This window comes from Bradyrhizobium monzae (assembly GCF_021458635.1).
Classification (GTDB): Bacteria; Pseudomonadota; Alphaproteobacteria; order Rhizobiales; family Xanthobacteraceae; genus Bradyrhizobium.
The window spans coordinates 1-57671 of sequence record NZ_JAIRDQ010000011.1 but is presented as its reverse complement, the minus strand read 5'-3'; the positions used below and the strand labels follow the sequence as shown (position 1 = coordinate 57671).

52 protein-coding genes and 1 tRNA gene are annotated in these 57671 nt (G+C 62.6%); 25 read left to right on the top strand and 28 right to left on the bottom strand.

Annotated elements, in window-relative coordinates; translation table 11 throughout:
- Positions 1 to 103 precede the first annotated feature (103 nt).
- The 3 genes from K3F49_RS31035 to K3F49_RS31025 form a co-directional block, all read right to left on the bottom strand.
- Entirely contained in the window at positions 104 to 1672 is a 1569-nt protein-coding gene (locus tag K3F49_RS31035) for an amidase family protein (RefSeq protein WP_234684701.1), read from the bottom strand.
- A 114-nt stretch (positions 1673 to 1786) separates the two neighbouring features.
- Complete coding sequence (locus tag K3F49_RS31030) at positions 1787 to 2821, bottom strand: aldo/keto reductase (RefSeq protein ID WP_234684700.1); 1035 nt, start codon at positions 2819 to 2821, stop codon at positions 1787 to 1789.
- A gap of 11 nt (positions 2822 to 2832) precedes the next feature.
- Positions 2833 to 4014: an MFS transporter gene (locus tag K3F49_RS31025; RefSeq protein ID WP_234684699.1), complete on the bottom strand. Its 1182-nt coding sequence runs from the start codon at positions 4012 to 4014 to the stop codon at positions 2833 to 2835.
- Between the two features lie 99 nt (positions 4015 to 4113).
- Here K3F49_RS31025 and K3F49_RS31020 point away from each other — a divergent pair, with 99 nt between their 5' ends.
- The 7 genes from K3F49_RS31020 to K3F49_RS30990 all read left to right on the top strand — a co-directional run bounded on the left by K3F49_RS31020 (position 4114) and on the right by K3F49_RS30990 (position 10375).
- A complete protein-coding gene (locus K3F49_RS31020) occupies positions 4114 to 5067 on the top strand; it encodes a LysR family transcriptional regulator (RefSeq protein WP_234684698.1) in 954 nt (317 codons plus the stop codon).
- Positions 5068 to 5203: 136 nt separating this feature from the next.
- Positions 5204 to 5473, top strand: coding sequence for a hypothetical protein (locus K3F49_RS31015; RefSeq protein ID WP_234684697.1), 270 nt, complete (start codon positions 5204 to 5206; stop codon positions 5471 to 5473).
- 276 nt (positions 5474 to 5749) lie between these two features.
- Positions 5750 to 6709 (top strand): fatty acid desaturase, encoded by a 960-nt coding sequence (locus K3F49_RS31010; protein ID WP_234684696.1) that lies wholly within the window; start codon positions 5750 to 5752, stop codon positions 6707 to 6709.
- Between the two features lie 324 nt (positions 6710 to 7033).
- On the top strand, positions 7034 to 7942 hold the full coding sequence (locus K3F49_RS31005) for an NrtA/SsuA/CpmA family ABC transporter substrate-binding protein (RefSeq protein ID WP_234684695.1): 909 nt from the start codon (positions 7034 to 7036) through the stop codon (positions 7940 to 7942).
- On the top strand, positions 7939 to 8718 hold the full coding sequence (locus K3F49_RS31000) for an ABC transporter permease (protein ID WP_234684694.1): 780 nt from the start codon (positions 7939 to 7941) through the stop codon (positions 8716 to 8718). The genes K3F49_RS31005 and K3F49_RS31000 overlap by 4 nt, the downstream gene beginning before the upstream one ends.
- Positions 8706 to 9581: an ABC transporter ATP-binding protein gene (locus K3F49_RS30995; RefSeq protein ID WP_234684693.1), complete on the top strand. Its 876-nt coding sequence runs from the start codon at positions 8706 to 8708 to the stop codon at positions 9579 to 9581. The genes K3F49_RS31000 and K3F49_RS30995 overlap by 13 nt, the downstream gene beginning before the upstream one ends.
- Before the next feature lie 68 nt (positions 9582 to 9649).
- A complete protein-coding gene (locus K3F49_RS30990) occupies positions 9650 to 10375 on the top strand; it encodes a Crp/Fnr family transcriptional regulator (protein WP_234684692.1) in 726 nt (241 codons plus the stop codon).
- Here the strand turns inward: K3F49_RS30990 and atzF are convergent.
- Entirely contained in the window at positions 10372 to 11754 is a 1383-nt protein-coding gene (gene atzF / locus K3F49_RS30985; RefSeq protein ID WP_234684691.1) for an allophanate hydrolase, read from the bottom strand. The genes K3F49_RS30990 and atzF overlap by 4 nt on opposite strands.
- A gap of 307 nt (positions 11755 to 12061) precedes the next feature.
- Between atzF and K3F49_RS30980 the strand changes: the two genes are divergently transcribed.
- The 4 genes from K3F49_RS30980 (at position 12062) to K3F49_RS30965 (ending at position 14979) form a co-directional block, all read left to right on the top strand.
- A complete protein-coding gene (locus tag K3F49_RS30980; RefSeq protein WP_234684690.1) occupies positions 12062 to 12277 on the top strand; it encodes a hypothetical protein in 216 nt (71 codons plus the stop codon).
- Positions 12278 to 12604: 327 nt separating this feature from the next.
- On the top strand, positions 12605 to 13633 hold the full coding sequence (locus tag K3F49_RS30975) for an AAA family ATPase (protein WP_234684689.1): 1029 nt from the start codon (positions 12605 to 12607) through the stop codon (positions 13631 to 13633).
- 159 nt (positions 13634 to 13792) lie between these two features.
- Positions 13793 to 14419 carry a DUF5343 domain-containing protein gene (locus tag K3F49_RS30970; protein WP_234684688.1) on the top strand — a complete coding sequence of 209 codons (627 nt, stop codon included), beginning with the start codon at positions 13793 to 13795 and terminating at the stop codon, positions 14417 to 14419.
- Positions 14416 to 14979, top strand: coding sequence for a Swt1 family HEPN domain-containing protein (locus K3F49_RS30965; protein WP_234684687.1), 564 nt, complete (start codon positions 14416 to 14418; stop codon positions 14977 to 14979). Before K3F49_RS30970 ends, K3F49_RS30965 begins: the two co-directional genes overlap by 4 nt.
- Here the strand turns inward: K3F49_RS30965 and K3F49_RS30960 are convergent.
- The 11 genes from K3F49_RS30960 to K3F49_RS30910 form a co-directional block, all read right to left on the bottom strand.
- Complete coding sequence (locus tag K3F49_RS30960) at positions 14969 to 15346, bottom strand: hypothetical protein (RefSeq protein WP_234684686.1); 378 nt, start codon at positions 15344 to 15346, stop codon at positions 14969 to 14971. The two genes, K3F49_RS30965 and K3F49_RS30960, sit on opposite strands and share 11 nt — an antisense overlap.
- A gap of 100 nt (positions 15347 to 15446) precedes the next feature.
- Positions 15447 to 16079, bottom strand: coding sequence for a hypothetical protein (locus tag K3F49_RS30955; RefSeq protein ID WP_234684685.1), 633 nt, complete (start codon positions 16077 to 16079; stop codon positions 15447 to 15449).
- 592 nt (positions 16080 to 16671) lie between these two features.
- Positions 16672 to 17520, bottom strand: a complete 849-nt coding sequence (locus K3F49_RS30950) for a hypothetical protein (protein WP_234684684.1) — start codon at positions 17518 to 17520, stop codon at positions 16672 to 16674.
- A gap of 1 nt (position 17521) precedes the next feature.
- Positions 17522 to 17881, bottom strand: a complete 360-nt coding sequence (locus K3F49_RS30945; RefSeq protein ID WP_234684683.1) for a hypothetical protein — start codon at positions 17879 to 17881, stop codon at positions 17522 to 17524.
- Positions 17878 to 18765, bottom strand: a complete 888-nt coding sequence (locus K3F49_RS39485; protein ID WP_346657369.1) for a hypothetical protein — start codon at positions 18763 to 18765, stop codon at positions 17878 to 17880. Before K3F49_RS39485 ends, K3F49_RS30945 begins: the two co-directional genes overlap by 4 nt.
- 662 nt (positions 18766 to 19427) lie before the next feature.
- On the bottom strand, positions 19428 to 19829 hold the full coding sequence (locus tag K3F49_RS30935) for a hypothetical protein (RefSeq protein ID WP_234684681.1): 402 nt from the start codon (positions 19827 to 19829) through the stop codon (positions 19428 to 19430).
- A complete protein-coding gene (locus K3F49_RS30930) occupies positions 19829 to 20173 on the bottom strand; it encodes a hypothetical protein (protein WP_234684680.1) in 345 nt (114 codons plus the stop codon). Before K3F49_RS30930 ends, K3F49_RS30935 begins: the two co-directional genes overlap by 1 nt.
- Before the next feature lie 583 nt (positions 20174 to 20756).
- The gene (locus K3F49_RS30925) at positions 20757 to 21854 is read right to left on the bottom strand and encodes a hypothetical protein (RefSeq protein WP_234684679.1); all 1098 of its coding nucleotides are present in this window, start codon (positions 21852 to 21854) and stop codon (positions 20757 to 20759) included.
- 150 nt (positions 21855 to 22004) lie between these two features.
- Positions 22005 to 22247, bottom strand: coding sequence for a helix-turn-helix transcriptional regulator (locus K3F49_RS30920; RefSeq protein ID WP_276575432.1), 243 nt, complete (start codon positions 22245 to 22247; stop codon positions 22005 to 22007).
- A gap of 418 nt (positions 22248 to 22665) precedes the next feature.
- Complete coding sequence (locus K3F49_RS30915; RefSeq protein ID WP_234684677.1) at positions 22666 to 24012, bottom strand: tyrosine-type recombinase/integrase; 1347 nt, start codon at positions 24010 to 24012, stop codon at positions 22666 to 22668.
- 140 nt (positions 24013 to 24152) lie between these two features.
- Positions 24153 to 24242: transfer RNA gene (locus K3F49_RS30910), tRNA-Ser, on the bottom strand.
- 196 nt (positions 24243 to 24438) lie between these two features.
- Between K3F49_RS30910 and K3F49_RS30905 the strand changes: the two genes are divergently transcribed.
- Entirely contained in the window at positions 24439 to 24780 is a 342-nt protein-coding gene (locus tag K3F49_RS30905) for a hypothetical protein (protein ID WP_234684676.1), read from the top strand.
- A 33-nt stretch (positions 24781 to 24813) separates the two neighbouring features.
- On the opposite strand, the gene K3F49_RS30900 is transcribed toward K3F49_RS30905, so the two are convergent.
- The 3 genes from K3F49_RS30900 to K3F49_RS30890 form a co-directional block, all read right to left on the bottom strand.
- Positions 24814 to 26277, bottom strand: coding sequence for a trehalose-6-phosphate synthase (locus K3F49_RS30900; RefSeq protein ID WP_234684675.1), 1464 nt, complete (start codon positions 26275 to 26277; stop codon positions 24814 to 24816).
- A gap of 238 nt (positions 26278 to 26515) precedes the next feature.
- Entirely contained in the window at positions 26516 to 27337 is an 822-nt protein-coding gene (otsB, locus tag K3F49_RS30895) for a trehalose-phosphatase (protein WP_234684674.1), read from the bottom strand.
- A 4-nt stretch (positions 27338 to 27341) separates the two neighbouring features.
- Entirely contained in the window at positions 27342 to 28829 is a 1488-nt protein-coding gene (locus K3F49_RS30890) for an MFS transporter (protein ID WP_234684673.1), read from the bottom strand.
- A 129-nt stretch (positions 28830 to 28958) separates the two neighbouring features.
- Between K3F49_RS30890 and K3F49_RS30885 the strand changes: the two genes are divergently transcribed.
- Positions 28959 to 29330 carry a DUF3175 domain-containing protein gene (locus K3F49_RS30885; RefSeq protein ID WP_234684672.1) on the top strand — a complete coding sequence of 124 codons (372 nt, stop codon included), beginning with the start codon at positions 28959 to 28961 and terminating at the stop codon, positions 29328 to 29330.
- 191 nt (positions 29331 to 29521) lie between these two features.
- Here the strand turns inward: K3F49_RS30885 and K3F49_RS30880 are convergent, their stop codons facing one another.
- Together K3F49_RS30880 and K3F49_RS30875 are read right to left on the bottom strand one after the other, a co-directional pair.
- On the bottom strand, positions 29522 to 31555 hold the full coding sequence (locus tag K3F49_RS30880) for a methyl-accepting chemotaxis protein (RefSeq protein ID WP_234684671.1): 2034 nt from the start codon (positions 31553 to 31555) through the stop codon (positions 29522 to 29524).
- Positions 31556 to 31754: 199 nt separating this feature from the next.
- Positions 31755 to 33794: a methyl-accepting chemotaxis protein gene (locus tag K3F49_RS30875; RefSeq protein WP_234684670.1), complete on the bottom strand. Its 2040-nt coding sequence runs from the start codon at positions 33792 to 33794 to the stop codon at positions 31755 to 31757.
- A 239-nt stretch (positions 33795 to 34033) separates the two neighbouring features.
- Between K3F49_RS30875 and K3F49_RS30870 the strand changes: the two genes are divergently transcribed.
- The 5 genes from K3F49_RS30870 (at position 34034) to K3F49_RS30850 (ending at position 40475) form a co-directional block, all read left to right on the top strand.
- On the top strand, positions 34034 to 34519 hold the full coding sequence (locus K3F49_RS30870) for a (2Fe-2S)-binding protein (RefSeq protein ID WP_234684669.1): 486 nt from the start codon (positions 34034 to 34036) through the stop codon (positions 34517 to 34519).
- Between the two features lie 83 nt (positions 34520 to 34602).
- Positions 34603 to 36945, top strand: coding sequence for a xanthine dehydrogenase family protein molybdopterin-binding subunit (locus K3F49_RS30865; protein WP_234684668.1), 2343 nt, complete (start codon positions 34603 to 34605; stop codon positions 36943 to 36945).
- A 13-nt stretch (positions 36946 to 36958) separates the two neighbouring features.
- Entirely contained in the window at positions 36959 to 37759 is an 801-nt protein-coding gene (locus K3F49_RS30860; RefSeq protein WP_234684667.1) for an FAD binding domain-containing protein, read from the top strand.
- A gap of 207 nt (positions 37760 to 37966) precedes the next feature.
- Positions 37967 to 39079, top strand: coding sequence for a CaiB/BaiF CoA transferase family protein (locus K3F49_RS30855; protein ID WP_234684666.1), 1113 nt, complete (start codon positions 37967 to 37969; stop codon positions 39077 to 39079).
- 76 nt (positions 39080 to 39155) lie between these two features.
- Positions 39156 to 40475 carry an MFS transporter gene (locus tag K3F49_RS30850; protein ID WP_234684665.1) on the top strand — a complete coding sequence of 440 codons (1320 nt, stop codon included), beginning with the start codon at positions 39156 to 39158 and terminating at the stop codon, positions 40473 to 40475.
- Positions 40476 to 40647: 172 nt separating this feature from the next.
- On the opposite strand, the gene hppD is transcribed toward K3F49_RS30850, so the two are convergent.
- Positions 40648 to 41766 (bottom strand): 4-hydroxyphenylpyruvate dioxygenase, encoded by a 1119-nt coding sequence (gene hppD / locus K3F49_RS30845; RefSeq protein WP_234684664.1) that lies wholly within the window; start codon positions 41764 to 41766, stop codon positions 40648 to 40650.
- Between the two features lie 120 nt (positions 41767 to 41886).
- On the opposite strand from hppD, the gene K3F49_RS30840 reads away from it, so the two are divergent.
- Positions 41887 to 42366, top strand: a complete 480-nt coding sequence (locus K3F49_RS30840; protein ID WP_234684663.1) for an Lrp/AsnC family transcriptional regulator — start codon at positions 41887 to 41889, stop codon at positions 42364 to 42366.
- Positions 42367 to 42440: 74 nt separating this feature from the next.
- The gene (locus tag K3F49_RS30835; RefSeq protein ID WP_234684662.1) at positions 42441 to 42752 is read left to right on the top strand and encodes a DUF1272 domain-containing protein; all 312 of its coding nucleotides are present in this window, start codon (positions 42441 to 42443) and stop codon (positions 42750 to 42752) included.
- A gap of 121 nt (positions 42753 to 42873) precedes the next feature.
- Here the strand turns inward: K3F49_RS30835 and fahA are convergent, their stop codons facing one another.
- The 5 genes from fahA to K3F49_RS30810 form a co-directional block, all read right to left on the bottom strand.
- Positions 42874 to 44145, bottom strand: a complete 1272-nt coding sequence (gene fahA, locus K3F49_RS30830) for a fumarylacetoacetase (protein WP_234684661.1) — start codon at positions 44143 to 44145, stop codon at positions 42874 to 42876.
- Between the two features lie 161 nt (positions 44146 to 44306).
- Positions 44307 to 45653 (bottom strand): homogentisate 1,2-dioxygenase, encoded by a 1347-nt coding sequence (gene hmgA, locus K3F49_RS30825; protein WP_234684660.1) that lies wholly within the window; start codon positions 45651 to 45653, stop codon positions 44307 to 44309.
- A gap of 2 nt (positions 45654 to 45655) precedes the next feature.
- Complete coding sequence (locus K3F49_RS30820; protein WP_234684659.1) at positions 45656 to 46612, bottom strand: MBL fold metallo-hydrolase; 957 nt, start codon at positions 46610 to 46612, stop codon at positions 45656 to 45658.
- 37 nt (positions 46613 to 46649) lie between these two features.
- The gene (locus K3F49_RS30815) at positions 46650 to 46877 is read right to left on the bottom strand and encodes a DUF2783 domain-containing protein (protein WP_234684658.1); all 228 of its coding nucleotides are present in this window, start codon (positions 46875 to 46877) and stop codon (positions 46650 to 46652) included.
- Positions 46878 to 46885: 8 nt separating this feature from the next.
- The gene (locus K3F49_RS30810) at positions 46886 to 48502 is read right to left on the bottom strand and encodes an FAD-dependent oxidoreductase (RefSeq protein ID WP_234684657.1); all 1617 of its coding nucleotides are present in this window, start codon (positions 48500 to 48502) and stop codon (positions 46886 to 46888) included.
- A gap of 110 nt (positions 48503 to 48612) precedes the next feature.
- Between K3F49_RS30810 and K3F49_RS30805 the strand changes: the two genes are divergently transcribed.
- Positions 48613 to 49155, top strand: coding sequence for a MarR family winged helix-turn-helix transcriptional regulator (locus tag K3F49_RS30805; RefSeq protein ID WP_234684656.1), 543 nt, complete (start codon positions 48613 to 48615; stop codon positions 49153 to 49155).
- On the opposite strand, the gene K3F49_RS30800 is transcribed toward K3F49_RS30805, so the two are convergent.
- Complete coding sequence (locus K3F49_RS30800; RefSeq protein WP_234684655.1) at positions 49156 to 49962, bottom strand: N-acyl homoserine lactonase family protein; 807 nt, start codon at positions 49960 to 49962, stop codon at positions 49156 to 49158.
- 368 nt (positions 49963 to 50330) lie between these two features.
- Here K3F49_RS30800 and K3F49_RS30795 point away from each other — a divergent pair, with 368 nt between their 5' ends.
- The 4 genes from K3F49_RS30795 (at position 50331) to K3F49_RS30780 (ending at position 56907) form a co-directional block, all read left to right on the top strand.
- Positions 50331 to 51860, top strand: a complete 1530-nt coding sequence (locus K3F49_RS30795) for a caspase family protein (RefSeq protein WP_234684654.1) — start codon at positions 50331 to 50333, stop codon at positions 51858 to 51860.
- Between the two features lie 141 nt (positions 51861 to 52001).
- Positions 52002 to 52670 (top strand): OmpA family protein, encoded by a 669-nt coding sequence (locus K3F49_RS30790; protein ID WP_234684653.1) that lies wholly within the window; start codon positions 52002 to 52004, stop codon positions 52668 to 52670.
- 143 nt (positions 52671 to 52813) lie between these two features.
- Positions 52814 to 53743 carry an efflux RND transporter periplasmic adaptor subunit gene (locus K3F49_RS30785; protein ID WP_234684652.1) on the top strand — a complete coding sequence of 310 codons (930 nt, stop codon included), beginning with the start codon at positions 52814 to 52816 and terminating at the stop codon, positions 53741 to 53743.
- The gene (locus K3F49_RS30780; RefSeq protein ID WP_234684651.1) at positions 53743 to 56907 is read left to right on the top strand and encodes an efflux RND transporter permease subunit; all 3165 of its coding nucleotides are present in this window, start codon (positions 53743 to 53745) and stop codon (positions 56905 to 56907) included. The genes K3F49_RS30785 and K3F49_RS30780 overlap by 1 nt, the downstream gene beginning before the upstream one ends.
- Positions 56908 to 56943: 36 nt before the next feature.
- On the opposite strand, the gene K3F49_RS30775 is transcribed toward K3F49_RS30780, so the two are convergent.
- Positions 56944 to 57618: a Crp/Fnr family transcriptional regulator gene (locus K3F49_RS30775; protein ID WP_234684897.1), complete on the bottom strand. Its 675-nt coding sequence runs from the start codon at positions 57616 to 57618 to the stop codon at positions 56944 to 56946.
- Between the last annotated feature and the right edge of the window lie 53 nt (positions 57619 to 57671).

Genomic DNA, 57671 nt, shown 5'->3' with positions numbered 1-57671 from the left:
GTTGTTGGTAAATTGGCTAAAATTTGAGTCGATTTGGATTAACTACTCCGCACGCTGGCTCATTCGGGCTTCGCGCTCGTCGCGCGAAGCCCGAAGATCAGGATCAGGCCATCGTCTCCCAGAGCCGATGGGCCAGCACGCCGGCACGCTTCTCGATCGCGGCGGCAGCGTCGAGCGCCAGATCCTCGCGATAGCGGCCCGCGATGAGCTGCACGCCGATCGGCTTGCCGTCATGCACGGCCACCGGCACCACGGCGCCGGGCAGCCCCAGCACGTTGATCGCGGAGATGAAGCGGATCTCGCCCCAGAAGATTTCTTGCACGCGCTCGGCGCTCACGGTGTCGTCGCGCGGACCCGGCGTCGGCTTCACCGTCGTCGGCGCCAGTACCACCGGATACTCCTCGAAGAACAATTGCCAGGCACGGATATGGCCGTTGCGGGCCGCCGTCGCCTGCATCCACGCCTTGAGATCGAGCGCGTTGGCCTTGGCCTTCATGCCGCCCCACGCCTTGTGGAAGTCTTCCGACGTGACCTTCAGCATGCCGGCCTCCTGCATCACCACCGTCTCATTGGTGATGATGTCGCACCAGGTCTGCCAGACGCCATTGATGTCGGGCACCTCAACCTCGCTGACGCGATAACCGGAGCGCTCCAAATGATCGGCGGCCTGGCGAAGCGCCGCGCTGACCGCCGGATCGACCGCCATGTCCTCGGGGATCCTGGCCAGCGCGACCTTGATCGCGCCCTTCGGCTTCGGCCCGGTCAGCGGCGCCGGCACCCACCAGGGATCGCGCGGATCGCGCTGGCTCATCACCTCCAGCGCAAGACGGACGTCGCCGACGTGGCGAGCGAGCGGCCCCTGCGCCGACATTAGATGCGCCAGCATCGGCCGCTCCGCTGTCGCGCTTGCGTTGAAAGCGGGAATGCGACCTTGCGTCGGCTTGATGGTGGCAACGCCATTGCAATGCGCCGGCCAGCGCAGCGAGCCGCCGATATCGTTGCCGTGCGCGATGGTGCCGATGCCGGCGGCGACCGCCGAACCCGCGCCGCCCGAGGAGCCGCCGCAGGTGATGGTGGGGTCCCAGGGATTGAGCGTCAATCCGTGCAGCGGATTGTCGGTGAAGCCGCGGAACGAGAATTCCGGCGTGTTGGTGAGGCCGATGACGATCGCGCCGGCCTTCTTCAGGTTACGCACCACAGGCGAATCCGACGGCGCGACGAGGTTCTTGTTGGCGGGAACGCCGTTGAAATTGGGGCGGCCTTCGTAGTCGACGTTCTCCTTGATGGTGACGGGCACGCCGTGCAGGAGGCCGAGTTCACCGCCTTTGGCGCGCTGCTTGTCGGCTGCGTGCGCAGCTTTCAGCGCGTCCTCGCCGAGATCGACGACGACCGCATTCAGCCGGGGATTGACCGCATGCATCCGCTCCAGATGCGCCTCGACGGTTTCCACCGCGGAGATTGCGCCGGAGCGGATCGCGGCCGCGGTCTCCACGGCCGACCATTGCCAGGCTGGCCCCTTGGGGCGGCGCGCGGCGGACGCCTTGACTGACGTCTTGACCGTTTTCTTGGCCGGCTTCGCAGCAGCCCCCTTGCGGACGGCAGCCTTCTTGCTCGAGGTCTTCGCACCCTTCTTCGAAGTGCTTTTCTTCTTGGTCGCCGTCTTCTTCGCCACGTCGCATCTCCTGAAATCGCGGCGCGGAAGTTACGAACGGCGACGAGGCCTGTACAGCGGCGTTTCTGCATGGCGCACTGGCGCGACACACGATGCGACGGATTGTCCCCAGTCCTAGGCCGGCGGCGGGCTCAGCCGCGCAAAACCCTCCTGGATGCGATAGGGATAGTAGGGATAGGGCGGCATCACCGCGCTGACCTCGTCGAGGCGCTTGAGCTGATCCGCGCTCAGCGACCAGCCGACCGCACCGAGATTGTCGCGCAATTGCGCCTCGTCGCGGGCGCCGATGATCACGGACGATACCGTGGGCCGCGACAACAGCCAGGCGATCGCGACCTGCGGCACAGTATGGCCAGTCTCGATCGCGATCGCGTCCAGCACATCGACGATCGCGTAGAGCCGCTGCTCATCCACGGGCGGACCGAACTGCGCAGTCGCGTGCAGGCGGCTGTTTTGCGGCAAGGGCTGACCGCGTCGGATCTTGCCGGTGAGCCGGCCCCAGCCGAGCGGGCTCCAGACCAGCGCGCCGACGCCCTGGTCGCGTGCCAGCGGCATCAGCTCCCATTCATAGTCACGGCCGAGCAGCGAGTAATAGACCTGATGGGCGACATAGCGCGGCCAACCGCGACGATCGGCGATGGCCAGCGACTTCATCAACTGCCAGCCGGCGAAATTGGAGACGCCGACGTAGCGCAGCTTGCCGGCGCGAACGAGCGTATCGAGCGTGGACAGCACCTCCTCGATCGGCGTGAAGGCGTCGAAGGCATGGAGCTGGAGCAGATCGATATAGTCGGTGCCAAGCCGCCGCAGCGCCGATTCCACCGAGGCCAGCAGGCGATGCCGCGACGAGCCGGCATCGAGCGGGCCATCGCCCATCGGCAGGCTCATCTTGGTCGAGATCAGCACCTTGTCGCGCCGGCCCTTGATCGCGGCACCGAGAATCGTCTCCGCGGCGCCGTTCGAATAGACGTCGGCGCTATCGAACAGATTGACGCCGGCCTCAAGACAGATGTCGACCAGCCGGCGCGCCTCATCAATGTCGCTGCGGCCCCAGGCCGAGAACAGCGGGCCCTGGCCACCGAAGGTGCCGGTGCCGAAGCTGAGAACGGGCACCTTGAGTCCGGAAGCGCCGAGATGACGGTATTCCATGTGAGCCTCCCCTATTCCGCCGGGCACGCCGCGACTGCGGCCTGTTTGCGATCGAGCTGAAGACTCCACAGCGCCAGCACGAGTCCGATCGCGGTGATGCCGGCCGCAACCAGCGGCAGCGCGGAGAGGCCGAGGCCGCGATCGATGGTGACGCCGCCGGCCCAGGCACCGAGCGCATTGCCGAGATTGAACGCGGCGATGTTGAGGCTGGAGGCGAGCGTGCGGCCGCTGGGACCGGCGGCCTCCAGCACACGCAGCTGCAGCGGCGCGACGGTCGCAAACGCCGCGATACCGAGCAGCAGGATCAGCGCCATGGTGGGGATCTTGACCGACAGCACGGCGGAGAGACCAAGCAACACCAGGGCGAGCGCGGCGAGCGTGCCGATCAGGGCACGTGCGAGGCCACGATCGGCGAGCTTGCCGCCGGCGACATTCCCGATTGCAAGCCCGACGCCGAACACCAGCAGGATCGGCGAGACAGCGGTCTCCGAAAAGCCGGTGAAGCGCGTCAGGATCGGCTGGACATAGGTGAAGACGACGAACAGGCCGGCAAAGCCGAACACGGTCATGGCGAGGCCGAGCAGCACCTGCCCTCGTCCGAGCACGGCAATCTCCTCGGCCAGCGAGATCGGCTTGTCGCCGTTGCCGACATGGCCGGGCACGAGCGCCGCCACCACCGCAAAGGCGATCACGCCGATCACCGTCACTGCCCAGAACGCCGCGCGCCAGCCGAGCATCAGGCCGAACCAGGCGCCGAACGGCACGCCGAGCAGCGTCGCGACCGTGAGGCCGATGAACATCGTGGAAATGGCGGAGGCGCGCTTGTCCTCTGCGACGAGGCTGGTCGCCACCACCGAACCGACACCGAAGAAGGTCCCGTGGGCCAGCGAGGTCAGCACCCGCGCGGCCATCAACAATTCGTAGCTCGGCGCGAGCGCGCAGGCCGCATTGCCGAGCGTGAATATCCCCATCAGCGCCAGCAGCACGGTCTTTCGCGGCAGCCGCCGGGTCGCGAGCGTCAGCACCGGCGCGCCGACGAACACGCCGAGCGCATAGCCGGAGATGAGCAGGCCGGCGACCGGCACGGAGACATGCATGTCGGCGGCGACCTGGAGCAGCAGGCCCATGATGATGAATTCGGTGGTGCCGATACCGAAGGCACCGGCGGTGAGCGCGAGGACGGCGGGAGGCATGCGTGGCTCCGATGGATGAAGACGAGCCACGCAGATAGCCGTGCCGCGACAAAACCATTAGGATGTCCACAATCCAATCATTTGTGACGTGAATTCAACATGGCCCGCTTCGACACCAATCGCTCTGCCGAGATGGAAGTCTTCGTCGGCGTCGTCGACCTCGGCGGATTCACCCAGGCCGCGCGAAAACTGCGCCTGACGCCATCAGGCGTCAGCAAGCTGATCTCGCGGCTCGAGGCGCGGCTTGGCTCGCGGCTCATTAACCGCACCACGCGCAAGCTGACGCTGACGGAGGAAGGCCAGGCCTTCTACCAGCGCGCGCTGCGCATCCTCGCCGAGATGGAGGAAGCCGAGCGCGAAGCGGCATCCGGCGCCACGCCGCGCGGCCGGCTCACGGTCAACAGCAACATCCCCTTCGGCATGCTGCATCTCATGCCTCTGATCCCGCGCTTTCTCGGAGAGCATCCCGACGTCACGCTCGACCTGGTGCTGACCGACACGCTGATCGACCTGATGCAGGAGCGCGCCGATGTCGCCATCCGCGTCGGACCTCTGAAAATTTCGCGCCTGATCGCGCGAAAGCTTGGAACGAGCCGCATGGTTGTCGTCGGCGCACCGGAATATCTGACGCGCTTTGACACGCCGAAGACCCCGGCAGATCTGGCTGAGCATCGCGGCATCGGTTGGACTTTTCCGCGGATCCGCGGCGGCTGGCCGTTCCGTCGCGGCGACCGCACGGAGGAAGCAGTGCCGCCGCCGGCCGCGCGCGTCAGTGACGGCGAAGCCGCCCGCCGCCTTGCACTCGGCGGTGTCGGGCTCGCCCGCCTCGCCCTCTTCCACATCGGCCCCGACATCGAAGCAGGCCGCCTCGTGCCCGTGCTGCAAGGCTACAATCCCGGCGATCGCGAAGACATCCATGCCGTCTATGTCGGCCATACCGCGCCGCTGCCCGCGCGCGTCCGCGCGTTCATCGATTTTCTCGCTGAGCATGTGCGGGTGAGTGATCCGATCCTGAAGCGTGCGCAGGATGGGAAGTGGAAATTGGTGGGATGAGGCTCGTGGAGAGTGTCAGTCGATCGCGCTGCCCGCATGTGCGTCACAATGCGGAAGTTCCAGGCATCGCGCACGCGAAGCGCCCTCCCGCCAGTGGCATCACGCTCCATGTGGCATCACGCTCCATAATGGCACGATGGATGTCACGGGCGGCGCCTCCGTCGATAGCGCCACGATCGAAACTGGCGGCCTGCAGACGGTCGGCGGAGCTTTCTCAACAAGCACACCATCTATGGCGGAGAACAGGATGATCGAAGCCTGGCAGACTGGCCTGAAGCATTCTCCAACGCGCAAAAGCGTCGGACATGGCCTGTCCGCATCGAAGTACGAAATGACCTTTGGTTGGCTGGCCAAGAGAGTGGGGAGTCAATCCCCGCTGAAAGATCAAGCGTTTTGTTCTTCCTAAGCCAAAAACCCACTATTCGAGCTACCGCCGCCGCGCGCTGGGAGAAACCCGCGCGAGCGAACCCTTACCGCGCACGTCGATATGCCGCACGCCGCGCCGCGGAATAGGATTCAGGCCTGACCGCCCCATAACGGCATTAACGACCGGCCCGGCGGCGCGAAATTAATTGCTTCTGCATTGCGGCATCGCTCCCTAGGATCGGTCTGCGCTTGACGAGTGCCAACGTCCGCACGAGCAGGGTCAAGTGTGTGATCCCGGAAAGAGGCGACTACGATCATGAGCAATGCCATCACTGCCACCGGAGAGAAGCCGCTGACACCGGCCATGCTGCGCGAGTTGTCGATGCGGTGCAATTGGCGAGGTCTGGTCCGTGCGGCCAGCCACTACGGCGTCATTGTCGTTGTCGGCGCACTGATCTGGCTGGTCTCGTCGCGATACGGAATCGTGTGGGCGTTGCCCCTGGTCGTCGTCCAAGGTTACTTCGTCGCATTCCTGTTCATGGTGGTACACGAGACCGCCCACAAGACGGCGTTTCGCAGCCGCGCTCTCAACCTCGCCTTCGGCCATCTCTCCTCGTTCGCGGTCGCCTTGCCTTACGAATATTACTGCCTGTTCCACTGGGATCATCATCGCTATACGCAGGATCCAAAGAGGGACCCAGAACTGCTGTCGGTTCCGATCCCGAGCTCGGACGCGCAGCTGGTGATCGTCTACAGCGGCTTGCGGCAGGTTGCCTTCCGGGCGCGGCTGATGCTTCGCCATGCGTTGGCCGGCAATGCCACGTCACCCTGGATTCCGGAAAGCAAGCACCACATTGTCGTGAGGGAAGCGCGCCTCTATCTGGCAGGCTACGTCGCGCTGCTGCTGGCATCGGTCGCGCTGCACACCTTGCTCCTGTTGTGGGTCTGGGTCGTCCCCGTGATCATCGGTCAATTGTTTCTGCGTCCGTATCTCCTTGCCGAACACACCGGTTGCGATCATGCGCGCAGCGCCTTCCAGAATACCCGCACCACCTATACCGCCATGTTCGTGCGCTGGTTTGCATGGAACATGCCCTACCATGTCGAGCACCATGCCTATCCTTCGATTCCATTCCATGCGCTGCCGAAACTGAACGGGATCGTCGCCGATCAGATCGTCTACCGGGGCCCGGGCTATATCGCAGTGACGCGGCAGACGTGGGCTTGGTTTCGCCGCGCGCGCAACGGCATCGAGAGCCCGATCGGTTCTGATTGAATCGGGATCAGGCTTGATGAAAGCCGGCAGCGAGCCGTTGCTGCAGCTACGGTACGCCCAAGGTGTGGGCAACATGACGAACTTTTCGTCCCGGTCACAATCGGAAGCTGGCGCTGCTTGCGCAAAAACTGGGCAGCAGGACCTTGTCGATTAATTGCTTCATGGTCTTCCATCTTCAGGCGATCCTATCGTCAAGGTCGATCACTCCGGTCGCCGGCATTACAGGGGTTTGGCATGCGATCAACAATTGCTCTTCGCTCCGCCGTGTTCGTACTATCTGCCTCCTTCCTGTTTTCGCCGTCTGAGCGCGCGACAGCCGAGGAATTGCTGAAGGCGCGGCTCGCCCAGAATCTTGGGCCGATCTCGGGACTGGCGATTGTCGCCAATGCGAAGGGCATTTTCGCCAGGCAGGGGCTTGACATCTCGGTCTCCAATTTCACCAGCGGGAAGCAGTGCCTCGATACGGTGCTTGGGGGAGGAGCGGATATCGCCACAACCGCTGAGGCACCGGTCACGGCCGCCGCGATGGCGCAACAGCCGATCGCCTTCGTGGCGGGGATGGAATATTCGGATCTCAAGACCATGACCGCAGCTTCTGCCGGGATCAAGACGAAGGACGATCTGCGTGGAAAGCGAATCGCCTTTACGGCCGGAACCGGCAGTGAAGTTTACACGTCGGTTCTGTTGAAAGCGGCGGGCCTGACTTCGAAAGACGTGACGCTCGTCAACCTGCGACCTCAGGAAATGCTCCCCGCCATGGCGGCTGGCAGTATCGATGCGTTCGATACCTGGGAGCCGCACGTCGCGAATGCGAAGAAGGCTCTTGGCGAAGGCGCGATCCCGCTTGAGACCAAAGGTCTCTACTCGGAGACCTTCAATATTGTCGTGACGCAGTCTTACCTCGCGGCCAACCCGGCGATCGTCAGTAGGTTCCTGGCGTCCCTCATCGAGGCCGAGGGCTGGCTCAAGTTGCATCCGGGTGAAGCAATCGACGTCATCGCCGCAGCGACCGGGATGAAACGCGACGAATTGGCCTCGATCTGGCCGGACTATGTCTACCATGTGCGCCTCGACGACAGGATTCTCACGACTCTGAGAATCCATGCCGCCTGGCGGCTCGAGACCGGCAATCATCCCCCTGGAGCGAGCATGCCCGATTTCTCGAAAGTCCTGGTGACGGCACCGCTGAAGGCGCTCGATCCGGCTCGCGTCACGCTGGAGGCGCGCCCGTGAGCGTCGGGGGACGCAGCAGTGCGAGCGCGACGGCGCGGCTGAGCGTACTGGTCGCCATCCTCTCCGTGCCCGCCTTCACAGGCGTGTGGGAACTGGTTGCGCGCTCCGGCTTCGTGAACGCCGTGCTGTTTCCGCCGCCATCGACCGTCGCCGTCGCCATTCTCGAATGGATTCGCAGCGGACAATTCTTCGCCGACCTGATGGCGAGCCTCTCGCGCGTGGCCGCGGGATTTGCGATCGGGGCCGTGGGCGGGATCGTGCTCGGCGTCCTGACTGGCCGGTTCCGGTTGGTGTCCAGCCTGCTTTCACCCTTGTTTCACATCCTTCGTCCAATTCCTCCCGTCGCCTTCGTGCCGATCGTCATCCTTTGGTTTGGCCTCTCGGAGACGGGCAAGCTTTTCCTGGTCGTTTGGGGCGTGTTCTTCACGGTATGGCTCGCGACCCACATCGGGGTGCAGAAAGTCGACCGCGGACTTATCCGTGCCGCCCAGATGCTCGGTACGCCGCAGCCGCAGATGCTGTGGGAGATCGTCTTTCTTGGCGCGCTACCCTATATCACGGTCGGTCTTCGCACTGCGGTGAGTATCTCTTTCTACACGCTGGTCGCCGCCGAGTTGGCAGGTGCGTTCGCCGGCATCGTCTACCGTATCGAAATTGCGCAACAGAACATGCAAACGGGTCAGGTCATGGGCGGGTTGGCGGCTCTCGGGCTGCTTTCCTTCGTCGCCGACCGCTTCTTCGCGTCTCTTGCCGAACGTGCCGTGTGGTGGCGATGACCCCGAGCCTGCTTCGTCCAGACCAGCCGCTCAGGCTCGTGGATACGTACCCGCCGTCCGCCCCGGCACGTCAGACAACCATCCGGGTCGAGGATTTGAGCGTCGTCTTTGATGCGCCGAGCGGACAGGTTATCGCGGTCGACCGCGTATCTCTGGCGGTAGCCCAGGGAGAATTCGTCTCGATCGTCGGTCCATCCGGCTGCGGCAAATCCACGCTCCTGAATGCGATGGCCGGCCTCGAGCGACCGTTCGAAGGCCAAGTGCTCATGGCCGGCGAAGCAATGCTAGCGCCACGGCCCGAGATCGGGATGGTCTTCCAACAGCCACATCTGTTTCCGTGGAAATCGGTGCGCCGGAACATCGCGCACGGGCCGCGCGCCCTCGGCAAGCCGAATGCAGAGGCGCTGCGGATTGCCGACAACCTCATCGAGATGATCGGGCTGACCAGATTTGCGTCGGCATATCCGCACACGCTATCGGGAGGCATGCAGCAGCGGGTTGCGATTGCCCGTGCCCTCGCCAATCAGCCGCGCGTCCTGTTGATGGACGAGCCGTTCGGGGCACTGGATGCGCAGACCCGGGCCGTTATGCAGGACAATCTGCTCGAGCTCCGCGAGCGGATCAACGCAACAATCGTCTTCGTCACACACGACATCGATGAAGCGATCCTTCTCTCTGACCGTGTGCTGATCATGAGCGCGGGACCTGGCCGCATCCTCAAGGATCTTCAGGTGAGCCTGCCGCGACCGCGCTCCAGCGCCATCGTTGCGGAGGCTGCCTATATCGCCCTCAAGCGGGATTGCCTTGACCTGATCCGGTCGGAGGGCCGCAGAGCCTTCGAGCAAATGGAAATCAGGACGTAGGCGCCTGACGATAGGTCTGGCATGGCTCTTGAATGGTTTTCCCTTGCGGCGGCAAGGGGAGCGAGTACATGTCAGCGGCAAGTCTCAGGAATACGACCGGCATCATGCTGGCGGGATCGGATGCCCTGGTCGGGTCGCTGCCCAGCTTGTTGGATCCGTTATGTGAGGCTGACCGGCGTCGTGTCCTCGCCATCGGCCGCGAGGAGGTCCTGCAGGCAGGTAAACATGTCTGGCGTCAGGGCGATCTGCAGAACGGCATTTATCTGATCGAAGAGGGGCGTATTCGCAGCTACTACGCGGCTCCTTCCGGACGCGAGGTGACGCTGGCCTACTGGTTCGCTGGCAATTTCGTCGGCGGCCCGGATCTGTTCGGTACCGGTGCCCACGTATGGTCTTCGGTTGCAGTGGAACGGAGCCAGGTGACGTTCTTGCCCGGTACCGCTCTGCGCGCGCTGGCGCTTCAATCGGCAAGTATCGCGGTCGCGCTGCTGGACGCGCTCGCCTTCAAGGCTCGGTGCTACTCGGCGATGGCGCAAATGCTGGGGACCCGCTCGGTGACCGAGCGGTTGCATCGTCTGTTGGTCTTCCTCTCGAAGATCTACGGCTCGCAGCAGGGCCGTGAGATCGTGATCGGGATCCCGTTCACGCATGGTGATCTCGCCAATCTGATCGGCTCCACCCGCCAATGGGTGACGGTGCAGCTCTCCCGCATGCAGGCAAGGGGCGTCATCCGTTATCACCGGGGCCTCATTGTGATCCTCAATCTGCGCGCTCTCGATCTCGAAGTCGTCTAGGACGCGGCCTTCTGATATACTTTTAGGTCGAACAGTCCGGCCTTCGCATCGGGCAGCCATCGCTCGGCAAGCTCGAGAAGAGCAACGTCACGCCACGCAGGCGCTAGCAAAGTGATGCCCATCGGCATGCCGTTGCCGAGCGTTGCGTTGGGAACTGCCACCGCGCACAAGTCCACGAGATTGGCAAAATAGGAGTAGTAACCGAGGCGGCTGTTGAGCGTGACGGGATCTTCCATCATCTCCGAGATCGTGAAGGGGCGTGGCGCGGTAGGTACCACCAGGACATCGATCTCCTCGAAAAGCGATTGGATCTGGCTTCGCAGCTTCAAAAGTCGATGTTGCGCGGCGAACGCATCTGTTGCGGAAAACCGGGCAGCTGCGCCGAGCACGTTGCGGATGACGTCAAGCAGGTCTCCATGATCGATGTCCAGGAGCTGGCTGATCGCAGCATGACGTTCGGCAATCCAAGGCCCTGAAAAGAGCATTTCACCAGCTTCGGCGAAAGGCGCGAAGTCAGTTTGCCTGGCTTGGCCTCCCAGTCCCGAAAGCCTCCTGCAGGCCTGCCCGTAAAGGTCATTGCATTCCGGCATGCCGAATGAATTCAGATGACTGACAGAGACCTGGCCGAACCGGAATTTGCGAGGAGATGGGGAGGACGAGGCAATCCGTTGGCGGCTATAAGGATCGCTGTCGTCGAATCCTTCGATCAACCCGAGCAGAATTCGACCTTCGGCAATGGAATTGCAGAAAATCGAGGGGCAATCGAGCGTCGGACAGTTCGGCACAAGCCCCCGGGATGAGACGAGGCCGACGGTTGGCTTGATCCCGATGATCCCATTGAAGCCGGCGGGAATCCGGCCCGAGCCGCCGGTATCTGTGCCGAGAGCGAAGGCAACATGGCCGGATGCTACAGCAGCAGCCGAACCGGAACTCGAACCGCCCGAAATATAGAGATCGTTGGCAGCGCTGGAACAGGCGCCGTAGGGGGAGCGGGTGCCGGACAGTCCGGTTGCGAATTGATCCAGGTTGGTCTTGCCAAGACAGATCGCACCCGCGGCCGTCAATCTCTCGACGCATCTGGCCGATTGCGCAGCCACATATTCGAATGACGGACAGGCTGCTGTCGTTGGCATGTCCTCAACGTCAATATTGTCCTTGACGCCGAATGGCACGCCAAGGAGCGGCAGGACGTCGCCCTCCTCCGCTCGCCGCACAAGGGCGTCAGCCTCGGCCAGCGCCTCTTCTATAGGCCGCACATATATCCAGCAGTTGCGGCGCCGATCCCGTTCGATGCGCTCATAGGAGGTTGTGATGATGGAGGCTAACTCGGCAGGCGAACGTAGGGGGCGACTCTGCGCGGATAAGATAGCTTGCGGCACGGAATGAGCTCCTGAGGGGCATGACCCAGGAAATATGAAGCCGCTGCCCAGCGATAAAAGCAACTAAGCGCCTCTGTCGCAGCGCAGGACTCGAACCTGCAACCCATCCGCGAATTGGACCTACCAATCAGATCGCGTTGCGCAGCTGATCCCTTCGACTGCCTATTTCGTCATGGAGCGCAGACCGTACGGGGACAATCTAGACCACCGGCGTAGCGCTGCGTTGTCCGGTTGTTGGTAGGTCTTTGATGCGCGTCGCTCGCCCGACACGATTCGAACGTGTGGCCTTCACCTTCGGAGAGCGGAAATGCCGGGCGGATCGCCGAATCCGTTGTTCCGCATCCAGATTGACCGGCCGCATCGCAATATCCTGAGTCGCTCGTCGGCATGCACCGCGTCCCAGCCGATCTTGCAGTGCTCGAACGTCGGTACGCGACGGCCCGAAAGCCGCAAACAGGGCGCGGCTGATCGCCTGCTGCCGACTGCGGAGATGGTCCTCAAGAAGCTTGAGTCGCGCAAATAAATCCAGGCAGTCATGCCGGGAATTGCGCGGTTCACAAGTATCCTAAATCGCAGTCTGGCGTACAAAATCGCGCGAATGGCGGAGAGAGTGGAAATTTAATTTCCCGCCGATCTCGGCCGCCATCGATCGTTCTGGCCGCCATTTCAACGATTAAGCTCCACTGAGATGCCGCTGACGATCGATACCGGCCGGCTTGGAGCCGGGCCCGGCATGGGCCGCGACGGGGGCCACCAGCGCGGGCCAGCCAAATCTAAATGAGCGCATTTCGATTGCTAAGTCGGTCGTCTCTCGCCCGGTAACTTGTGGCCTTTATTGCAGGAGGTCCAAATGAACGATGCAGGGTGGCGGCCGAAAGCGCTCACCGAGTTCAAGCGGCGGGAAGTTAAGTGGCTTTGGCGTCCATTCATACCTTTCGGCTTCATAACGACCGTCGCGGGTGATGGAGAGGTCGGCAAGACCACCGCGATCTATGACATCTTGGCGCGACTAACGACCGGCGATCCGATGCCTCAAATCGGCGACGAGCAGGAGCAGGTCCACAAGCCCGGCTCAATCGTTATTCTCTGCAAGGAGGATGACCCGGGATACATGATCCGTCCTCGACTAGAAGCAGCTTGTGCGAATATGGCTCGCGTTCATATGGTGGTGGTCGAGAGACGCGGCGCTCGCATAGGCGATGAGGACGAGCTTCTTGGCAGGCTCGACAATACACTGGTCGATCTGGAGCGTATCATTTGCCAAATCGGGGACGTGCGCGCAATTTTGGCCGACCCTATCACCGACTTCGCTGGAGAGATCAGTCTGTACAAGGAAGATCAGGTAAGGAGCATGCTTGGTCCTATCGCCCGCATGGCCGGCAAGTATGGGTTCGCTTGGCTCAATGTCTTGCATTTGATCAAGGACGGAACAAAAAAGCCGAGGCAGCGCATTTTGGGCAGCGTTGGCCTGGTGAATGTCTCTAGGTCGGTCGTGATGGTCGGTAAGAGCGCGGTCACTGGGCGGCGCTTTCTAATGATGGAGAAGGCTAATCTTTGGCACGAGCGCAAAGCGGTCGCCTTTGAGGTCAGCAGCTACCTTGGACAACCGGTCGTCGACTGGGAAGGGGACTATGAAGAAGTCGATCTTGAAGCGGTGGTCGCAGGGAAAAGCGCTCATGTGACCAAGCAGCAGCAGGCAGTCCTTTATTTGCAGAAATGGCTGGCTGAAGGTCCCATGACTTCATATGAAGTCATGGCCCACGCAGAAGGGGTCGGAATTTCTCCCGGCACCTTCAAAGCGGCAAAGAGCGAAGCTGGCGTGGTGGCCAAGCGGCGAGACGGTGTTTGGTGGTGGGACCTTAAGAAGCCAAGCGGCTAAGGCCGTCGGGTACTCCCTTGACGCCTCGCGCCTGACCTATCCCGAAATTGACTCCTTTTGAGACGCACAACCCTGTGGGCGACGTGGGAATAATTGCACGCTTTTGAATATGGAGAGAGCAGGCATGGTAAGTTCCACCAAATCATTAGAGGAAACTCCATGCCAGCCTCCCTGCCTTATCTCGCAAGCAATAAGAACGTCTCCACACTTTTCACGAAAATTGCCTCAGCAAAGGTACCACCGAAATTCACGCATGACTTTTTGAAGACCACGATCGGGCTCGCAAGCACCAATGATCGGCAACTAATCCCGCTGATGCGCAATCTCGGGTTTCTCGATCAGTCCAATACGCCAACAACCCACTATACCCTGCTAAAAGGTGACAAATCGAAAGCCGCAATTGCCGATGGGATAAAGATTGCCTATGCGCCGCTTTTTAATGCGGACGAGAAAGCCAATAAGCTCTCTGGCGACAAGCTCAAGAGTCTTGTCGCGCAGGTCGCTGGCAGCGACGACGATATGACCGCTCGTATTTCGGCAACATTTTCTTCCTTAGTCAATCAAGGCGACTTCGAAGGTGGGAGTGCCACAAAGGCAATCGAAAAGGAGAAGGAGCAAGACGACGTGCCTGCCGAAGAAGAGAGCCAAGACAATGGAAGCCGCAGGGCGGCGCCGAAGGGCCTGCGCACCGAATTTCAATATGTAATCCAGGTGCAGCTTCCCTCGAATGGCACGGAAGAAACGTATCTAAATATTTTCAACGCCATCCGGAAGACTTTTGTATGAGCAATGACGCAAGAGCCGCGCTCTTCATTATGCTTGGGCAAGCAGCCGAGAAGACCGTCGCTCGGATTGAGGATGTCGTCCCGAAAGAGACCCTGCTTTTATCGAACGAATACGATCTTGCAGAGATGGTCCCAGACAAAGTCAGGCGCGCCATCGATGCGGCGATCGGATACAAGCTCTTCTTTGTATTCGAAAGCTATCTCCGGGAAATCATCGTGGAGGTTCTCTCCAAAGAACACCAGAACTGGTGGGACAAGGTACCGCCAGATGTCCAGACAGAGGTCACGAAGCTAGAAGAGACCGAGGAAGTAAAAAGCTGGATGGCGCTCGGCTCTCGTGACAAGTCCTCGCTCATGACCTTGCCGCAACTGCTGCGCGTGATTGACGTCAATTGGAAGGAAGGTTTTGACGAAGCGGTCCGTGATAAAGGGCTCATTCAAGAAGCACGTCTTTTAGTTCATTTGCGAAATACGATCTGCCATATGAGTACTATCTCAGGCGAAGAGCTGGAGAGGATCAAGCAGACCATGCGCGATTGGTTTAGGGTTGTTACTCCTTAGCCCAATCGGGCCAGCAACCATCCTCCTCGTGGCGACCGGTCCGATTGGTGCAGGTCTGGTCGAGTAAGCGCTGGCCGACATTCTTCCAGATCGCGTCGGCTCCGAAATAGCGGATGGCTTCGGCCTTCTGCATCTCGACAATGCGAGAGCAGCGCGAGCACTCGACGCGCAGCATGTGGTGATGGATATCGGCGAGGCGGCATTGCTGGATTGGCTGCTTGGGCTTGCCGGCTGCGCGCGGATCGTCCAGCAGGGATTGCCATAGAGCATCGGGGATTTGGTCGGCCGGCGCTGGCTCGGGCGGCGACGGCCTCCTCTGCTGGTCAGCGATGCCGGCTAATTTGTCGATCTGCTTCCTTGAGTACATCCGCCAGCTCGCCATCCGCTCTTTGCCCATGGCGAGAATAGAACATAACAGGAACAAAGAGTCGAGCCGCTAGGTCTTGTTGCGGGCCATCGCAAAGCCCCTAGCTTGGCGCTTTATCTGCATCGGAGACTGCTGCGACAGTAGTCGGCATTTCAGCGCTTGCTGCGTTCGTCGGTGGTGTCGGCGGTGGGGGTGCAGCGGCAACTACTGGAAAGGGCTCCACAATATCCTTGGCGCCGATATCCAGTGCTCGCTCTAGCAAAGCGTTGAATGCCGCTTCTGTGAGTCCTGGCGTCTTCTTTTGCTGATGCATGCGAATGATGAGGTGCGGATTCCAAATCAGGACGTGGCTGATGTCGCCCGACTTGCCGGGTTTGATGTCAATGAACAAAAGCTCTTTGAGCAGAAGCATTCGAGTCCGCCATGTGTAGACGGCGCGCTGCCCGGTGAACCCAGCAGCATGAGCCATCTCCTGGGGCTTCGACAGGTTGACCATCGAGTTGTCCCACGTGTCGCACCACAGGGCGAGATAAGTCGAAGAGAGCGGCTTTCCGTTGCTCAGGTCATCCATGATCTGAAGGATGAGGGGCATCGTCTTCGGGATCGTCGCAAAGCCCTTGTTGGCTTTGCGATGCCAGAGCCACGGGTCCGCCCCCGACCACAATGCTTCGCGCTGGGCAAGCTGCTTCGCGACGATCGCCTTGCCTGCGGCAACTGTGGGCGGGACGGCCATTCGAAAGACTTTCCTTGTTGAGGAGGGAGCGGGACCGGGGTGGAGACCGGCCCCTTTTTGAGGTTCCCTCGGCAGCGAGTTTGGACCCCGATGCTTGGAAGGGACTCTACGGCAAACATCAACAATATCAATGACTTAGATATTTACTTACAGCGAGCGAGTTGCATTTGATTGCACTTCATGTACCCGAATTCACACGAACTAGCGTAACTCATGCTATTGAGTTTTGTCAAATAGATCGAGAGTTCGCGAAAAAGCGAAGCGGTGTCAGGACCTTAGAAGGCGCCCCACTGTACTCGACGTTCTGATGTGCTGAATGGTGCTAACTTGTGCTCGATGTGCTCGCAGCGAAGCGAACATCCCCGCCGGCCTCTTCGAAGTCACCCAGGGTCTATCTAGCACTAAGCGAGCCGCCGCTGGACACCGGGCAGGGGAGCGGCGGCTCACTTGCCTGCCGCGCCACCAAAAGGAGGCATGGCCGCAGGCTGTACGCTGTTGTTACCATCACCTGCGTACTGGACGGTCCGGCCGTGAAAGCTCTCAAAGCGACCGGAAGGTCCCTCCCATGGATCGTGGATTGGGAGGGTGACTCTTAAGCCGCTCTGATCCGCTCAGGCTTCGACTTCTTCGATCCCGCCGGCTCGATGCCGAGGACTGCGCGGGGATCGGCATCCAATCTGCGATGTACGGCCGCCCCTTGCTCTTCGCTGAGTTCGATCAGCGCTTCCTCTTCGCGTTCGTACTTCAGCAGCTCCGCCTCCAGCGCGAGCAGCTTGGCGGCTCGGTCTAGCGACGACATCGCCAGCGTCGGCTGCGGCAGCATGTCTATGGTTTCATGCAGTCGCTTCTCGAAGGCGATGGGGTCCAGCCAAGCAAGCGCGGCGCTGATGTCCAGCTTGGGAGTCCAAGCTCCATCAACATGGGCGTCGAAACTCGCTTGGAAGACCTGACCATGGCCGAAGGCGAGCTTCGGCCGGCCGCGCTCGCGCTGAGCCGCAACGAATGCGGATGCTTGCTCCTTCAGATCGGCCGGGGGCAGGCCCGATTGCAAGACGCGCACCCGCTCAGCAGCGAGCACTCTGATCTGCGCTCTCACATTCGACACTGCTTGGGCCGGCGTCCGAGTCGTCTTCACATCGGCCGGCATCGCTCGACTCAGCTTGGCCATCTCGTAGGTCCCGGTCGCGGCTGAGACCCAATGCTTGATGTTGGTGCCGAGGTTAGCGAGATTGCGGTGCTTCTCTTGCAGATCGGGCAGCTTGTCCTGTAGACGCGCGAGCTCTCGATCCATTCCGGCCAGCTCCATGGCCGGTGCCGTGCTTCGCGCTCTGGAGAGTTCGGAAGCTCGACGGGCTAGGGAGGCGACCGCATCATGCAGCTCCATGGCGCGGCTATCGAGCCGATCCAGCTTCACCTGGGCCAGGGTTGGCAATGCCAGCATGTCAGGCCCCCTTATAGGCACGTTCGAGAGCCGCGCAGCGGCCGGCATATTGAGCAGCGGCGTCAGAGGCGGCCGCGACGGGTGCTGGCGGCGTCGTCTGGCCCGGTCTGGCATCGGCGGGGAGCTGAGCAGGCGCCGGCTGCTTCCACCGGTCTGACAAGCTCCGCTTGCGATCGTCATAGGCCGTCTGCCGAGCATCCGTGTCCGCGTCCGCCAGCGGCAGCGATCCTGGCCGGTGAAGCATGGCCGGCGGAGCCGCATCCATGATCATGTGCGGTACCCGGATCTTTGCACCATCCGGGATCACATTGCCGGCCAGCGTGATCAGCTTGCCGTCTTTGTCGAAAACATCGCTCTTCATCTGATTAGTCCTCCTGAGAAGAGATACCGGGTGATCCGCCCGGCTCGGAAAGTCGCGTTCTCATTGAGATCGTCGCCGCCCACCCAAGCGAGAGAGCTGTCATAGCGGTATCGCTTGCCGCCGATGTTCGCGATCAGGCCGGCGACAGCATTGCTGATGTCATCGTGCTGATTTGGAGCGTGATCGATAGACGGCTTGCCGGCGCGCGATGTCCGCATTTCCAGCCCGACGAATTGCTGCACCATCCGCTTGTGATCGAGGAAGTCGATCTTGCGGCTATTGATCAGCGGCAGCACGTCCCGATAAAGGTCGCTCTTGGCTTTGGCGCTTGGATCGTAGCTAACGCCATGCTTGCGAAGCTGCTCGCGCACGAATTCTCCGGCAAAGCGGTCCCCGAGCGCTTTGCGGATGCGATAGCTCTTGAGCGTCGCCGCAAAGGTCGCAGTTGTCTCCTCGGGGCTGAAAGGCGGCTTGGCTTCGCGGATGCAATCGACAATCGCCATGCCGGTCTTTGCGTCGAGGTGACCGATTGCCAGCGTATAGCTGTCCTGCCCCGAGCCGCCGGACGGGTCTAAGAACGCCGAATAGGTGATGCCTCTCTCCGCCGGCCGCTCATAAATGCCATCGGATACGCAAGCGAGCACGGCATCCAACGAGATATAGCTCTCGATGTCATTGCGAAATTGCGCGCCGAATTCCGCAGATGCAGTCGCCGGGTCGGCAGCGTAAGCCTCGTCGATCTCCGATTGCGGCACGCTCGGGTTCATCGTGCGGGTATCGGCTTGCCAGACGAGCGTCGGATCGCCGTCCTTGCCGAAGTGATTGCGATAGGCCTCGTAAAGAATGCCTCGCTTGGCATAGGGCGAGCTGGCGACAAGCAGCATCGCATTCGGGATCGTGGACATCGCAGGCTTGATGGCCTTGACGATCTCGGCATCCGGCGAAGCAGAGCCCTCATCAGTCGTGAAGAATGCCGCCTCATCGAGCAGCGCGGCAACGACGGTATAGCCGCGTACCGATTTCATGGACGCCGTCGATATTTCGATCGTCACCCGATTGTCGAGATCGAAGCCCTCCGCCGTCTCGCGCTCAATCATGCGGGCGAGTAACGGAACCTGCTTCAAGAGCGCGCGGATATACCTCAGGATCGTGCGCGCCTGCCGGCGGTCCGAAGCGACGATCATGATCGTGCCGCGCTCGCCGGGGGCGAGATACGGCCGATAGTCAAAGAAGCAAGCAAGGAAAGTCGCGACAAGCGCCAGGATGAAGGATTTGCCCGCCCTTCTTCCACATATCAGGTAACTATGCCGCGCGGCCGAGGTCGGTGGCTTCTTGCGCCCCGTACACTTCCGATAGAACTGAAATTGCGCCGGCGTCATTTCCAGCGCAAAGAGCGCGGCTAGGAAGGCCATCCAAGCTGCCCAGCTCTCCGGCCGCTTGACGAACCATGGCCAGAAGAGCCGAGCATCCCGAATGGCATCAAGGATGGAGAGGCGCCCTCGCCTCGCTGGAACGGCCGCCTGACCCTCTCTGGCTCGGAAGCGCTTCATAGCTGGACCTCCGCCTGCCGCTCAGCTCGACGGGCATTCCAGCTCAGCGTTACAGCGAGCGATATCAGGGCGCGTGTCGCTTCAGATGGAATTCGGCCTCGCGATGCCTCCGCGATGTTCTCGCTGGCAAGGATGATCTTCACATTCCCGACGGCATAGGGGCCGCGATCCCCATGCCTCGCCATCACATATTGCCCGCGCCGGCATCCCCGCCGCCGTACCCTGCCGCTGGCGATCCAGATTTCCAGCCATTGGGGGAAAGTCAGCTCAAAGCCGATGCCGCGGTCCTTCGCGTTGACACGATGCTCGGTGAAGTCCCTGCGCAGCCGCCGCAGGAACGCTTGAGTGAGGTAGTGCGGATAATGCGACCTGATGCGATGAATGATCTTGGCGCCCATCAATCTGCCTCCTCATGCTCGAGGATGATGCCCCGATGGCCATTGGTTCTTCGCGCCAGATAGCTATGAAGGTCTTGCGGCTCATCGTTGAGCGCCTTCGCATGACGAAGCCATCCGATCTCTCTGCTCAATCGAAGCTGCTGGGCTGTCAGCGAGGCATAGGTCTGCAAGAGTGATTGCGGGGGTTCCTTCCGCGCGCGGCGCAATCGCGCAAGTCGATCTTCGATATGGACAAGCTCAGCCTCCAGTGCGCCGATGCGCCGGCATGCGATGCGCTGCGGGTCGGTCACGGCATCGTCACCGCCGCAATGCGCGATCAGCGCTCGATAGGTCGCCTTGAGCAAGCGAGCCCAACGCGATCGTCCATCTTCATTCGGCAGAAGATCGCGTCCCGTGCTGATGCGGGACGAGTGTCGGCCATCAGCGTTGCTCGTGCGTGCCTCGTGAGTTGCTCTTACTCTCTTTGCCATTCGAACCTCACCCGCTCTGCTTGGACATGGGCCAGCGGCATGGGTCTATGGCTAAGTCGCGCGGATGCTTCGATGCAACCCGCTTACAAAAGGCCATCTCTTCGAAGTGCTTAAGCGGAACTGATCTCCGCCATAGTTACCTCAATCGAGCAAATCGCTTCTTTTTCAGTCGCTTCGATTTGTCCGCTCCCCCGTCAAAATCGGGGCTTTTCGTTATGGACATGGGCTAGGCAGAGAGAGCCTTTTCTCCTGCTGCACGGCTTTGATGCGAGGGCCGCTTCGTTGATCTTAGCTCTCTTCGACATTTTTCTTAGTTCGAAATTCATCGTGCGATCAGCGGCAATGCGGCCGGCATCATGAGGGTGATGCAGGATCGAGTCGGCTTTTCGCTGGTCAAGGTGCCAAGCGACTAAGGGACCAAGGAGACAATGTCATCGTGGCTTTGATCTGATCTGATCTAGCAAGCCAGATTGAAATTAGCATTCACATCAATGTTGCCGATGAAGCGATCTATTCGGATGATTGGATTGAGTCTGTCATAGAGGTTCTGGATGCTGATGACAGACATGATGCTCCAATATCCTGGCAGCTCTTCCATCTTGCAGCCGGCTGCTTCTGCCTCTTTGCTCATCGATAGCTGCTCTGGTCGGAACAATCCGAGTGTGCGAATGAGCTGATGCCCCATCCGCAGGTCTCTATTGATGATCGTGCTGCCGATGCGCATGAGCTTTGGCTTTCTCCGCGACTTCCTTGGGAGGGAAATGTCGCCATCCATCGCGTTATTATATGCGCGGCCGAGACCTTCGGTATCGGCTATGTAGCAAAAGCACTGGTTTTCTTCCCAGAAGTCGCTCTGGTCCGGCATGACGCCTAGCTGCTTGCGCCGGTGCGCTCTCGCGCCATTGGTGCGTCGCTCATCGTGAAGCGGCGGGATTGCCGATTTCGCGACCTTGGATGCCTTATCGGCGTAAGTGACGCTCAAGTTCGGTGCGCCGCGCTGGCCGCTGTAGACTGTGAAGCCCTTCCGGCCGAAGCAGACGCTCACCATCTGGTCGCCGCGGTTCGTGACAAGCGCATGGGCGATGATGAATTGCAGCGCGTCGCGAAGCTCATTCGCCGTGCCATAGAAGCGGTCCAGAGCGAATTCGCTGTAGTTGAGCATGAAGTCATGCTGCCCGAGATATTCGAGCGCGGCTCGGGTCGGCTGCCTCAAGGTCAAGCGCTGGCGATATTCCAGCGCTGGCCGGCCGGATCGCCGGAAGCGCGGCTTGCGCTCTTTTGCATCGAGCTTGCCGCGACATTCGCGCTGGAGGTAAGCCGCAGCATCGGTGACGAGCGGTTCTCTGATCCAGCCGGATATCACATCGCAATAGGGGATCGCTTGCAGCGGCTTGCCGAGGCCGTCGAGGGATGTGGCGGTGAAGGGGGCATCTTCGGGGGTATCTGGCCCCGCGAGGGGCTTGGACGCCCGTCTCTGACGGCCAGCGCGGCGCGTCGGCTGGTGATCGTCGGCACGGTTGGCGGCTGGGGGCGCTCTATGGCAAGCTTTGGACACGGCAGCATCCCTTTCATGCTGTCTTCGGCGATAGCGCTCTTGGCGGAGCGGCCATCGCAAGTGATTGGGGCGCATCTCGGTGGTCGATGCGCCCCTCTCCATTCAAGCTGGCATTTTTCTTTGTCGTGGATCAACCGGCCAAGCCGGCGATCATGAGCGCACGCGCTTCTGCGGCTTTAGCTCGGGATGATCAAAGGTGATCGCCCGCCCCTCATCTTTTGCTCTCAGCCAATCGTCCACCAGATCCTCGCGCCAGCCGACGCACTTCTCTGATAGCTGGACCGATCTTGGAAAGGTTCGCGCCAGCATCATTTGCCTGATGGTCGTCTTCCCGAGACCGGTACGCCGCAGGACTTCTGGCCGTCGAAGAAAAATGATAGGTCGCTCATTCATGATCGATACTCCGCGCTATTGATCGCTGAGCATCGTTGCAGATCGATCGGTGACTTCTTAGCAATCTAAATCGGGCTATTTAAAAAAGCCGGGAGGGTAACGCCGCACGGGGCTGCTGATCACGCGACGCTCGATTGCGTCGTAAACCTTACTCTCGGTGTCGCTTACAGCTCGCTGCCTGAGTAGGTCGGATTTGTTGATTTCCTCGTAGATGGCCTCTTTTGTGAAATCACCGATGCTAGGTTTCAACTCGCCAGAGTTGTCATCGCGGTAAATCCGCCTCTTCCTCAAGACGGCTAAAGCCGCGCCTCGGCAAGCTACATGGTACGGGTCTTCTGAACGCCCCTTCTCGGTCGGGCGGACGCCGTTACCGCACTTTAGTTGAGGCTTCAGCGCTCGGCGACCGTCTTCGGAAAGCTCATCCCAAAGCGTGAGTATCTGGCAGAAGAGCGCCGCGTCCTCCTCGTCCAGCTCGGGAATTGATTTTGTCATGGGTGTCTCGGTATAGGAATGCTTGCCACTTATCCATCAGCGCCCGGCGCTTCTCCAACATCGTAGTGCGCTTGTAAGCACCCATGGTCTTATTGCGGATCGTGTGAGCGAGCGAGGCCTCGATCACGAAGGGATCAGCATCGGTCTTTTCGCTTGCCCAAACGTTAAAGGTCGATCGGAAACCATGCGGGACATAGGACGGCGCAAGACCCTTCATGGCTTTCAGCATGGCCATATTGCAGAGATGCCGGCCGGACTGCTGCCCAATGAATAGATAAGGGTTGCCGCGCTCACGCGGCAAAGCCGCCAATATTTCGATAGCGCGGTCACAAAGCGGTACTTCATGATCTTGGCCATTCTTCATCCGTGCGCCGGGGATGGTCCAAAGCTTCTGATCCAAGTCAACTTCAGAGTCAGACATGCCAATGATCTCATTGGTCCGCGCCGCCGTCAAAATCAGCACCTCCAAAGCGCGGAAGGTGATGCCCGTTTTGGAGGCGAGCGTGTCAACGAAGGCTGCCGCTTCTGCGTAAGGCATCGAGGGCTGATGCCGCTGCTTGCGGACTTTGCTTGGCTTGGCGAGGATTTCTTCCAGATGACCTTTCCAAGCAGCCGGATTATCGCCACTCCGCTGGCCGAAGACCTTTGCTGCGGAAAGCACCTTTTCGATGCGGCCACGAACCCTAGAAGCGGTCTCCGGCTTCTTGGTCCACATGGGCTCCAAGATTTTGACAACATGCGCAGTGTCGATATCGGACACCGCGAGATCGCCAATTACCGGGTAGGCGTAGGTCGCGAGGGTATTCGCCCATTGATCGGCATGCTTGGCATTTCGCCATCCGGCTTCTTTTCGCTTGATGAAATCTGCGGCCGCTTGCCGGAAGGTTATAATTCTTTCGCTGGTCGGCGACGCTTCAATCTCGGCGGCGTGCTCTTCGCCGGCCAGCTCCTTAGCCGCTTGACGCTTTGACTCCATCGGGTCTTTGCCGCCTGACAATTGCGCACGAGCCGCAGCAGCCCTTCTCCGCGCTTCCGCCAGCGACACCGCCGGATAGGCTCCAAGGCCCATCTGCCGATCGTATTTGTCTCCCCGCCGCTTGTACTGAAAAAGCCAAGAGCCACTCTTTTTCGACTTGAGCTGGAGCCAGAGGTTACCGCCGTCCGCGTATCGCTTGCCGGGCTCGAATATGACTTCTTTCTTCTCACCTTTGATGATGAGGTCCATGTACCCCCGCTGAAGGCCGGTCGGGCTAAGTTTGTTGATTGCAGCCATGGCGTATCTCCTACGCCATTGGATAAGTCGTAGACCCGGCGGCCATCAACCGAAGTAAATGGGCTGATTTCGTTTTGACGGGGGCCACAACCTGGGCCGGGCCTTTGAGCCCGTAAAAGCCGCCTGAAATGTAGGGCTAATGGCGGAGAGAGTGGGATTCGAACCCACGGTACGGTTTCCCGCACACACGCTTTCCAAGCGTGCGCCTTAAGCCACTCGGCCATCTCTCCGGAGCGCCTTCTCTTGAAGGGGCGCCGGTGATTTTGCAAGAGATCGCGGGGGAATCGGGTGAATTTTCCGTAACATATTGTATTTACAGGAGAATATCCCACGTCACGAGACCGTCCGGGACCCGCCTCGGGCTGAACCAGTCGCGGGTTTGGCGCGACGATTCACTCAAGAACGCCAAACACGACCGGGGACGCCATGACCATCTGCAAAACCATTGCCGCGCTCAGCCTGATTTTAGCCCTCGGCGCCGCCTTTACCGCGCCGGCCAACGCACAGGCCTGCACCCGGCAGGGCGTGGATGTGACGTGCGACGATGGGCGGCGCGGAGCGCTTTCGGGCGATGCCATCCTTTGGCCGGACGGGACCCGCTCCAGTTCGAACCCGCACCAGAGCGTGATCATCGGCAACAAGAACTCGGTGCATGCCGGACCCGGCGTGTTCGTCGGCCAGGGCAAGGGCATGGTGCCAATGGATGATCCGAACGCACCAAACAAGCGGCAGTGCGCGATTCTAGACGGCGTGTCGTATTGCTATTGAGGCTCAGCTCTCCCCGTGGACACGGAAAGAGAGTTAGATCAACCGCACGCCCGATATCGCCGACTTCAGCCAGCGCAGAGCCTGTGGCGGCTGCGCGGCGAGCGGGACGGCCGCGACTTTCTCGGTGCGGCACTTCTCCAACTCGGCAACGAAATCCGACGACCATTGCTGAATGGTATGGCCGCGCAGCGTCTTCATCATCGCGTCCCAGCGCATCTTGCGCTCGGGGAGCGGCATCGCGGCGGCGACCGCGATGGCCCGGGCCATCCCGTCAATGTCGTGCGGATTGACCACCAGCGCAGTCTCGAGCTCGTTGGCGGCGCCGGCGAACTTCGACAACACGAGCACGCCGGGATCGGCCGGGTTTTGCGCGGCGACATATTCCTTGGCGACAAGGTTCATGCCGTCATGCAGCGGCGTCACTACGCCGACCTGCGCAGTGCGATAGAGGCCTGCCAGCACGGCCTGGCTAAAACCCTTGTTGAGATAGCGGATCGGCGTCCAGTCGACCTCGCCATGACGGCCGTTGACGTCGGTGACGAGGCGCGCGACCTCGTTCTGGAGATTGCCATACGCTTCGATCGCACCACGTGAAGGGTTGGCGATCTGCAGAAGCGAGATGCTGCGCGCAAACTGCGGCTGATCGGTCCAGAGCCGATCGAACGCGCTGATGCGGTTGACAAGCCCCTTCGAATAATCGAGCCGGTCGACACCGATCGCGAGCCGTTCGCCATTGAGGCTGCGGCGCAGGCGCGAGACGTCGGGATGCGAGGCCGACTTTGCGGCATAGGCTGCAAACTTTTCGGCATCGATGCCGATCGGAAACACTTCGCAGCGCGTCCGTCCATGCTGCGAGAGCACCACGCCGTCCTCGACAACGAGACCGAGCTCGCCGCCGGCATAGCCGAGGAAATTCTGACAATCCTCGTCGGTCTGGAAACCGAGCAGGTCATAAGCCAGCATCGCCGTGATCAGCTCGCGATGATTGGGCACGCCCTGCATCACCGCAGCGACCGGCCACGGCGTGTGCAGGAAGAAGCCGATCGGATCGTCGACGCCGAGATCACGCAGCTCCGCGCCGAGCGCGAGGAAATGATAATCCTGCACCCAGAACGCAGTCTGCGTCTTGCGGAAGCGCATCAAGGCGCGCGCCATGAACGCGTTGACCTCGCGATAGCTGACATAATCGTCACGCGAGACGCGGATCAGATCGCTGCGCGAATGCAGCGCCGGCCAAAGCGCCGAATTGGCGAAACCTTCATAATAGCCGCCGTAATGCGCCGCCGGCAGATCCAGCGTCGCTATAGCGCCGGAGCCCAGAGCCTCGATTTCGGCGAAAGGTTCCTTCTGATGGCCGTCACGCACGCGGCCGGAGGAACCCACCCAGATGGCACCCGAATGCTCCACGACCGGAAGCAATGCCGCAGCGAGACCGCCCGTCATGGGCTCGTTGGGTTTACCGCGCGCAACTCGATTCGAAACGACGACTAAGTTCACAGGTCGTCCCCTCCTGTTCATTCCACCCCGTTTAACTGCCGTTCATCAATATGGTTCCTGTCATCATTTCTACGAAATGAAACCAAAGTCAGGCACGCGCGTTGGAACCAGTTTCCTTGGAGGGAACCCGGGCGATTTCGCTTGCGAAAGAGAGTCTTGGCGCGAAATTCGCGCAGCCATGCGTTACGCGCGCGATGGAACAGCGCACGCAACAATGTGGCTCTGCGATGACGATGCCTTATTCCAACCTTGTGTCGTCGAGCAGGCGCGCGAGGAACGCACGCACATCGTTCGGCGCATCGAAGTGACCGTTGACGCCGATGGCGCGGCGGCCGACCGAGAAGGAGAGCCCGTTCATGTCCGGCATGATCGCGAACACGGTTTCATCTGTGACGTCGTCGCCGATGAAGATCGGACGGCGTCCCTTGAAGGGCTCGTGCTTCATCAGCTCGCGCACGCCGGTCGCCTTGGTGAAACCCGAATGCTTGATCTCGCAAACGAACTTGCCTGGCAGCACCTCGATCGGCGCATTGGGCAGATCGGCCCGGATCAGCGAGACCGCTTCATAGATCGCCTTCTCGGCATGCGGCGCGAGGCGGTAATGCAGCGCCAGCGAATAGCCCTTGTCCTCGAGCAGAATGCCGGGGCTGAGTTTTGCGATCGCGGCCAGCCGCCGCTTCAGCTCCTTTTCCATCGGCGGCGCGTGCACGTCGTCGGCTTCATTGTCTACCGACAGCCGCATTTCCGCGCCGTGACCGGCGACGGCGCGAAACACGTCGGGCGCGAAGATCAGGTCGATGTCGTTGAGCGAACGGCCGCTGACCATGGCCAGCGCGCCCGAGGTCCGCTCGGTCAGCCGGTTGAGTGTCTCCGATAAGCCGGGCGGTACCCACACCTCGCGCGGCGTCGGCATCAGGTCGAGCAGCGTACCGTCGATGTCGAGCAGGATCGCGGTCTCGCCGAGATGCGGCACAAGTGCATGCGGCACCGGAACGGCGTCGGGCGCTTCTTCGTCGGGCATGGCGTGCTTCTGATCCAGTTCAGCGAGTTCCGATTTCATAAGTCTACTCCATGGAAGCGAGCGGCCGCGCGATTTCTTCGAGCGATTTGCGTTCCGCGGAAATGGCGTAACGCCACGCCACGATCGCAGCCGCGATCATCAGGACAGCCCCCAGCAAATAACCGGCGAACACGCTGTTGCGTGATCCCGTATCGATCAGCGCGCCGAACAGCGCGGGGCCGGCCACCCCGCCGATGCCGGTGCCGATAGCGTAAAACACCGCAATCGCCAGCGCGCGGACTTCGAGCGGGAAGGTTTCGCTCACAGTGAGATAGGCGGCGCTCGCAGCAGGCGAGGCAAAGAAGAAGATCACCATCCAGGCGATGGTTTGCCCCTGCGCGCTCAGCGCGCCGATCGAGAACAGATAGCCTGACAACGCCAGCAGCAGGCCGGAGACACCATAGGTGAACGTGATCATGGTGCGACGGCCGAGCGTGTCGAACAGGCGGCCGAGCAGCAGCGGACCGAGGAAGTTGCCGGCCGCGAACGGCAGCAGGTACCAGCCGACATGATCGGCGCTGATGCCGTAGAAGTCGGTCAGCACCAGAGCGAAGGTGAAGAAGATCGCGTTGTAGAAGAAGGCTTGCGCGGCCATGAGCACCAGGCCGACCAGCGCACGCTGGCGATAGGTAACGAACAGCGTCTGCACGACTTCGCGGATCGGGGTGTGATCGCGCATCCTCAGCCGCATCTTGACGAAGCGTCCATGGCTCGCGTCTTGATCATGCCCGATCACCGAACGCTCGATGTCGTCGACGATCGCGTGCGCCTGGTCCGGACGGCCGTGGATCATCAGCCAGCGGGGGCTTTCCGGGATCCACATCCGCATCAAGAGCACGACGAGACCGACGCTGGCGCCGATGAGATAGGCAAGACGCCAGCCGAGATCGGGGCTGAACAGCGCGGGGTCAAGCAGCACGATGGCGGCGACCGCGCCCATCGCCGCGCCGATCCAGAAACTGCCGTTGATGATCAGATCAGTCCAGCCGCGGTAACGTGCCGGCACCAGTTCCTGAATGGTCGAGTTGATCGCCGTGTATTCGCCGCCGATGCCGGCGCCGGTCAGGAAGCGGAACAGCGCGTAGCTTGCGATATTCCACGACAGCGCGGTCGCGGCCGTCGCGGAGAGGTAGAGTGCGAGCGTAATGAAGAACAGTTTTTTGCGGCCGATACGATCGGTCAGCCAGCCGAAGCCGAGCGCGCCGAGCACGGCGCCGGCGAGGTAAGCCGAGTTGGCGACACCAAGATCGAGGTTGGAGAAGTGCAGTGTCGGGCTCTGCTTCAGAGCGCCCGAGAGCGCGCCGGCCAACGTCACCTCAAGCCCATCGAGTATCCAGGTGATCCCAAGCGCCAACACCACGCGGGTGTGAAAGCCGCTCCAGGGCAGCGCATCGAGCCGCGCGGGAATGCTGGTCTCGACGATGCGATCGGTGACAGCCGCCGTCGAGACTACAGGTCCATCATTCAGCGCTGGGCTCTGCTGCAATTCCATCGCGTTGCTGGGTCATGGGGGTGCGGCATTCCGCCTGCCACCTGCGACAACGTCTGCGACAAGGGCAGGTTCCCTTAGGAACCTCGCCGAATACCGGCCGTTTCCGCTGGAGCCGCAAGGAGTTGACGCATGGCTCATGCCAGAAAGACGACACATTCGCGAAAAGCCGCAGCTCGCAAGAAGACCAGCGCAAGGCGCTCGACCCCGCGCAAGAGCACCAAGCGCGCCGCCCCAAAACGCTGGTCACAGCGCGTGACAAAGGAAAGCGACGCCCTCGATCTCAAGCGCGGCGTATTCACGCTCACGAGCCCGAAGCGAATCGCGGCCTCACTGAAGCACTCCGCCGAGCACAGCGCCCGTCGCAAGACCGGCGCTTATCGCTCGGCGCTGTCGATGCTGACGTTCTATATCAATCGCGCCGGGAAAACGTTGCCGAAGACACAGCGCGAGCGGCTTGAGAAAGCGAAGGTCGAGCTGAAGCGGGCGTTTGGGAGGGAGTGAGACCGCAGTCCTTGCCCCGCTGTCGTCCCGGACCAGCGCAGCGAAGCGGAGCGCAGATCCAGGATCCATAACCCCGGAGAGAGGTTTGGCGAAGATTCGGAGTTATCAGCTCGCGCCGCAACTTCTCCCTGGGGTAGTAGGTCCCGGCTTTCGCCAGGACGACATCGGAGTAAGCAGCGCGGTCTGAGCTGTTACGCCGCGCGGATGTTCGCCATGAAACGATCGAGCTCGGCGCGCAGCCGGGTGCTTTCGCTCGACAGCGTCTTCGCTGAGTTCAGCACTTCCTCCGAAGCCGAACCGGTCTCGGCGGCACCGCGGTTGACCTCGCCGATGTCGGTCGCGGCGGTCTGGGTGCCCTGAGCGACGGTCTGGACGCTGCGGGCGATCTCCTGGGTCGCGGCGCCCTGCTGCTCGACGGCGCTCGCAATCGAGGTCGAGATCGACGAAATCTGGCCGATGGTGGCGCCGATCTCCTTGATCGCGGCAACCGATTCGGCGGTCGCGCCCTGCATGCCCGTGATGTGCGAGGAAATCTCGTCCGTGGCCTTGGCAGTCTGGCTTGCCAGCGACTTCACTTCGCTCGCGACCACGGCGAAGCCGCGGCCGGCCTCGCCAGCGCGCGCCGCCTCGATGGTGGCGTTGAGCGCCAGAAGATTGGTCTGCTCGGCGATCGCCGTAATGAGCTTGACGACCTCGCCGATCTGCTGGGCGGCATGCGACAGTTTTCCGATGCGACCGTCGGTCTCCTTGGCCTGCACCACGGCGGCTTCGGCAATCCGGCTTGAATCGCGGACCTGGCGGCCGATCTCTTCGACCGACGCTGACAATTCCTCGGTCGCGGTCGCGACCGACTGCATGTTGCTCGAGGCCTGCTCAGAGACACCGGCGACCTGGCTCGACAGGGTCTGCGTGGTCTCGGCGGTACGGGTCAACGTGGAGGCCGACGATTCGAGCTGCACGGCCGAGGCCGAGACGTTGGACACGATGGCGCCGACGGCGCTCTCGAAATCATCGGCAAAGCGGATCAGCTCGCCGCGGCGGCTTGCCGCCTGCTCCCTGTTCTGGGCTTCGCTGGCGGCGGCATCGCGCTCGGCCTTGGCCACCGCCTGAACCTTGAACTCCTCGACCGCGCCGGCCATCTCGCCGATCTCGTCCTTGCGGCCGAGGCCCGGCAGCACGACGTCGAAATTGCCCGAGGCCAGCTCGCGCATCGCCTTGCACATCGCGATCATCGGCCGCGAGATGCCATTGCCGAGCATCAGGGCCAGCACGGCACCGATAGCAAGGCCACCCAGCGCCAGCATCAGCATCAGCCGCTCGGTTTCCCCGATCGTCAGATTGGCGCTCGCTTCGATCCGCTGCTGATCGGCCGACAGGTCCGACCGCAACTCGCCCGAGAGCTTGAGGATGGACGCGGCCGTCTTGGTCATCTCGCCGTTCGACTTGACGATGATCTTCACGTTGTCGGAAAGCTTCGCAAACGACGTTCGGTACTGCTTCAGCAGACCACCGATCTCGGTGACGCGGTCCGTGATCTTCTGCTCGTTGGCGTAGATCGAGACCAGCAGCGTCTCCAGAAACTTGATGCGGGCGACCACGCCGTCGGCGGTCTTCGGCTCGGGCTTGGCGACGAAGGCGCTCACCGAGGTGGAGACCGCGAGATATTGCGAGGTGATGTCCTTGGCCGTGGTCTGGACCGATGCGAGCCCGGCAAGGGCCGCAGTATCGGCGAGGTCGTCGAACTTGAAGCGGATCTTGTTGCCGACGCTGTTCAACTCGTCGGTCGCGATCTTGTTGTTGTCACGCGTCAGCGTGATGATCTCGCCGAACACCTTTGCGAAGCGCTGGAACTCGGCCTCGAGCTTGCCGACCTCCTCGCGACGCGCTGCGCCTGTTGTGGCCGACATCGACTTGGCGATCGCTGCCTTCAGATTCTCTTCGGCCGCTTTCGCCGCGGTTTCGTCGTCCGCGGCGCCGGTCAGAGTGTAGGCCCGGGTCAACCCCTGATAGCTGACCAATTCGCGATCGATGGTCCGCGCCAGGTCGGCTTCCGCCACGCTGGTCCGGTAGGACGCGACGGCGCCCGCGATTCGCTCGAAGCCGAAATAAGCAAATGCCATGCTGACGGCGAGGATGGCCAGCACCGCCACGAAGCCGAGGATGATTTTTGCACGAAAACGCAAGGTAAAGAGCTTCGATGAGCTCGGCTTCGACGTCACAGACATTCCCCCACCCCATTCCATTCGCGGAAAACCAGGCGCAGCCGGGAAGCAGCCCGCCCCCCGACTCAAATGCACGGTAAATGGCAAAGGATAAGCTGCGGTAAATTTGCCGCGTCGCAACTTGCGGTTAGGTGACGCGAGCCTCCCTATCGTCTCGGCCTATGCCGGGACAACAGGGGAGAGTGACGCGACAGCAGCGCTGTTACGCCGCGCGGATGTTCGCCATGAAACGATCGAGCTCGGCGCGCAGCCGGGTGCTTTCGCTCGACAGCGTCTTCGCTGAGTTCAGCACTTCCTCCGAAGCCGAACCGGTCTCGGCGGCACCGCGGTTGACCTCGCCGATGTCGGTCGCAGCGGTCTGGGTGCCCTGAGCGACGGTCTGGACGCTGCGGGCGATCTCCTGGGTCGCGGCGCCCTGCTGCTCGACGGCGCTCGCAATCGAGGTCGAGATCGACGAAATCTGGCCGATGGTGGCGCCGATCTCCTTGATCGCGGCAACCGATTCGGCGGTCGCGCCCTGCATGCCCGTGATGTGCGAGGAAATCTCGTCCGTGGCCTTGGCAGTCTGGCTTGCCAGCGACTTCACTTCGCTCGCGACCACGGCGAAGCCGCGGCCGGCCTCGCCAGCGCGCGCCGCCTCGATGGTGGCGTTGAGCGCCAGAAGATTGGTCTGCTCGGCGATCGCCGTAATGAGCTTGACGACCTCGCCGATCTGCTGGGCGGCATGCGACAGTTTTCCGATGCGACCGTCGGTCTCCTTGGCCTGCACCACGGCGGCTTCGGCAATCCGGCTTGAATCGCGGACCTGGCGGCCGATCTCTTCGACCGACGCTGACAATTCCTCGGTCGCGGTCGCGACCGACTGCATGTTGCTCGAGGCCTGCTCAGAGACACCGGCGACCTGGCTCGACAGGGTCTGCGTGGTCTCGGCGGTACGGGTCAACGTGGAGGCCGACGATTCGAGCTGCACGGCCGAGGCCGAGACGTTGGACACGATGGCGCCGACGGCGCTCTCGAAATCATCGGCAAAGCGGATCAGCTCGCCGCGGCGGCTTGCCGCCTGCTCCCTGTTCTGGGCTTCGCTGGCGGCGGCATCGCGCTCGGCCTTGGCCACCGCCTGAACCTTGAACTCCTCGACCGCGCCGGCCATCTCGCCGATCTCGTCCTTGCGGCCGAGGCCCGGCAGCACGACGTCGAAATTGCCCGAGGCCAGCTCGCGCATCGCCTTGCACATCGCGATCATCGGCCGCGAGATACCGGTGCCGAGCAGGAAGGCCAGGACGGCGCCGAGCAGCGTGCCGCCGACGGCGAGCATCAGCACCAGGTGCTCGGTCTTGCCGATGGTCGCTTCCGATTCCGAATCCAGCCGCTGCTGCTCGGCCACCAGGTCGGCCTTCATGGCAGTGGCGCCACGAAGGATAGCGCCCGCCGAGCCGCTCATCTCGGTAACGAGCTCGTCGACCATCTTGGCGTTGGCGATCAGCTTCTCAAGCGCCTCCCGATAGGCGACCAGGATGGTCTTGGCGTCCTTCAGGCCGGCAACGATCTTGTCGTCCATGGAATAGACCGCGCCGAGCGAGTTCTCGACGAATTTCAGCCGGGCCAGCGCACTGGTCGCGATCGCCTGGTCGGACGTTAGCACGAAATTGGTCGCCGCCGCGCTTGCGGTCTGGAACTGGGCGTTGACCTGCTTGGTGCCGAACTCGATCGACTGCGCCTCGGAATCGGAGGCGTTGTTGCCGATGTCATCGAGCTTGTACTTCAGCAGATTGGCTTGGCGCGAGAGCTGGTTCTGCACCAGCAGCGTGCTGTCGCGCTTGGCCTGAAGGACCTTGGCGAAAGTCGCGGAGAAATTCGCAAACTCCTTGGCGAGCTTGTCGAGACTGTCCTGCCGCGCCGGCGCCTTGGCGCTCTTGACGGCTTGGTCGATGGCAGTCTTCAGGCTGGCTTCGGCGTCGAGCGCCGCCTTGGCGTCGTCTTCCTTGCCGGTGACGACGAAATATTTGACGGCCGAGCGGTAGCCGAGCAGCTCGCGGTCGATGTTGCGGGCGAGATCGGCCTCCGAGACGCTGCTGCGATAAGATCCGACGCCGGAAGAGACCCGCTCGAAGCCGAAATAGGCGAAGGCCATGCTGCCGGCGGAGATCGCCAGCACGGCGGCAAAGCCGAGGATGATCTTGGCGCGAAACCGGAGGGCCGGAAATATGCTGCGCTTCGACGGCGACACGGTACGCCCGGACATTCCAACCCCCATTTTCTCTTCAGCCGTCGTCCGGAGGCGCCCCGCCCCCGGACCCGGATGCGCAAAACTAGGGCAGAATGAATAAGGGGCGGTAAATTCGTCACATTGGCGCTAGCCCGGGGCCCTATCGGCCAAAGGCCGACCGGACGGACCGGGACAACCAAAATCTTAGTTGCCAAGGCCGGGGGCCGCGGTCTCTAATTAGAAACAATCAAAATCAATCCCGGGAGGTATGTTCCGTGTCTACAGTCAAACTGACGGTGAACGGCAAGGCCGTTGCCGTCGACGTCGAGGACCGCACGCTGCTGGTCCATCTTTTGCGCGACCATCTCAACCTCACCGGGACCCATGTCGGCTGCGACACCAGCCAGTGCGGCGCCTGCGTCGTGCACTTGGACGGCAAGGCGGTGAAATCCTGCACCATGCTGGCCGGCCAGGCCGACGGCGCCAACGTCACCACCATCGAAGGCATCGCCAAGGGCGACGAGCTGCACCCGATGCAGGCCGCGTTCCGCGACAATCACGGCCTGCAGTGCGGCTATTGCACGCCGGGCATGATCATGTCGGCGATCGACATCGTGCACCGCCATGGTGGCCAGCTCGACGAACCCACCGTCCGGCAAGAGCTCGAAGGCAACATCTGCCGCTGCACCGGCTACCACAACATCGTCAAAGCCGTGCTCGATGCAGCCGGACGCATGAAGGTCTCGCAGGCGGCCGAGTAAAGCGGCTCGCCTCGAAAAAGAACCACCGCTGCGGCTTTCGAAGGAAAGCGCAGTCGAAACAATTCCGGTCGGGAGGACCAGACATGGGTGTTGAAGGCATCGGCGCGCGCGTCGTGCGCAAGGAAGACAAGCGTTTCATTACCGGCAAGGGCCGGTACGTTGACGACATCAAATTGCTGGGCATGACCCATGCCCATTTCATCCGCAGCCCGCACGCGCACGCCAAGGTGAAGAAGATCGACTCTTCCGCCGCGCTGAAGATGCCGGGCGTTGTCGCGGTGCTTACCGGACAAGAGCTGGTCGACGACAAGGTCGGCAACCTCATCTGCGGTTGGGCCATCACCTCCAAGGACGGCACCCCGATGAAAATGGGCGCATGGCCGGCGATGGCGCCGGAGACCGTGCGCTTCGTCGGCCAGGCCGTCGCGGTCGTGATCGCCGACAGCAAGAATCTCGCGCGCGACGCAGCCGAATCCGTGGTCGTGGACTATGAAGAGCTGCCGGCGGTCGCCGACATGCAGTCGGCCATCAAGGCGGGCGCACCGCAGCTTCACCCCGAGGCTCCCGGCAACCAGGTCTATGACTGGGTGATCGGCGACGAGGGTGCGACCGATGCCGCCTTCGCCAAGGCCGCCAATGTCGTCAAGCTCGACGTCACCAACAACCGCCTCGCCCCGAACGCGATGGAGCCGCGCGCGGCGATCGCCGATTACGACGCGGCGGAAGAGCACTTTACTCTCTATACGACCTCGCAGAACCCGCACGTCGCCCGCCTCGTGCTGTCGGCGTTCTACAACATCGCCCCGGAGCACAAGCTGCGCGTGATCGCCCCCGACGTCGGCGGCGGTTTTGGCTCCAAAATCTTCATCTACCCGGAGGAGATGGTGGCGCTGTGGGCCTCGAAGAAGGTCGGCCGTCCCGTGAAATGGACCGGCGACCGCACCGAAGCCTTCCTCACCGACGCGCATGGCCGAGACCACGTCACCCATGCCGAGATGGCGTTCGACGCCAACAACAAGATCACCGGACTGAAGGTGAAGACCTACGCGAATTTCGGCGCCTACATGTCGCTGTTCTCGTCGTCGGTGCCGACCTATCTCTACGCGACGCTGCTGTCGGGCCAGTACAACATCCCGGCGATTCATGCCGAGGTGGTGGGCGTCTACACCAACACCACGCCGGTCGATGCCTATCGCGGCGCGGGCCGCCCCGAGGCAAGCTATCTGATCGAACGTCTGATGGAGACGGCGGCGCGGCAGCTGAAGGTCGATCCGGCCCAGCTGCGCCGAACCAACTTCATCACCCAGTTCCCGCACCAGACGCCCGTGATCATGGCCTATGACACCGGCGACTTTAACGCCTCGCTCGACGCCGCGATGAAGGCGATCGACTATGCCGGCTTCGCCGCCCGCAAGGCGCAAGCGAAGTCGCAAGGCAAGCTGCGCGGTATTGGCGTGTCCTGCTACATTGAGGCCTGCGGCATCGCGCCGTCGAAGGCCGTCGGCAGCCTGGGCGCCGGCGTCGGTCTGTGGGAATCGGCGGAGGTGCGCGTCAACCCGGTCGGCACCATCGAGATCCTCACCGGCTCGCACAGCCACGGTCAGGGTCACGAGACGACGTTCTGCCAGCTCGTCGCGGAACGTCTCGGCGTTCCCATCAGCCAGGTCTCGATCGTCCACGGCGACACCGACAAGGTGCAGTTCGGCATGGGCACCTATGGCTCGCGCTCGGCGGCCGTCGGTCTCACCGCGATCCTGAAGGCCATGGAGAAGATGGAATCCAAGGCCAAGAAGATCGCCGCGCATGCGCTCGAAGCGTCCGAAGGCGACATCGTCATCGAGAACGGCGAGTTCAAGGTGGCCGGGACCGACAAGGCGATCGCGTTCCCGATGGTCGCCCTTGCGGCCTACACCGCGCACAATCTGCCTGACGGGATGGAGCCGGGCCTAAAGGAAAGCGCCTTCTACGACCCTACCAACTTCACCTTCCCGGCCGGTGCGTACATCTGCGAGCTCGAGGTCGATCCCGGCACGGGCAAGACCTCCTTCGTCAACTTCGTCGCAGCCGACGATTTCGGCCGACTGATCAACCCGATGATTGTCGAAGGCCAGGTCCATGGCGGCCTTGCCCAGGGCATCGGGCAGGCGCTGCTCGAGCACGCGATCTACGACGCCAACGGCCAGCCGGTCACGGCCTCGTTCATGGATTACTCCATGCCGCGCGCCGACGATCTGCCCTCGTTCAACCTCTCCCACACCACGACGCTGTGCCCGGGCAATCCGCTCGGCATCAAGGGTTGCGGTGAGGCCGGCGCGATCGGCGCCTCTGCGGCCGTGATCAACGCGATCACGGATGCGATCGGCAAGAACAACCTGGAAATGCCCGCAACCCCGGATCGAGTGTGGCGCACGATCCACGCGGCCTGAGAGGAGCAACAAGATGTACCAGACCACCTATCATCGCGCCTCTTCGGTCGACGAGGCAGCCAGCCTGTTCGCCAAGGGCACTGAGGCGAAATTTCTTGCCGGCGGCCAGACGCTGCTGCCGGTGATGAAGCAGCGCCTCGCCAGCCCCTCGGATGTCATCGACCTCGGCAAGATCAAGGAGCTGATCGGCGTCGAGGCCTCCGGCGACACGCTGACCATCAAGGCCGCCACGCCGCATTACGACGTCGCGACCAGCGATGCCGCCAAGAAGGCGATCCCCGCGCTCGCTTACCTGGCGTCGCTGATCGGCGACCCCGCCGTGCGCTATCGCGGCACCATAGGCGGCTCGATTGCCAACAACGATCCCGCCGCAGACTATCCGGCCGCGCTGCTCGCGCTCGGCGCCACCGTGAAAACCAACAAACGGTCGATCTCGGCGGAAGATTTCTTCAAGGGCCTGTTCACCACCGCGCTTGAAGACGGCGAGATCATCACCGCCGTGTCGTTCCCGGTTCCGCAGAAGGCGGGCTATGCCAAGATGCGGCATCCGGCTTCGCGCTTCGCGCTCACCGCCGTCTTCGTCGCGCAGACGAAGTCGGGCGAGGTCCGCGTCGCCGCGACCGGCGCATCGCAGAGCGGCGTGATGCGCGTTGGCGCAATCGAGGCCGCGCTGAAGGCCAATTGGTCGCCTTCCGCAATCGATGGCGTCAGCGTTTCGGCTAGCAATCTGCTGGCCGACATCCACGGCACTGCGGAGTACCGCGCGAACTTGATCAAGGTGATGGCGCAGCGCGCGGTGGCCGCCGCAGGTTGACGATCGCGCTCCAGCGCCTCAACACAAATCTTCCGCGGCGCGCAGCAATGCGCGCCGCTTTTTATTATGCGCCCATGCATGAAAAGCGCTTGCCTCGCTGGCGTGAAGGCGAGAAAAGTTAATCAGCCAATTAACTCGCCCCAGAGAGGAACGTCCGACGCGCCTGCCGAACAATCGGCATCCGCCCGCGACCCGAGGAAACAACACGTGCTCGATAAACCCGCCCAGACCACATCCGCCCGCACCTCCGGCCCGCTCGCGGGCTTCCGAATCGTCGAATTCGCCGGCATCGGCCCCGGCCCATTCGCCTGCATGATGCTTGCCGACATGGGCGCCGATGTCGTCACGCTCGACCGCGTCGGCGCGAAGAAGAGCATGAAGTCGGTGGCGGGCCGCGGCCGCAAGGTGATCGAGCTCGATCTCAAGGACGAGACGGCCATCGCGCAGGTGCTCGACCTGCTCGCCAGCGCCGACGCGCTGGTCGAAGGTTTTCGCCCCGGCGTGATGGAACGGCTCGGCCTCGGCCCCGATGTCGTGCTCGCACGCAACCCAAAACTCGTCTACGGCCGCATGACCGGATGGGGCCAGGAAGGCCCGCTGGCGAATGCCGCCGGCCATGACATCAACTACATCTCCATCACCGGCGCACTCGCCGCGATCGGCACCAAGGAAGCGCCGGTGCCGCCGCTCAACCTGGTCGGCGACTTCGGCGGCGGTGCGCTCTATCTCGTCGTCGGAGTATTAGCCGCACTCCTCGAAGCTCAGAAGTCCGGCAAGGGCCAGGTGGTCGACGCAGCGATGTGCGACGGCGCGGCATCGCTGATGTCGTTCTTCTTCGACATGAAGACGCTCGGCCGCTGGACCGAAGGGCGCAACCGGAACTTCCTCGATGGCGGCGCTCACTTCTATGGTGTCTATGAATGCGCCTGCGGCCATTTCGTTTCGATCGGTTCGATCGAGCCGCAATTCTATGCCCTGCTGCGCGAGCACGCCGGCCTCACCGACGCCGATTTCGATGCGCAGATGGACCCCAAGGCCTGGCCCGCGCTGAAGGAGAAGCTCAAGGCCGTGTTCAAGAGCAAGACGCGCGAGGACTGGTGCAGGATCATGGAAGGCAGCGACATCTGCTTTGCGCCGGTGCTGACCATGTCGGAAGCGACCGAGCACCCGCACATGGTCGCCCGCGACGTCTTCATCGAGCGCCACGGCGTGAAACAGCCCGCGCCCGCGCCGCGCTTCTCGCGTACGCCGTCGGCGGTTCGCGAGCCGGAAGGCGTGGAGATTTCCGCGCTGACGGCTGCGTGGAAAGCGGGCCGCTAAGGCGACGCTGAGGGTTGCAAGCCGGCACCTTTTTGCGTCACTTCGCGTTCACGCCAGTGACACAAGGTGCCTACCCGTGAACCAGACTGACCGCCCGCGGCCCTCTCAAACCATGCGCGTCGGCGCAGCCATTCTCGGCAACGCGCTCGAATTCTACGACTTCACCGTCTACGCGGCCTTCGCCGTCTTTCTCGCCAAGGCGTTCTTCCCGGCGGACAATCCGAATACGAGCCTGTTGCTGACGGTTGCGACCTTCGGCGTCGGCTTCGTGGCGCGGCCGCTCGGCGGTATTCTGATCGGTGCCTACGCTGATCGCTACGGCCGCAAGCCGGCGATGACGCTGACCATCTGGCTGATGGCGCTGGGCACCGGCATGATCGGCCTGTTGCCGACCTACGACCAGATCGGGTTGCTGGCACCGATCCTGCTGGTCTTCGCGCGGTTGCTGCAAGGTTTCTCGACCGGCGGCGAGATGGGACCGGCAACGACCTATCTGCTCGAGAGCGCGCCTGCGCACCGCAAAGGTTTCTTCGGAAGCTGGCAGCTCGCCAGCCAGAACCTGGGCAGCCTGTTCTCTGCGCTCGTCGGCCTTGGCCTCGCTTTCCTGATCACACCCGGCGCCAATGACAGCTGGGGCTGGCGCATTCCCTTCCTGCTCGGGATTCTGATCGCGCCGGTCGGCTACTTCATCCGCAAGAATCTCGATGAGACGCTGGATGCCGAAGAAGCCCATGCCAGCGTCGGCGGCGTACTCTCCGACATCCTGGCCAATCACTGGGGCAAGATCGTGCTGTGCATCTTGCTGATCTCCGGCGCGACCATCGGCCAATACTTCTTCCTCTATACCGCGACCTACGCCATCAACACGCTGCATTACAGCCAGAGCTGGGCGATGACGGCCAACTTCGCTACCTTCGTGAGCGGCACGATCTTCGCCCTGCTCGGCGGCGCACTCGCGGACAGATACAGCCTGAAAGCCATCGCCGTGGTCCCCCGCATCATCGTGACGTTGCTGTTCTATCCCGCGTTGCTTCTGGTGGTGTCGTCGGGCTCGCCGGCCGTGTACGTGGTCACCGTCGCTACGCTGATGGCATTCCATGCGATGTCCGGCGGCGCCGGCATCATCCTCATCCCGCTGATCTTCCCCGCGATTGTCCGCACCTCCGGACTGTCGATCGCCTACGCGCTCGGCGTGACCATCTTTGGCGGCACGGCACAGCTGGTGTTCACCTGGATCATCGGTTCGACCGGCGACAAGCTGTCATGGGTCTGGTACGTCGTCGCCATGGGCATCGTCAGCCTGATCGCGACGATGGCAATGCGGGTGCCGGAAGGTCTTGAGCGAAGGCGGGAGGGTGCAGCACCGAATGCGGCAGTGGCGGGCTCGTCGAGCTAGGGCGAGCGAATACGCACCGCTCTCGTAGGGTGGGCAAAGGCGCAAAGCGCCGTGCCCACCATCTCGCTGTGATCATAGAATAAGTCGTGGGCACGCTTCCGCCTTCGCTCTTCGAGCTACGGCGGACAAGTCGCTCTGCCAACCCTACGGCACTGTGCGCGAGGGCTCCGACCTACGCCGCATTATCCACCTTCAACACCCCGCGCCGGATCTGATCTTCCTCGATCGACTCGAACAGGGCCTTGAAGTTGCCTTCGCCGAAGCCGTCGTCGCCCTTGCGCTGGATGAACTCGAAGAAGATCGGGCCGATCGCATTGGCCGAGAAGATCTGCAGCAGCACCTTGGTCTGGCCGCCGTCGACCACGCCCTCGCCATCGATCAGGATACCGTTCTTCTGCAATCGCTTGACGTCCTCGCCATGCTTGGGCAGGCGCGCGTCGATCCTCTCGAAATAGGTCTCGGGCGGCGACGGCATGAAGGGCAGGCCGGCCTCGCGCAGGCCCTCGATGGTGCTGTGGATCTCGCTGCAGCCGCAGGCGATGTGCTGGATGCCCTCGCCGCGATAGATCGTCAGATATTCCTCGATCTGGCCGGAATCGCCGGCGTCCTCGTTGATCGGAATCCGGATCTTGCCGTCCGGGCTGGTCAATGCGCGCGAGAACAGGCCTGAGGCGCGGCCCTCGATGTCGAAGAAGCGGATCTGGCGGAAGTTGAACAGTTTTTCGTAGAAACCCGTCCAGACATCCATGCGGCCGCGATGGACGTTGTGGGTGAGGTGATCGAGATAGAACAGGCCGGCACCGAGCGGGCTCGGATCGCGCGCACCGAGCCATTCGAACTCGGCATCATAGGCCGAGCCCTTGGCGCCGTAGCGATCGACGAAATAGAGCAGGCTGCCGCCGATGCCCTTGATCGCGGGCACATCGAGCGTCTTCTGCGCCGATGACGCATCGGCTGGCTCCGCACCAAGCGCGATCGCGCGGTCATAGGCCGCCTTCGCATCGACCACGCGGAATGCCATCGACGGCGCGCAGGGGCCGTGCGCGGCAACGAACTCATAGCCGTGGGTGCCGGGCGCCTCGTTGACGAGATAGTTGATGTCGCCCTGGCGATAGACCGTGATTGTCTTGGTCTTGTGGCGCGCGACCGGCGCGTAACCCATCAGCTTGAACAGGTCATGCAGCTCCTGCGGATTGGGATGCGCATATTCGACGAACTCGAAGCCGTCGGTGCCCATCGGATTGTCGGCTGTGATCGTGGCCGGCGGTGCATCGTGCGGAAACGGACCCATGGCGCTCTCCCAATTGCTGCTGGAAGGAACTATCCTTCATAAGACGTGCAAGAAGCGTGCAAACGAGACGAAATTTAGCTATCGTATGCACGATCTGTGCATGAAATGGATATTAAACGCATGATTTCCGTGGATGCCTTCGACCTCAGGATCCTGGGCGCGCTCCAGGATGACGGCCGCCTCACCAACCAGGAGCTAGCCGAGCTCGCCGGCCTCTCGGCCTCGCAATGTTCGCGCCGGCGGATGCGGCTGGAGGAGGAGAAGGTGATCGCCGGCTACCACGCCGACCTCTCCAGCGAGGCGCTCGGCTTCGGCGTGATCGCCTTCATCCAGGTGGGGCTCGCGACCCACTCGCCGGACAACTCGAAACGCTTCCGCGCGCTGGTGAACCGGATCGACGAGATCCAGGAGGCCTATTCGCTGACGGGCGATGCCGACTACGTGCTCAAGGCTGTGCTGCGTGATCTCAAGGGGCTCTCCAACCTCGTCAATGACGTGCTGATGCCGCACCAGAGCGTGGCGCATGTGCGCTCCTCGATCGTGCTCGACCGGCTTAAAGAAAGCTCGCGGCTGCCGCTGAAGGAGATCAAGCCTGGCTGAAATCGAGGGAACTACGCCATTCGCGCTATGCGCGCGATCTGCGATGATCCCGGCCAGCTTTCGGAGATTCAACCATGGCCCTCCAGCTTCGACCGAACTGCGAATATTGCGATCGCGATCTGCCGCCTGATGCAATTGATGCGCGGATCTGCTCCTACGAATGCACGTTCTGTGCAAATTGCGTAGAGACAAAACTCTCCAACGTCTGCCCGAACTGCGGCGGCGGCTTTGCCCCGCGCCCGATCCGGCCCACACAGGAATGGCGGCCGGGCCTGTGCACGAGCAAACAAGCGCCATCCGACAAGCGGGTGCATCTGAAATACAGCGTGGAGGACGTCGCCGCGCATTGCGCGCGGGTGCGCGACGTGGCGCCGGAGAGGCGGTAGACTCTCTCCACACCGTCATTGCGAGCGCAGCGAAGCAATCCAGAGTCCCTCCGCGGAGCGACTCTGGATTGCTTCGTCGCTTCGCTCCTCGCAATGACGGGGATCGTGGCAGTGGCGAAGCCTACTCCGCCGCCAGAATCGTCCCCTCGACCTCGCCGAACCCCACGCGATAGCCGTTGCCCTGGCACCAACCGCGCATGACGAGACTGTCGCCGTCCTCCAGGAACGAGCGCTTGGCGCCACCGGGCAGCTCGGTCGGCTCGGTGCCGTTCCAGCTGATCTCCAGCAGGCTGCCGCGCTGGTTCTTCTCCGGCCCGGAGATGGTGCCGCTGCCGAGGAGATCGCCGACATTCATCGCGCAGCCAGAGGAGGCGTGGTGCATCAGCTGCTGCACCGACGACCAGTACATGTATTTGAAGTTGGTCCGGCTGATGCCGGCGGGCGCATTGGCGCCTGCCGCGCGCAAGGAGACGTCGAGCTCCAGATCGTAATTTTGGGGCTTCGCCTGCCTGAGATAATCAAGCGGCACCGGCTCCTGCGCCGGCCCTTTCAGGCGGAACGGCTCCAGCGCCTCGCGCGTCACCACCCACGGGCTGATCGAGGTCGCGAACGCTTTCGCGAGGAACGGCCCGAGCGGCACATATTCCCATTGCTGGATGTCGCGTGCGCTCCAGTCGTTGAGCAGCACGAAGCCGAAGATCATCTCCTCGGCCTGTTTTTCGCTCAGCATGCCGCCCATCGGCGAGGGCTGGCCGATCACCACACCCATCTCCAGCTCGAAATCGAGCCGCTTGCATGGGCCGAAGCTCGGTACCTCCACATTCGGCGGCTTCAACTGCCCGCGTGGCCGCTTCACCTTGGTACCGGAGACCACGACAGTGGAGGCGCGGCCGTTATAGGCGATCGGCATGTGCAGCCAGTTCGGCTGCAACGCATTGTCCTTGCCGCGGAACATGACGCCAACATTGGTGGCGTGCTCTTTCGACGAATAGAAATCAGTGTAGCCGGAGACCGCGAACGGCAGATGCAGCTTGACCTCGCGCATCGGCACCAGCGCCTGCTTGCGCAGTTCCTCGTTGTCGCGCAGCTCCGGATGATCGTGGCGCAAGAGCTCGCTGATCCGCGCCCGCGTCTTGGTCCAGACCTTCTGTCCCAGCGCCATAAAGGGATTAAGCGAGGGCCCTGAGAATACGCCGAGCGGACCGACCTCGAGCCGGGAATCCTGCTCGAGCTCCCAGAGATCGAGCACGTAATTCCCGATCGCGACACCGACCCGCGGCGTCGGATTGGCGGCGGTCGAGAACACGCCGTAGGGCAGGTTCTGGATCGGGAAGTCCGAGGCGGGATCGACCTCGATGAAGGAGCGGAGGCTGGGGTCGTTGGGGTGGGGCATTGGTCTCCTGCCTGATTTCTTTTGAGTCTTCTCCGCTGTCATTCCGGGGCGCGCGGAGCGCGAGCTAAGATGCGCGATTGCGCATCTGAGAATCCATACTCACGATCATGGTTATGGATTCCGGGCCTGCGCCTTCGGCGCATCCCGGAATGACGAAGCAACTACGGCCGGTTCGGATCGAACCGCTTCTCGAGTCCCTTCCAGCAATCCGCGTAATCGTCCTGTAGCGTCGAAGCGTTTGCGGCATGCGCTGTCACGCGCTGCGGGTAGCGGGTCTCGAACATGAAGGCCATGGTACCCGTGAGCTTCACCGGCTTCAGCTCGCCGTTGCTGGCATGCTCGAAGGCGTCGCGATCCGGGCCGTGCGGCAGCATGCAATTGTGCAGGCTGATGCCTCCGGGCACAAAGCCTTGCGGCTTGGCGTCGTAGACGCCGTAGATCAGACCCATGAACTCGCTCATGATGTTCATGTGATACCAGGGCGGGCGGAAGGTGTTGTCGGCGACCAGCCAGCGCTCGGGAAAGATCACGAAGTCGATATTGGCGGTACCCGCGGTCTCCGAGGGCGAGGTCAGCACCGTGAAGATCGAGGGATCGGGATGGTCGAAGCCAATCGCGCCGACCGGCGAGAAGGTGCGCAGATCGTATTTGTAGGGCGCATAATTACCGTGCCAGGCAACGACGTCGATCGGCGAATGGGGCAAGGTGGTCTTGAACAGCGACCCGCCCCATTTCACGAACAACTCGGTCGGCGTGTCCTTGTCCTCGTAGGACGCGACCGGCGTCAGGAAGTCCCGCGCGTTCGCAAGACAATTGGCGCCGATCGGCCCGCGCTCCGGCAGCGTGAAGGCGCCGCCGTAGTTTTCGCAGAGATAGCCGCGCGCCGGACCGTTTGGAATCTCGACGCGGAATTTGACGCCGCGCGGGATCACCACGATCTCGCCGGGCTCGGCGTCGATCCGGCCAAATTCGGTGACGAGGCAAAGGTTGCCCTGCTGAAGCACGAACATCAGCTCGCCGTCGGCATTGTAGAAGTGCTGGTCCACCATCGACTTGGTGATGAGGTAGACATGCGCGGCCATGCCGGCCTGCGTATTGACGTCACCCGCCGTCGTCATGGTCTGCACGCCCTGGAGGAAGGTCATGTCTTCCTTCGGGATCGGTGCCGGGTCCCAGCGCAGCTGCGCGATCGGCAAATCATATTCATGGCACGGCGCCGAGCGCCACAGGCCGCCATCGGCCTTCTCGAAGCGGCCGGAATGCTTCACCGAGGGGCGGATGCGATAGAGCCAGGAGCGCTCGTTGGTACCGCGCGGCGCGGTGAAGGGCGAGCCCGAGAGCTGCTCGGCATAGAGGCCATAGGCGCAACGCTGCGGCGAATTGCGCCCGATCGGCAGAGCGCCCGGCAGCGCCTCGGTCTCAAAGCTGTTGCCGAAACCGGACATATAGCCCGGCGTCACCTGCGCCGAACTGCGGATGATCTGATCAGGCGAGGTATTGATGTTCATGACTATCCTCCTCCTTGCAGGGCCGCCCACATTTCCTGGTCGCGCTTGTCGGTCCAGATCACGGGATCGTCGATGCCCGATGCCTCGTCATAGGCGCGCGACACGTTGAACGGCAGGCAGTGCTCGTAGATGGCGAAGCTGTGGAACTTCGGATCCATCACCTCGCGGGTCGCGGCCATCGATTCCTTCAGCGTGCGCCCCTTGGCGACCGAGACTTCAGCCGCCCCATAGAGCGAGGTGACGAAATCGCGCGTCATCGCGATGGCCTCGCGCACCGTGGCCGTGCCCTTCAGCGCATCGCCGCGGCCCGGCGCGATCGCCTTGGGATTGAAATTTCGAATCTCGTTCAGCGTCAGCGGCCATTCGCGCAAATGCGCATCGCCGCAATAGCAGGCCGAGTGATATTCGATGAGATCGCCGGAGAACATCACCTCGGCGTCCGGCACCCAGGCGACGATGTCGCCGGAAGTGTGGCCGGCGCCGAGCTGCATCAAGCGCACTTCGCGCTTTCCCAGATAGATCGACATCTCGCCTTCGAAGGTCAGCGTCGGCCAGGTCAGTCCGGGAATGCTTTGGGCATCCTGGAACAAGCGCGGAAAACGACCATACTCGGAATCCCAATCCTGCTGGCCGCGCTCCTCGATCAGACGATAGGTCTCCTGCGAGGCGACGATGCCCTGCGCCTTGTAGGCGGAGGCGCCGAGCACGCGCACCGCGTGATAATGCGACAGCACGACATATTTGATCGGCTTGTCGGTGACGGTGCGGACGCGGTCGATCACCTTGTTGGCCATCGCCGGCGTCGATTGCGCATCGAACACGAGGCAACCGTCGTCGCCGACGATGATCGCCGTGTTCGGATCGCCCTCGGCGGTGAAGGCGTAGAGATCAGTACCGATCTCGGAGAAGGTGATCTTCTTCTCGGAGAGATCGCCGGTGGATGCGAAGTTCTTCGCCATCAATTCATCCTTACGTTCTTTGCTTCAAGCGTTTGGGTTATTGTTGCTGTTGCTGTTGTTGCTGCTGGCCATCGATCATGCGGCGTTTCGCCAGCACGAGCGCTTCCCTCAGCACGTCGATATCGCCGATATGGTTGGCAAGGATCAGCACCAGCGCCGCATCGAAATCGGCGCTCTGCTCGTCGGTCAGGCCGCGATGCGCTTCGACGATGGCGCGAAAGGCATCATCGGGCCGCGCGAAGTTGGAGCTGGTGGAGAGCGGCATATGAGACCTCAATTCAGACCTGCGGCCCGCGACAGCGCGGCAGCGATCGCCTCACGCGTCGGATGGCGAAAGCGCGCTGCGACGTAGCCGTCGGGCCTGAGCAGATAGGCAGAGCCCGGCTCGGCGTCATAGCGCTTGGCGATGAGCCCCAGGGAATCGGCAAGTCCGTCCTCGCCGCCGATGCGGATGTTCTTGACGCCATAGGGCACATCGATCGCTGCGCCATTGTTGAACGAAAGCAGAGTGAAGTCCGTTCCGCCCTCGCGGAATGCATCCGTCAAATAAATCCCCGCCGACACGGGAGCATCCAGCATTGAACAGCCCGGCGACGGTCCACCGCGCCAGGCATCCGCATCGCGCGATGACAGCGGAGCATCATAGCTGCATGGCACCGACAGCCGGCCGCCATTGACCATGCGCTTGCCGAACTCGGTTTCCTTGGCGAGCGCCAGCACCGCCTGGCGCAGCCGGGCTTCCTGATGCGAGTTCGGCGCCATGAAATCGGTCGAGCGCGTGGATTCGCGGATATTCTCGTCGGCCGCCAGACTGCGCTCGACATGGTAGCTTTCGAGCAGGCTTGCGGGCGAGGTGCCGCGCAGCGCGCGATCGAGCTTCCACGCGAGATTCTCGGCGTCCTCGAGTCCCGAATTGGCGCCACGCGCGCCGAAGGGCGAGACCTGATGCGCGGAATCGCCTGCAAAGATCACGCGGCCGTGGATGAAGCGATCCATTCGCCGGCACTGGAACCTGTAGAGCGAGATCCATTCGAATTCGAACTGGTCGTGGCCGAGCATCCGCGCGATGCGCGGCCGCACGTTTTCTGGCCTCTTCTCGACGATGGGATCGGCATAGCGATTGAGCTGGAGATCGATGCGCCAGACGTCGTCGGGCTGCCGATGCAGCAGCGCCGAGCGTCCGGCATGAAACGGCGGGTCGAACCAGAACCAGCGCTCGGTCGGGAATTCCGCCGTCATCTTCACGTCGGCGATTAGGAATTGATCCTCGAACACCTGTCCGGCAAACTCGGCGCCGACCATCTGCCGCAGCGAAGACCGCGCGCCGTCGCAGGCGACGACATATTGCGCATGCAGCCGATAAGCGCCTTCGGGTGTCTCGATCGTCAGCACAACGGAATCGTTGCGCTGCTCGACCGCCGTCACCTTGTTGCGCCAGCGCAGGTCGATCGCCGACAGATCGCCGATGCGATCAACCAGATAGGCCTCGGCGTAATATTGCTGGAGGTTGATGAAGGCCGGCCGCTTGTGGCCGGCCTCGGGCAGCAGATTGAACTGATAGAGCTGCGACTCGCCGTGAAAGATGCGACCGACGCTCCACACCACGCCCTTGTCGACCATGCGGTCGGCAACGCCGAGCCGGTCCCAATATTCCAGCGAGCGCTTCGAGAAGCAGATCGCGCGCGAGCCCTCGCCGATGCGGTCAGCATCATCCAGAAGGACGACGGGCTGGCCACGCTGGGCGAGATCGATCGCCAGCGACAGTCCAACGGGCCCGGCGCCGACGACCACGACCGGATGCTCGGCCGGACTTTGGCCCGAGCGGTCCTGGTCGGAGTGACGGCGATAGCCGAACTGGGTTTTGGCCTGATGCGTATTGGCGCCCGCCATATACTAACCTCGGCTCTGGTCAGGAGAGGACTGATCTGCTAGATAGTCTCACGTGCAACTATTTTGGCCCGGAGCCGGCCGGCCGTCAACTGGAATTCGGAGCGCTCTCCTTGGCGAGGACATCCAGCGACATCGCGTTGAAGACACGCGAAGCCGACGAGGCTTCATCGCGACCCAAGTCGCGGCTCGATCTGTTCAGATTCGTGCCGTTTCGCCTCAACCGGTTGGCGGCAGAAGTCAGTTCCGCGCTCGCAGTCGAATATCAGGAACGTCACGGCCTCGACATTCCGGCCTGGCGCGTGATTGCCACGCTCGGCTTCCGCAACGATGCCTGCAGCGCGCAGTACATCTCGCAATGCACCCGCACGCACAAATCAACCATCAGCCGCGCGGTCACCGCGCTGCTGCATGACGGCCTGATCGAGCGGGTCGAGAACGAAGCCGACCGCCGCGAATTCCGCCTGCAGCTAACCAAGAAAGGCCGCGCTCTCTACGAGGAGCTGTTCCCGCAATTGCTGCGGCGGGAAGACGAAATTCTCGCCTGCCTGTCGGCGCAGGAACGCAAGCAGCTCTCCGCGCTGCTCGGCAAGATCGAGCATAGCCTCGACCTGATCCAGACCAGCGAAGAGGCCGACGCCAAGCAGGCGTATTGATCACTTCGCAAACGACCGCGTCGGCGGCAAATGCAGTGCCCACGCATCGACCTTATCGCTGGCGCGTGGATAGATCTCGGTCACGATCGGATCGTGGCCAGGAATGAACCGGTCGGGATGTCCAGCGAGACGCTCGATCGTCTCCCAGCCAACGGCCATGTCGCCGACATTGTAGACGATCGGGAACGGGCTGCGGCGCTGCAGATTGGCGTAGTAATGCGCGGCGTCGGACGCCAGCACCACCGGACCGCGCGCGGTCTCGACCGTGACCACCTGCAAGCCGTCCGAATGGCCGCCGACACGGTGCACGGAGACACCGGACGCGATCTCGCCGTCGCCCGAATAGAAATTGACGCGCTCGCCATAGACATGGCGCACCATCTGGGTGACGTGCTCGACCGAGAATGGATGTCGCAGCAGTCCGTTGCACATGCAGCGCCCCGTGGCGTAAGCCATCTCGCGCTCCTGGAGATGGAAGCGCGCATGCGGGAAACGATCGAGATTCCCGGCGTGATCGTAATGCAGATGCGTCACGATAATGTCGCGGATGCTCGACGCCGCGACGCCAAAGCGCTCCAGCGCATCGACCGGATTGAGCGTCAGCTTGCGCGCGCGGGAGGTCGCCTCCTCGGCATTGAAGCCGGTATCGACCAGAATATCGCGGCCCTGCCCACGGATCAGCCAAACGAAGTAGTCGAGGTCCTGCGCCGCGCTGTCATGCGGGTCGGGCGCCAAAAAATTCATGCTGGGGGTGCGCGGCGACATCGTCGCATAACGCAGGGCGTAGATTTCGTAGGCGTTTCCCATGACTTTGATCCCGGTTTTTGCTTTTTCTGAACGGACCTGCCGCGCACCAAGCCATTGCCCGCCGTAAAGGTCAAACGTCTGAGACTGCGGTGGACGCAGGGCGCAATGTGAGACCAATCACATTTTCATCGCGAGTCCCGGCCTAACATGACGGCCGGAACCCTGAACGAGAACGCGTCTAGTAGCGCCGTGACCACCGATTTATCCGCTCGCAGCCGACCTGTGCATCGCGGTCAATTGTCGCGATAGTGCCGAATCTCCAAGCGGTTGACGCCCCCACTCCCCGGTTTGATAATGCACATTGCGTAAGTTAAGGTCGCCGCGGCGCAAGCTGGGAACGGCGCCTTTTTGGCTGGACCGCGCTGATTATGAAAACTCGCCTGCTTTTTCTTCTGCCATTGCTTGTCTCGCTCATCCCGACCGCGCCATCGCATGCGGCCGGCGATCGATATGCGCTGGTCATCGGCAATGCCAAATATCCGGATGCGGACAGCCCGCTGAAAGAGCCGATCAACGATACCCGCGATGTCGCCGACGAGCTCAAGCGCGACGGCTTTTCCGTCGAGGTCGGCGAGAACCTGACCGGCGACGGAATGCGCCGCGCCTTCGACAAGCTTTACGGCAAGATCAAGCCGGGCTCGGTGGCGTTGGTGTTCTACAGCGGGTTCGGCATCCAGTCGGCACGCCAGAGCTACATGATCCCGGTCGACGCGCAGATCTGGACCGAGTCCGACGTCCGTCGCGACGGGTTCAGCATCGAAGCGATCCTGGGCGAGCTCAACACCCGCGGCGCCGGCGTCAAGATCGCGCTGATCGATGCCAGCAGGCGCAACCCGTTCGAGCGGCGGTTCCGCAGCTTCTCGGCGGGTCTGACCCCGGTCATCGCGCCGAACGGCACGCTGGTGATGTATTCGGCGGCGCTGGCGTCCGTAGTGTCGGACGCCGGCGGCGACCACAGCCTGTTCGTCCAGGAACTGCTCAAGGAAATCCGTGTCCCCGACCTGATGGCGGAGGAAACGCTGAACCGCACCAAGATGGGCGTCACCCGCGCTTCGCGCGGCGAACAGGTACCGTGGATATCGTCCTCGCTCGCCGAGGATTTCTCGTTCATTCCGGGTGCCGCAGGATCGCGCCCAACGGCGACGACCCCGCCACCGGTGCCTCCCGCACCGCCCCCGGTCGCCAACAACCCGCCTCCGGCTCCTCCGGCTCCGGCCGCCCCGCCAGCACCATCCGTGGCTGCGAACAATCCGCCGGCGCCGCCTGCACCTCCGTCACCACCGCCGCCGGCACCGAAGCCGCAGGTTGAGGCCGCGCTGCCTCCGCCGGCACCGCCGGTCAAACCGGCCGAACCCGCCCCGGCGCCGAACGCCGATGGCGGCCCGAGCGCGGCTGCGCTGGCTGAGGATCCCACCATCAAGGGCCTGACGGCCAAGATCGCCGCCAATCCGGACGACGTGAATGCGCTATACCGGCGTGGCCAGGTCTATGCCAGCAAGGGCGCCTACAGCCTCGCCATCAGGGATTTTGACGACACGCTCCGGATCAACACGAAGGACGTCGAGGCGCTGAACAACCGCTGCTGGACCCGTGCCGTGGTCGGCGACCTCCAGGCCGCGCTGAAGGATTGCAATGAGGCGCTGCGGCTGCGTCCGAACTTCGTCGATGCGCTGGACAGCCGTGGGCTGGTGAACCTCAAATCCGGGGCAGTGAAGAACGCCATCGCCGATTTCGACGCCGCGCTGAAGATCAACCCGCGCCTCACGTCCTCGCTCTACGGCCGGGGCGTGGCGAAGCAGCGCAACGGCTCGGCCCAGGAGGGTGCACTCGACATCGCCAATGCCAAAGCGATGGACCCGAACATCGCTGGAGAGTTCGCAAGTTACGGAGTACGTTGATATTTTTTTGATTTGAGGCCGGCAGCCCCTCGAACCCGTGGCGGTCCGGCAAGACTAATGGAACGGATGCCGCAGGTGGCCTTGCCGGGGCCCCTTGCAGGAATTTCGGAACCGCGCGGGCTCGCGCAGGAGGGACTGGCAATGAGATTGGTTGCAAAGGGACTGACCGCGATCCTCTCCGTCATCACCATCGGCGCCGCGCTGTCGCTGACGCTCCCGCCTGCCTTCGCCGGCGACGGCAACAGCAAGAACGTCACCGAGGATGAGATCGTTCGCGCGCTGGCGCCGCAGCCAAAGAAGCCCCTGACCCGCGGCCTCTCGATCGCTCCACAGGCCGATCCGGCGCCGAACCCGGCGGAAACCAAGCTGATCCAGTCTGTCCGCGGCCGCGCCACGCGCTCGCTGTCCTCGACCGAGCGCGAGGAGCTCGCCTCCGTCGCCAAGGACAAGCCGAATATCGATCTCGAAATCACCTTCGACTACAATTCGGCCGACATCAGCACCAAGTCGCTGCCTTCGGTGCAGGCGCTGGGCCGCGCACTGACAAGCCCCGATTTGAAGGGGTCGACCTTCGTGGTCGCCGGCCACACCGACGCCGCCGGCAGCGAGGGCTACAACCAGGAGCTGTCGGAACGTCGTGCGGATTCGATCAAGCGCTACCTCGTCGCGAAACACAGCATTGCCGCCGCCGACCTCGTCACCGTCGGTTACGGCAAGAGCAAGCTGAAGGATCCGAACCAGCCGATGGCGGAGGTGAACCGCCGCGTGCAGGTCGTGAATATGGAAAACAAGACCACCGCCTCGAAGTGACCACGACGTAATCCTTTGCAGTGACCAGTCGTGATGTGGTGTAAAGTCTTGCTCCCAGCGCGCGTCCCGCAGCCCTGCGGGACGCCGCTTCGTTTCAGGGAAACGATCCCAGCAACCCCGAGCCAGGCCAGGATGATCCGGCGATGAACATCTCCGAATATCTCAAGCCTGCGGGAACCGTGGCGTTCATCCTTGCGCTCGGCGTCGGCTATTACTGGTTCGAGCATCGGCATCGCCCCGAGGCAAAGGAGACGCCGGGCGAGGCGCTCGTCATCGTGGCGAAGTCGACCAATGCCTGCTTCTCCGACCTGGTGCGCGTCACCGGCTTCTTCGTGCCGCGGCGCGAGGCCGTGGTCATGGCCGACCAGGAAGGATCGAAGGTCACCGATCTCTTCGTCACCGAAGGCGCCCTCGTCACCGAGAACCAGGAGCTGGCGCGCCTGACGGCGCCGCCACAGATCCCGGGTCAGCCGCAAAGGTCGGGTCCGCAGGGTCCGATCTCGCTGAAAGCACCCGCGCCGGGGCTCGTCACGGAAGTGCGAACCATCGTCGGTGCGCCGGCCTCGCCGCAGGCGGGACCGATGTTCCGCATCGCCGTCAACAACGAGATCGAGCTGGATGCTCAAGTCCCGGCCGTGCACATGCCAAAACTCAGCCCCGGCGCAACGGTACGGATCAGCCGGGACGAGGCCGCCGATCTGATCGGCCGGGTCCGGCTGGTTGCCCCCGAGATCGACCGCGCCACGCAACTCGGCCGCGTCCGCATCAGCGTCACCAACAATCCATCGCTGAAGGTCGGCGTGTTTGCCCGTGCCTCGATCGACGCCAAGCGAAGCTGCGGCGTCGCGGTTCCCAAGACGGCGATCGACCATCTCACCGTCCAGGTGATCAAAGGCAACACCGTCGAGACACGTCGGGTGCGTGTCGGGCTGACATCCGACAGCCAAACCGAAATCCTTGAAGGTGTCGACGTCGGCGAAATCGTCGTGGCCGACGCAGGCTCTTCGCTCCATGACGGCGACCAGATCAAGACCATGTTCGCCGATGAACTCGATCGCACGCGGGTACGCTGATGGCTCTCAATATCTCGGCATGGTCGATCCGGAATCCGCTGCCGTCGGTGGTGTTTTCGATCATCCTCCTGATCCTCGGCTGGACCTCCTTCACCAAGCTCGCGGTGACGCGACTGCCCTCGGCCGACATTCCGGTGATCTCGGTCGCCGTTTCGCAGTTCGGCGCAGCACCTGCCGAGCTCGAGTCCCAGGTTACCAAGACCATCGAAGACGCGGTCTCCGGTGTCGAAGGCGTGCGGCACATCGGGTCGCAGATCACCGACGGCCTTTCCCTGACCACGATCCAGTTCGCGCTGGAAACCAACACCGACCGCGCGCTCAACGACGTCAAGGACGCCGTGACGCGGGTGCGCTCGAATCTGCCGCAGAACGTGAACGAGCCGCTGATCCAGCGCGTCGACGTGATCGGCCTGCCGATCGTCACTTACGCCGCGATCTCGCCCGGAAAGACGCCAGAGCAGCTCTCTTATTTCGTCGACGACGTGGTCAAGCGTGCGCTTCAGGGAGTCCGTGGCGTCGCCCAGGTCGAGCGCATCGGCGGTGTCGAGCGTGAGATCCTTGTCTCGCTCGATCCCGACCGCCTGCAGGCGATGGGACTGACCGCCGTCAACGTCAGCCAGAGCCTGCGCGGCACCAATGTCGACGTCGCCGGCGGTCGCGCCGAAATCGGCAAGAACGACCAGGCGATCCGGACGCTGGCCGGCGCCAAGACGCTCAGCGACCTGGCCGGCACCATGATCGCGCTGTTCAGCGGCGGCGAGGTTAGGCTCGACGACCTCGGCACCGTCACCGACACCATCGCCGACCGCCGCACCTTCGCACGCTTCAACGGCGAGCCGGTAGTTGCACTCGGCATCAAACGGTCCAAGGGCGCCAGCGACGTGGTGATCGCGGCCGCGGTCGCGAAGCGGATCGACGCGCTCAAGGCCGCGTATCCCGACGTCGACCTGAAACTGATCGACACTTCCGTCGAATACACCAAGGGCAATTACGAGGCTGCGATCTCCACCTTGTTTGAAGGTGCGATCCTCGCCGTCGTGATCGTGCTTTTGTTCTTGCGCGATCTGCGCGCCACCATCATCGCCGCGATCTCGCTGCCGCTGTCGATCTTCCCGGCGTTCTGGGCAATGGACATCCTCGGCTTCTCGCTCAACCTGGTCAGCTTCCTCGCGATCACGCTGTCGACGGGTATTCTCGTCGACGACGCGATCGTCGAAATCGAGAACATCGTTCGGCACATGAACATGGGCAAATCGCCCTATCGGGCCGCGCTGGAGGCCGCCGACGAAATCGGCCTCGCGGTGATCGCGATCTCGCTCACGATCATCGCGATCTTCGCGCCCGCAAGCTTCATGTCGGGTATTGCAGGACAATTCTTCAAACAATTCGGCATCACCGTGTCGGTGCAGGTGTTTTTCTCGCTGCTCGCGGCGCGCTTCGTGACGCCAATGCTGGCGGCCTACTTTCTCAAACATGGCAATCATGCGGAGCCGCCGCCGGGCCGAGTACTGCGAGGCTATCACCGGGTCGTAACGTGGTCGGTGAAGCACTATTTCCTCACCGTACTGGTCGGCTTTGGAATCTTCGCCGCCTCGATCTGGAGCATCACGCTACTGCCGCAGGGCTTCCTGCCTGCGCAGGACAGCGCGCGATCGCTGCTGGCGCTCGAATTGCCGCCGGGCACCCAGCTCGCCTACACCGAGAAGGTCACCGAGGACATCGTCGCACGGCTGCGTAAGCGGCCCGAGGTCAAGAGCATTTTCGTCGATGGCGGGCGCGTTCCACCGGGGACCCAGGAAGTCCGCCGCGCCGCCCTGATCATCAACTACACGCCCAAGAGCGACCGCGACATCACTCAGCGCGAACTGGAATTCTCGATCAGCCAGGAGCTGGAGAATATCCCGGACATCCGCTTCTGGTTTCTCGACGATAACGGTCTTCGCGCAATCGCACTGGTCGTGACCGGCGCCGATGCCAATATCGTCAACAATGTCGCAAGCGAACTCGCGACGCAGATGAAACGAATTCCAACAATCTCCAACGTGATCTCGGAGACCACGCTGGAGCGGCCCGAGCTGCGTATCGAGCCGCGCGCCGATCTCGCGGCCCGGTTGGGCGTATCGACCGAAAGCCTGTCTCAGACCATTCGTGTCGCGACGATCGGCGACGTCGGTCCTGCGCTTGCCAAGTTCGACGTCGGCGACCGCCTGGTGCCGATCCGCGTGCAGCTCGAAGACGCGGCGCGCGGCAATCTGAAGACACTCGAGCAGTTGCGCGTGCCGCTCGGCGAGCACGGCGAGAAGGGCGGCGTGCCGCTCTCGGTCATCGCTGACGTCAAGCTCGACCAAGGCCCGACCAGCATCAATCGCTACGACCGCGAACGCCAGGCCACCGTCGCAGCCGACCTCGTCGGCTCCGCCGCGCTCGGCGACGCCACCAAGAAGATCTACGATCTGCCGGTGATGAAGAGCCTGCCGAAGGGCGTGAGGGTCAGCCCCTCCGGCGACGCCGAGAGCCTGAACGAACTGTCCGATGGCTTCGCCACCGCGATCACATCGGGCCTGATGATGGTCTATGCCGTGCTGGTGCTGCTGTTCGGCACCTTCCTGCAACCGATCACCATCCTGTTCTCGCTGCCGCTGTCGATCGGCGGTGCCATCGCGGCCCTGCTCGTCACCGGCAAGCAGCTCACCACACCGGTGTGGATCGGCATCCTGATGCTGATGGGCATCGTCACCAAGAACGCGATCATGCTGGTGGAATTCGCCATCGAATCCATTCGCGCCGGCAAGCCGCGCGACGAGGCCATGATCGATGCCGGCATGAAGCGCGCCCGCCCGATCGTCATGACCACGATCGCGATGGCCGCCGGCATGATACCCAGCGCGCTCGCCGTCGGCGCGGGTGGCGAGTTCCGCTCGCCGATGGCGCTTGCGGTGATCGGCGGCCTGATCTTCTCGACCATCCTGTCGCTGGTGTTCGTGCCCGCGATGTTCATGGTGATGGACGACCTCGGCGCCCTGATCTGGCGCTTCGGCAAGCGGCTGATCGTGCACAGCGAGGACGCGGAAACGAGCGATCATCATGCGGCTCCGCCCGCCGGCGCTGCGACCGCGGAGGCGACGCCGGCGCCGAAGAGCATCGTGCATCCGGCGGCGGAATAATTGCGACTCCGACGATGAAGCAGTCTGGTGGCGCGCCTACTCGTTCCGCGCGATCGCCGTCAGCTTGGTCATGTTCCGCAGCAGGATGCGTCCGCGCTGGAGATCGAGGATCGCTTCCTTGCGCCAGGCCTGAAGCTGGCGGTTGACGCTCTCGCGGGCGGCGCCGACGAAGACGCCGAGCTGCTCCTGCGAGATGTGCACCTCGGAACCGAAATCAGCGGCGAGCGCGCAAAGCCGCCGCGCCAGCCGCACCGGCAGCGGCTGCAGCATGGATTCTTCCATGCGCTCGCTCTGCCAGCGGATGCGCTGACACAGCAGCGCGATGATCTTGATTGCGACCTTTGGCTCGCGCTCGAGGAAGGCGAGGAAGTCTTCGCGCCGCAGCACGAACAATTCGCTGACCTCGCCAGCGGTCGCATCCGCGGTGCGGCTCTGGCCGTCGAGCACCGCAACTTCACCGAACAGGTCTCCCGGCCCCATGAAGTTCAGCGTCAGCCGGCTGCCATCGGAGGCGCCGGTCTCGATGCGGACCTGGCCGCGGCGCACGCCGAACAGCGCGTCGCCCGCATCGCCCTTCTGGAACAGCACCTCGCCGTTCCCCAGATGCTGGGTGTGGCAGAGGTTGGACAGCCGCTGGAGTTCGTCCGTCCCGAGATCGGCGAACATGGCATTCATTTTCAGAATGACCGCAAATTCGGCCTGCTTGCTCATTTCAACGTCCTTGTGAATTTCTTCGGCAAATCGCTTGGAAGCATCGTCGTCAG

Coding starts and splice junctions, on each gene's coding strand:
- K3F49_RS31030 (WP_234684700.1), bottom strand. CDS start 2,821: ATGGAATACCGTCATCTCGGCGCTTCCGGACTCAAGGTGCCCGTTCTC.
- K3F49_RS31025 (WP_234684699.1), bottom strand. CDS start 4,014: ATGCCTCCCGCCGTCCTCGCGCTCACCGCCGGTGCCTTCGGTATCGGC.
- K3F49_RS31020 (WP_234684698.1), top strand. CDS start 4,114: ATGGCCCGCTTCGACACCAATCGCTCTGCCGAGATGGAAGTCTTCGTC.
- K3F49_RS31015 (WP_234684697.1), top strand. CDS start 5,204: ATGGATGTCACGGGCGGCGCCTCCGTCGATAGCGCCACGATCGAAACT.
- K3F49_RS31010 (WP_234684696.1), top strand. CDS start 5,750: ATGAGCAATGCCATCACTGCCACCGGAGAGAAGCCGCTGACACCGGCC.
- K3F49_RS30990 (WP_234684692.1), top strand. CDS start 9,650: ATGTCAGCGGCAAGTCTCAGGAATACGACCGGCATCATGCTGGCGGGA.
- K3F49_RS30980 (WP_234684690.1), top strand. CDS start 12,062: ATGCCGGGCGGATCGCCGAATCCGTTGTTCCGCATCCAGATTGACCGG.
- K3F49_RS30975 (WP_234684689.1), top strand. CDS start 12,605: ATGAACGATGCAGGGTGGCGGCCGAAAGCGCTCACCGAGTTCAAGCGG.
- K3F49_RS30970 (WP_234684688.1), top strand. CDS start 13,793: ATGCCAGCCTCCCTGCCTTATCTCGCAAGCAATAAGAACGTCTCCACA.
- K3F49_RS30965 (WP_234684687.1), top strand. CDS start 14,416: ATGAGCAATGACGCAAGAGCCGCGCTCTTCATTATGCTTGGGCAAGCA.
- K3F49_RS30960 (WP_234684686.1), bottom strand. CDS start 15,346: ATGTACTCAAGGAAGCAGATCGACAAATTAGCCGGCATCGCTGACCAG.
- K3F49_RS30955 (WP_234684685.1), bottom strand. CDS start 16,079: ATGGCCGTCCCGCCCACAGTTGCCGCAGGCAAGGCGATCGTCGCGAAG.
- K3F49_RS30950 (WP_234684684.1), bottom strand. CDS start 17,520: ATGCTGGCATTGCCAACCCTGGCCCAGGTGAAGCTGGATCGGCTCGAT.
- K3F49_RS30945 (WP_234684683.1), bottom strand. CDS start 17,881: ATGAAGAGCGATGTTTTCGACAAAGACGGCAAGCTGATCACGCTGGCC.
- K3F49_RS39485 (WP_346657369.1), bottom strand. CDS start 18,765: ATGCTGCTTGTCGCCAGCTCGCCCTATGCCAAGCGAGGCATTCTTTAC.
- K3F49_RS30935 (WP_234684681.1), bottom strand. CDS start 19,829: ATGGGCGCCAAGATCATTCATCGCATCAGGTCGCATTATCCGCACTAC.
- K3F49_RS30920 (WP_276575432.1), bottom strand. CDS start 22,247: ATGAATGAGCGACCTATCATTTTTCTTCGACGGCCAGAAGTCCTGCGG.
- K3F49_RS30915 (WP_234684677.1), bottom strand. CDS start 24,012: ATGGCTGCAATCAACAAACTTAGCCCGACCGGCCTTCAGCGGGGGTAC.
- K3F49_RS30905 (WP_234684676.1), top strand. CDS start 24,439: ATGACCATCTGCAAAACCATTGCCGCGCTCAGCCTGATTTTAGCCCTC.
- otsB (WP_234684674.1), bottom strand. CDS start 27,337: ATGAAATCGGAACTCGCTGAACTGGATCAGAAGCACGCCATGCCCGAC.
- K3F49_RS30890 (WP_234684673.1), bottom strand. CDS start 28,829: ATGGAATTGCAGCAGAGCCCAGCGCTGAATGATGGACCTGTAGTCTCG.
- K3F49_RS30885 (WP_234684672.1), top strand. CDS start 28,959: ATGGCTCATGCCAGAAAGACGACACATTCGCGAAAAGCCGCAGCTCGC.
- K3F49_RS30880 (WP_234684671.1), bottom strand. CDS start 31,555: ATGTCTGTGACGTCGAAGCCGAGCTCATCGAAGCTCTTTACCTTGCGT.
- K3F49_RS30875 (WP_234684670.1), bottom strand. CDS start 33,794: ATGTCCGGGCGTACCGTGTCGCCGTCGAAGCGCAGCATATTTCCGGCC.
- K3F49_RS30865 (WP_234684668.1), top strand. CDS start 34,603: ATGGGTGTTGAAGGCATCGGCGCGCGCGTCGTGCGCAAGGAAGACAAG.
- K3F49_RS30860 (WP_234684667.1), top strand. CDS start 36,959: ATGTACCAGACCACCTATCATCGCGCCTCTTCGGTCGACGAGGCAGCC.
- hppD (WP_234684664.1), bottom strand. CDS start 41,766: ATGGGTCCGTTTCCGCACGATGCACCGCCGGCCACGATCACAGCCGAC.
- K3F49_RS30840 (WP_234684663.1), top strand. CDS start 41,887: ATGATTTCCGTGGATGCCTTCGACCTCAGGATCCTGGGCGCGCTCCAG.
- K3F49_RS30835 (WP_234684662.1), top strand. CDS start 42,441: ATGGCCCTCCAGCTTCGACCGAACTGCGAATATTGCGATCGCGATCTG.
- fahA (WP_234684661.1), bottom strand. CDS start 44,145: ATGCCCCACCCCAACGACCCCAGCCTCCGCTCCTTCATCGAGGTCGAT.
- hmgA (WP_234684660.1), bottom strand. CDS start 45,653: ATGAACATCAATACCTCGCCTGATCAGATCATCCGCAGTTCGGCGCAG.
- K3F49_RS30820 (WP_234684659.1), bottom strand. CDS start 46,612: ATGGCGAAGAACTTCGCATCCACCGGCGATCTCTCCGAGAAGAAGATC.
- K3F49_RS30815 (WP_234684658.1), bottom strand. CDS start 46,877: ATGCCGCTCTCCACCAGCTCCAACTTCGCGCGGCCCGATGATGCCTTT.
- K3F49_RS30810 (WP_234684657.1), bottom strand. CDS start 48,502: ATGGCGGGCGCCAATACGCATCAGGCCAAAACCCAGTTCGGCTATCGC.
- K3F49_RS30800 (WP_234684655.1), bottom strand. CDS start 49,962: ATGGGAAACGCCTACGAAATCTACGCCCTGCGTTATGCGACGATGTCG.
- K3F49_RS30795 (WP_234684654.1), top strand. CDS start 50,331: ATGAAAACTCGCCTGCTTTTTCTTCTGCCATTGCTTGTCTCGCTCATC.
- K3F49_RS30790 (WP_234684653.1), top strand. CDS start 52,002: ATGAGATTGGTTGCAAAGGGACTGACCGCGATCCTCTCCGTCATCACC.
- K3F49_RS30785 (WP_234684652.1), top strand. CDS start 52,814: ATGAACATCTCCGAATATCTCAAGCCTGCGGGAACCGTGGCGTTCATC.
- K3F49_RS30780 (WP_234684651.1), top strand. CDS start 53,743: ATGGCTCTCAATATCTCGGCATGGTCGATCCGGAATCCGCTGCCGTCG.
- K3F49_RS30775 (WP_234684897.1), bottom strand. CDS start 57,618: ATGAGCAAGCAGGCCGAATTTGCGGTCATTCTGAAAATGAATGCCATG.